Genomic DNA, 41,392 nt, shown 5'->3' with positions numbered 1-41,392 from the left:
TGCGGGTGCAGGTCCGACGCCGGGGTCGAGCCTGCGGAACGGGCGATCACTCGGCCGTCGGCGAGCTGGTTGACGATGGCGGCGGCGAGCTGGGAACGGCCCGCGTTCTGCACGCACACGAACAGCACCTGCGGCACCCCCGAAGACCGATCCCGGGTGAGGTCGGCGAGGCGCTGGCGGGCGAAGCGCTCGGTCAGCGGGATCATGTGCTGCGTCAGCTTCGCCGACCGCACCAGGCCCGCGTAGGACTCGCGCACGATCGCGATCACGACATCACGATGCAGCCCGGTCAGCTCGTCGGCCAGTTCCTCGGCGAGCCGGGTCACGCGGGCGTCCATCTGCCGCAACGCTTCAACTCGCGCCTGAGCGTCCTCCGGCTCGTCGGCGACTGCCGCTGGTGCGAACGCGTCGAGGAGGGCCGCGACGGCGCGCTGCTTGCCCGGCGCGATCCGGTACCAGACCCACGTACTGCGCCGCTCGGACCGCAGCATCCCGGTCTCCTTCAACACCTTCAGATGGTGGGAGACGGTCGGCTGGGACACGTCGGCGAGCTCCGCGAGATCGCACACGCAGGACTCGCCGCGCGGGTCGGTCGCGATCGCGGACAGCATCCGCAGCCGCAGCGGATCCGCCAGCGCCTTGAGCGCCCCGGCCACAGTCGCAGCTGCGTCGGCGCCGATCGCGTGCATCGCGGAGGGCGCGCACGCCTCGGCGTCGGGAAGGACAGCAGCGTCGGTCATGACGTCCTCGATTCGATCATGGATTCGGTGGTGTAGGGGTCGGTGCGGAACCAGGCTTTCGCCGCCCAGAGCGAGACGTAGACCAGCCCCACCAACACGGGCACCTCGATGAGCGGGCCGACGACCCCCGCCAAGGCCTGCCCGGAGGCCGCACCGAAGGTGCCGATGGCGACCGCGATGGCCAGTTCGAAGTTGTTCCCGGCCGCGGTGAACGCGAGCGTCGTCGATCGCGCGTAGCTCAGGCCGATCCTCTTGCCGAGCAGCAGCCCCGCGAACCACATCAGCCCGAAGTACACCAGCAAGGGAAGTGCGATCCGGGCGACGTCCATCGGCCGGGAGGTGACCTGTTCGCCCTGGAGGGCGAACAGCAGCACGATCGTGAACAGCAGCCCGTACAGCGCCCACGGCCCGACCCTCGGAAGGAACGTCTCCTCGTACCAGTCGCGCCCCTTCCGCTTCTCGCCGATCCACCGCGACGCGAACCCCGCGGCGAGGGGGACGCCGAGGAAGACGATCACATTCAGCGCGATCTGCCAGACCGAGATCTCCAGCCCTTGCGTGTCCAACCCCAGCCAGCCCGGCAGGACGGTGAGATAGAACCAGCCCAGCAGGGAGAACGCGACGACCTGGAACACCGAGTTGATCGCCACCAGCACCGCGGTCGCTTCCCGGTCACCGCAGGCCAGATCGTTCCAGATCACGACCATCGCGATGCAGCGGGCGAGCCCGACGATGATCAGCCCGGTGCGGTACTCGGGCAGATCCGGCAGGAAGATCCAGGCCAGGGCGAACATCACCGCCGGCCCCACGAGCCAGTTCATCACGAGCGAAGAGACCAGGAGCTTCTTGTCGCCGGTGACGGCGGCGACCTTGTCGTAGCGGACCTTCGCGAGCACCGGATACATCATCACCAGCAGGCCCAGCCCGATCGGGACCGAGATCCCACCGACCTCCATCGCGGACAGCACGTCGGAGAGCACAGGCACGAACCGGCCGAGGAGGAGACCGGCGACCATGGCGAGGCCGATCCACAGCGGCAGCCACTTGTCGAGGGTGGAGAGCCGTTTCGGTGCGGTGCGGGTCACGGTGTCGGTCATGCGAGCAGCTCCTCGATCTTCGTCGCGTAGACGGGCTTCGGCTGCGCGCCGATCAACACGTCCGCCCGTTCCCCGTTCCGGTAGAACCCGAGGGTCGGGATCGAGGTCACGCCGGCCGCGGTCACGGTCTCGGGGTTCTGATCGGCATCGACCTTCACGATCTTCACCCGGCCCGCGTACTCACCGGCGAGCTGGTCCAGGATCGGGGCGACCGCCTTACACGGCCCGCACCAGGCCGCCCAGATGTCGACCACGACGGGCAGCTCGGACTCGAGCACTTCAGCCCGGAACGTGGCGTCGGTGACGGGGGTGACGGTGCTCATGCGGAAACCTCCAGAACAGGTGCGGAAACGGTGGCGGGAGCAAGGTTCGACAGGTAGTGCTGGGCGTCCTGCGCGGCCGCGCAGCCGGTGCCCGCGGCGGTGATCGCCTGCCGGTACGTGTGATCGACGAGATCCCCGGCCGCGAACACCCCGGCCAGGTTCGTCCGCGTCGACGGGTGCGCGACCCGCACGTACCCGTCCGCGTCGGTGTCGACCTGGCCGGTCACGAGCTCGGAGCGCGGGTCGTGCCCGACCGCGACGAACACCCCCGTCGCGTCGAGTCTCCGCTCGGCCCCGGTGACGGTATCGCGCAGCGTGAGCCGGGTGACCTGCTCGTCGCCGAGGATCGCGGCGACCTCGCTGTTCCAGGCGACCTCGATCTTCGGGTCGTCCAGCACGCGCCGTGCCATGATCTTCGACGCCCGGAACTCGTCCCGGCGGTGCACGACGGTCACTTTCGACGCGAACCGGGTGAGAAACAGCGCCTCCTCCATCGCGGAATCCCCGCCACCGATCACGGCGATCTCCTTGTCGCGGAAGAAGAACCCGTCGCACGTCGCGCACCAGGACACTCCGTGCCCCGACAGGCGCTCTTCCTCGGGGAGGCCGAGCTTGCGGTACGCGGAACCCATCGCCAGGACCACCGCCCGCGCCCGATACGTCATCCCGGCACCCGTCTCGATGATCTTCACGTCGCCCTCGAGGTCGAGGCGAATCGCGTCGTCGTAGACGATCCGAGCGCCGAACCGCTCAGCCTGCGCCCGCATCGACTCCATCAACTCCGGACCCTGCACACCATCGACGAAGCCGGGGAAGTTCTCCACCTCGGTCGTCGTCATCAACGCCCCGCCCGCGGTCACCGAGCCGGCGATCACGACCGGGGCAAGCCCCGCACGAGCGGCGTAGACCGCTGCGGTGTACCCGGCGGGACCGGACCCGACGATGACCAACTCGACCTCTTGATTCGACATACATCTATATTGACTGATATCGAAGCAGGCGGCAAGTCGGCGAGACGCATCTCGGCGGGTGTTTGCCGAAGGTTCATCTTCTGGGGGTCACGCACTGTCGGCCGTGGTGTCAGGCGGGTCTGTGACGGTGCGGGCGTAGTGGAGGGCGGCCTCGATGCCGATGCCGAAGAGGTCGCAGATGCGCCTGACGTCTCCGCCGGTCTGCTCGACTTCGTAGAGAATCCGGTCGGTGCGCAGGGCCTGGGCTGTCACTCCGGCCTTCTTCCAGGGGAAGTTCCGGCCGGGCGGTGAGAGACGGGGCGCGGTCTGGACGGTGTCGAGCAGGTAGGGGTTCTTCGTTTCCGGCCAGCGCTGGGCACGGTGGTCGAGCCACGCGCTCAGGCGGACGCGGACAGGTTTCGCGAGCGGGATGAAGCGGCCGTCGGGCATTCACAGACGTCCGTCGATGATGTCGGTGAGTTGGATGTGCTGGACCTGCTGCGTGGTCAGGGCGTGGAAGGCGACGAGCGAGACGGCCAACGCGATCGCGGGGTCGGGATTGGTGAGCGCGTCGCGGATCGCGGTGGGTTCCATCGGCAGCGGGAGGTTGCGTCTGGGGCCGCGCAGCGGGATCGCATTTGTCGGGTCGATGAAGACCTGCTTGCGGCCGCGCAGGATCGTGAACAGGCTGCGGAAGCCGAGCATCATGGTGTGACGGCGCGAGGGGTCGTCAGGGAGGGCGGCGACGATGTCTTCGGTGCTGATCCCTGCGAGGCTGGTGCGCTCGTCTTCGACCCAGCGAGTGATCGCGGGAAGAATGCCATACATCTGGCCTTTGACGGTCATCGTGTCGCGGGGCTGACGGCGCGGCGGGGTCTTGGAACCGTCGACCATGATGTCGCGCCAGAGCTCGAGCTGGGATCGCATCGGCTCAGGAAGGGCGTGAGTCTTGCGTTCGAAGAGCGTGGTGAACGAGGGCCCCCGATCGTCGATGAGCAGCCCCGCGTCTTCGAGGACTTCGATGGTGGAGCGCATGTTGCTTCCGCCGTCGTAGCTGCGCATCGCGAGGATGTCAGAGGCGCGAAAGCGCAGATTCGCGCCGGGGAACACCAACTGCAGGACCTTCAGGGTGCGCCTGACCTGGTTGGTCTGTCGCTTGCTCCATGCGTACTCGCGGGCGCGGGCGTAGAGGAAGTGGTCGGTGCGGCTGGTGATGTCGCGCAGCCTGATCTCATTGGAGCGCTGACGGAGGCGTTCGGGGTCGGGGTCGATAGGAAACAGCACCGGCTGGTAGCTGGCGGGAACCGGCGGCGGCGTGTTGATGACTTTGAGCGCTTCGCGGATGCTCATCGCCATCGGCAGGCGGAGTTCTGCGGGCCGGCGGGAGTCGTTCATCGAGGCGAGGAAGAGCTGCTGGCCGTACTTGCGGGCCGCGTCGAGGTCGAGCGGTTCGCCGGGCGTCTGGTGGTAGCGGGCGGTTTCCAGGCAGAGGCGGCAGTAGCCCTGCTCACCGATGGTGACCTCGCGGTGGCAGGAGACACACTCGCCCTGCGGGTAGTGCGTGAACCACCAGCGGCACTTCCAGCACCGCCAGTTGCGTTGCCGGTAGACGCCCCAGGCGAGGCAGTCGCGGCAGGAGCCGATGAAGCCGGGGCTGCCGGGGTGACAGTGGGCGCAGAGCCCTTGGCTGTAATACTCGGCCGATCCGCACTTGCTGCACGCCGGCGGTGTGAACGGGCCGCCGGGGATGCAGTCGTAGCAGAAGTCGATTCGGGGCGTGAGCCACGCGGCCGGCTTCACCCCGCACGCAGTCCAGGGCAGCGGCGGACTCAAGGGTCCGTTCGGGCCGCGTGCCGGACTCATAGCGGTGGCGCCGGCCGATCGTTCTTCGGGCCGAACCGGGGCGCGACCATATTCGTGCTCCCACTCGCTTCTACCCGCCGACGGGCGCCGGGCTTGCGGGCTCGGACCTTCTCGGGCTCGGGCACGAGAAGATCAGTCGGCTCGCAACCGAGGACATGGCAGATGACGTCGAGATCGTCCAGCCGGATCGTGGTCGGGGTGCCCGTCCACAGCCCGTCAGGATTCTCGACAAGCGGTAAGTCCGTTACAGCGGGCGGGCGGAGCGCACCTGAGAGACATGAACCTCGGTCAAGAAGATGCGGCTATAGAGACAGCCAAAGATCCGCGGAAACACGCCAATCCCGGCGAGGCGGGAGGGGCGTCATGAGTCTCTCTCGGGAGGAGCTGGTGCGGAACATGATGGCTCTCGATGACGGGCTGCGGGAGATTGGCCGCAGGTTCGGGAAGCACGTGTTCTTGGCGGATGCGGATCCGGTCACGTTCGGGGCCGGGCACTACGTGTTCACCCCGATGGCCGGCTCCTCGCCCCGGCTGGCGATCACCGAGCAGTACACCGGCACCGACTGGTCTGATGATGAGCGCGTCCCCACCTCCTGGACGTGGGAGTCCGAAGCCTGCCTTGCCGAGCCTCGCGGCCGGTATCCGTGGGTGACGTTCGCCGAGGGCGAGATCGCGTCGGCCGGCTACGAGCGCCTGATCGTGATCGCGGAAGGCTGGGCCGGCGCGATCTCCGAGCTCGCCGAACGCGAAGCGACCCTCATCGTCGAAGTGACCGAGCGGCCAGAGCCGGGACGGCCGGGCGCGGGTCGCACCTTCATGGCATGAGCCTTCCACGTCGCCGCCGTACGCAGCCCCAGCCGACCACCCCAGCCGACACGCCACGGACAGTGGTGGTGCCTGCGGTGTTGCCGCAGATTCTGCTCGAGGCGGTGAGCGCGGACACGCTGATCGTGACGGTCAACGGCGACAAGCTCGCCGCGACCCCGATCCGCCGGGACGCGATCGCGCAGACCGTCACCGAGCTCGTCGCCAGGCTCGCGTCCCCGACGCGGGTGGAGGTGCGAGAGCTCGATGGCAGCATCCAGGCCGATGTCCTCACCCCGCCCGCACCGCCTTCCCCGTTCGCCCCACCCGAGAGTCCGTCGCAGGGGATGCCACTGTCGAGCTTGGTGGAGTTCACTGCGGACGGGTTCATCGCCGGGGAGGATGTCGCGGTCGCGGTGATCCTGCGGCACGCCTCCGCCGACCACACCGGAGGTGTGCGGGCGCTCCTGGATCGGGGCGAGGCGCCGAAGCCTGCCGGGGAGGTGCTGCTGTTCGGCCGGATCTCCGGCACCGCCTCCGTGCAACGCATCGACTAACCCAGCAACCCGCTTCGACCAGACCCCGCTGCTGCCGCCGCACCTGCCTCCTGACCCCACCCACCGTTCAACCCCTGGGGTCGGGAGGCAGGTGCCGTATGTCTGGGCCGGTGCAGGCGAGGCCTGCCAACGACGTCTTCATCAATCTCGCACTCGGCGCCCTCGTCGCTGCCGCCGCGTTCACCGGGCTGCTCCGCCTCGCAGGCACCGTGGCCGCGTTCCTCACCGGCCTCCCCGAGCCGTCGGGCGGGTTCACCTCCGGACTCGGCGTGCTCGCCACCCCGCTCGACCCGGGTGCGGCGCTCGGCGCGGACGGGCTGAACCCGATCCTGTACTGGGCGGTCGTCGCCGCCTTCCTCCTCACCCTGGCCGGGGCGATCCTGCTCGTGGTGCGGGCGATCCTCCGCGCAAGGTCGACGGTAGATCCGCACCGGCTCGCGGGAACGGCGACCGCGGCCGAGGTCGTGAAGGTCGCCTCCCGGAAAGCGCTGCTGCGGAAGGCGTCGACGCTGCGCCCGTCACTGAACGGGACGGTGACGCCGGAGCAGGTCGGGTATTTCCTCGGGCACGGCAAGGGCGGGCAGGTGTGGGCGACCGTGGAGGACTCGATCCTCCTCATCGGGCCGCCGCGTGCGGGTAAAGGGTTCTTCGTTGCCGTGAACGCGATCCTCGACGCCCCGGGCGCGGTGATCACGACGTCGACGCGGCCGGACAATCTCACCGCGACGATGCAGGCCCGTGCCCGGAAAGGGAAGGTCGCGGTGTTCGATCCGCAACAGCTCGCGCCGGGGCTTCCGGCGGGGATGCGGTGGTCGCCGGTGCGCGGCTGTCAGGATCCGCTCACGGCGATGATCCGCGCGAAAGGCCTCGCCACAGCGACCGGGTTCGGCGGCGTGCAGGACGCGGGCTTCTGGGAAGGGAAAACGACCGCCGCGATCCAGTGCCTCCTCCACGCCGCCGCCCTCGACGGCCGGGACGCGCGCACCCTGTACCAGTGGGCGCTGAACCCCACGCTCGCCGCCGACGCGGTCAGGATCCTCTCCTCCCACCCCGCAGCGGCCGACGGGTGGGCCGACTCGCTGGACGCGATGGTGCAAGCCGACCCCCGCACCCGCGACTCGATTTGGCAGGGCGTGTCCCTCGCGTTCGCCGCGCTCGCCGACCCGCGCGTACTGGACGCGGTCACCCCGGCGGGTGGGGAGGAGTTCGACCCCGAAGAGTTCCTCACCGGCAACGGCACCCTCTACTTGCTTGCGACCGGGGCGGGGGCGGGGGCGTCGGCGGCGCTCGTGGCCGCGTTCATCGAAGACCTCGTCGAGACTGCGAGGAAGATCGCGGCCCGCTCACCCGGGGCGCGCCTCGACCCGCCCCTGCTGCTCATGCTGGACGAGATCGGAAACTTGAGCCCCTTGCCGTCGCTGCCGACGCTGATGGCCGAAGGCGGGGGTACCGGGATCACTCCGGTGCCGGTGCTGCAGTCGCTCGCGCAGGCGCGGGAGAAGTGGGGTGAGAACCAGGCGTCGGCGATCTGGGATGCGGCGATCGTGAAGATCATCCTCGGCGGCGCCTCCAACTCCCGCGACCTGCAAGACCTCTCCACGTTGATCGGGGAACGGGACGAGACCACCGACGCGATCACGACCGACGCCTACGGCGCGCACTCCAACCAGCGATCCATCCGCAGGGTGCCGATCCTCCCGCCCGACATCCTGCGAACCCTGCCGTTCGGCACCGGGGTCGTGATGCTCCGCACCGCACGCCCGATCATCACCCGGCTGCGCCCCTGGACGGCCCGCCCCGGTGCGAAACAGCTCCGCACCGACCGCGCCGAGATCGAGCAGACCCTCCAGCACGGTTCCACCCCCAGCCCGGAGGCCACGGATGGTGCTGACGGTGACGAGGAGGCGTAAGTCTCTGGTGGGGGTCGTACCTGCCTGGTGACCCCGCACCACGGCTGCGGGGCGCGAGGCAAGGAGTGAAGCTGATGGCCGACGAACCGCAGGATCAAGCCGAGGAGCAGCAGCGGCAGAAGAAGCCGCTGTGGGGGTTCATCGCTTCCGACCCGGAGCTGACGTTCACGAGCAAAGGCGATGCGCGGTTCTATGCCCGGATCGGTGAGCCGCAGTCCCGACGCGAGGAGGACAGCTCGTTCACCGAGCTCGAGCCCGACTTCGGTGATCTGGTGATGTACCGCAAGTCCGCCGAACGCGCGTACGAGAAGTTCCGCAAGGGCGACAACTTCATCGCCGTGGCCGAGAAGCGCGAGTACACCAACAGTGAGGGCCAGGAGCGCGAGCAGTACGTCGCGTCCCGGATCGGGCACGACAACAACACCACGAACTACACCGTCGATCGTCGCCGCCCCGACCGCGACAGCCCGCAGCACGACACCCCCGCCCGGGAGATGCAGCAGGCGCTCGCCGAACGCGAAGCGCAGCTCGACCCCGACACGCCCCAGGCCGCCACGACCCCGGCCGTGCAGCGGGAAGCGGTCGCCCGCTGACCCGGGTGCGGCAGCCCGCCCCGCGACTCGGCCGGCTGCCGCACCCGCCCCTCATTGCAGCGCCACGCGCTGCCCTTCTTTCTCGTTCACGCGTTTGGAGTACCTCTGATGAATACCGACCCCACCCCGCCTGCCGGGGGCGACGCCCCGCCTGCTGGGGGCGACGCCCCGGCTGATGGTGCCGACGAGGGGCTGCCGCCGGATGTCGCGGCGACAGCCCGAGAGGTCGCGAGGCAGGCGTACGCGAACGACATCGCGAAGACTCTCGGCGCTGTCCCCAGGCCGATCAACTGGCGCACGCTGCCGCCCGGCGATGTCGAGCATGAGCTCCTCGAGCTGAACGCCTGGGTCGACTGGCTCCGCCACACCTACGGGCTGCCCGCCCAGGTCGTGCCGCCGATGTGGCACCGGCACCCCGAACTCCTGTGGGAGCTGTCGGCGCTCAGGCAGCACTGGCTGTTCTGCTTCGACCCGCAGGCCAAAGGCAACCAGGCCCTCGCCTGGCACCACGACTTCGCGATCGCGCGCGAGCGCCTCCGCGACTGGGTCACGATCTCCGGCACCCGCCTCGACCGCGACCGCGCCACCCGCATCACCGAGTGGCCCGGCGGTGAAGCCGAAGACTGGGAGGCTCCCGACACGACCGAGCGCACGGTCACGAACCGCACCGAGGACTTCCTCGCGTTCGTGGAAGAGCAAGTACTTGCACGTCGGGCGGAGCAGAACGCCACGATCCGAGAGATCACGAACCTCGAGTGGCGGGAGCAGCCATGAGCGACGAGCCAGCCCTGACCTCGCCGCTCCTCGATAGTCACGAGGTGGCCGTGCTCCTCAAGGTATCGGAGTCAACGCTGTCGCGGTGGCGGGCAGATGAGAAGGGGCCGCCGTTCCTCAAGTTGGGAGGCATCACCCGGTATCGGCTCGACGCAGTCGAAGCCTGGTTGGAGTCGCTGAGCCATGAGCGGCCCTGATAACGGCCTGCCGCCCATTCCACCGATCGGGGTGAAGGTCGCCACCGACCTGGAGTACCGACGATCAGGCATCCGCGCTCGGGCGAGATGGACAGACCCCGAGACGAAGAAGCGGATGGTTCGTGCACTCGTCGTTCCGGACGAAGAAGCGGCCGAGGAGTTCTTCCGAGGCTTGCAGGCCTCGGCAGAGACCGGAATCGACCGGCGTATCTCGCTGTCGGAGTACGTCACCTTTATCGGCGACCGTTGGATGCGGGGCTTGGATCCCACCTCCACCGTGGACGGATACAAAGTCGGCCTTCGCTTGCGCGTCCTGCCGTCCCTGGGCCATCTCCCGATCTCGCAGATTACGGCAGGCATGATCGATCGCACGATCGATGACTGGGAAACGCGCTGCTCCGCGTCGACGATCAAGAACACAATCGCACCGCTCGTGCGCGTGCTCGATGAAGCAGTCCGCGACGATGTCATCCAGAGCAACCCCGCCCGCCAGCGTTCGCGTCGCAGCCTAGGCAAGACCGCCCTCACCGTCGTCGAGAACGACACGTCACCGCGAGTACATGCCCTCAAAGATCTTGCGACGCTCACTACCTTGGCGAATGCCTGCGGCAAGGTTCACCAAAGCTACTCAGACTTCGTCATGCTCTGCGCTCTCCTTGCTTCCCGAGGATCCGAAGTTGCAGGGCTACAGGTCGGCGACGTGGACTGGGATCAGCGGATCGTGACGATCCGGCGCCAGACTTTCCCCGGCTCCGGTGGGCTGGTCACGAAGCAGACCAAAGGGCGCGAGATTCGACACGTCCCGATCCTGCAGCCCCTCGAGCCTGTCCTCCGACGTCTTACCGCTGGTCGCGCGCCGGATGAGCGACTCCTCACCGGGCCGCGCGGAGGCGTCCTCACGACCGCTACCGTTCGCGACGCCACGAAGTGGGATGCGGTGGTCACGGAACTCGGTTTGCCGAACCTCACTCGGCACGGCCTGCGGCACACCGGAGCAACCTGGCTCGCCGATGCGGGCATCCCTCTGCATGTGCTGCAGGGGATCCTCGGGCACAAGTCTTTGGAAACCACGCGAGGGTATCTGCACCCCGACACCCGGCACCTGGCGGACGCCGCCGCACAGGCCAACGCCTTCCTCAGCAGCCAAGGTTCCACGGGTGTTCAACATCCGGTGCGGGACTCCCGTGCGCCCTCGATCAGCTGAAGAAGGGGACGGGATCATGCCCTCTGGTCCCGGTTTGGTCCCGGCTCGTCGTAGACGGCGTTCTCGGGCCGGCCGCTGGACGACCGTCACGGAGCGAGCAGAGGTCTACATAAACCCCTCCAGCGAGACGACGAAGCCCTGGTGAGATTTACCATCTCACCAGGGCTTTTCTGTCGGGATGACAGGATTTGAACCTGCGACCCCCTGACCCCCAGTCAGGTGCGCTACCAAGCTGCGCCACATCCCGTTGTTCACTTTTCAGACCGAAACAGCCCACTAACCCACTTGACCCCCAGTCAGGTGCGCTACCAAGCTGCGCCACATCCCGTTGTTCACTTTTCAGACCGAAACAGCCCACTAACCCACTTGACCCCCAGTCAAGTGCGCTACCAAGCTGCGCCACAGCCCGTCGTCTCTTCCAACGGAATCAGCCGGAGCCGGTCCGCTGCCGAAGCAACCCCTCTATCTTACCCATACTTTCGAGACGCAGATGACCACCCGGCAGTCCGGCCGCAGAATCATCGGTTGCAACCGATCGCAGTCGGACACAACCCTCAGTATGGATGCACGTCGAACACGCCGGGCTCTGGCCCGCGCCTGAATGAGCGCCCTGTCACGGAGTCGGGCGTGATCCTGATGTGGTTGAGCTTCAGCGTCGGCACCATCGGCGCGAGTGGCAGCTGCTCGACGGCGGCGAGCTCCTCCTCGTCGGCGATCCGGTGCGCCTGCCCGCGCACGACGACACTCCAGGCGTCGTCTGCGGTGTACTCGTCGACCTCGAACAGCACCGACGCGTTGATGGTGAGGCCGGCGAGCTTGCCGCCCTCGGCGGTGCGGAACACGATCGACTCGCCGTCGACGACGTAGTTCACGGGGAAGATGTCGACGACATCCCCCACCCGGGTCACGAGGCGCCCGAGCTGGTGCGCGCGCAGGTGCTCCCAGCACTCGTCTTCCCGAAGGGCGGTCACCGGGTCATTGACGTTCTCCATGCCTCGATTCTCCCCCATCGCCGGGTGCTTGGAAAGGCGCACACACCGACCGCAACGCCGGCCGTCGCACCGGTCGTCGCACCGGCCCCTAGGCTGAGAGCATGAGCGACGAATTTCCCCCATGCCCCGAGTGCCAGAGCCCCTACGTCTACGAGATGGGCGCACTGCTGATCTGCCCCGAGTGCGCGCACGAGTGGGCACCGGGCGACGGCGGATCCGACGAGGCGGGCTCGGACGACAACGGTGCGGCCGGCGGCGCGGATGCCCCTCGCGAGGTCCGCGACGCGGCCGGCAACGTGCTCAGCGACGGCGATGCCGTGACGGTCGCGAAGGATCTCAGGGTGAAGGGCGGCGGCACCATCAAGGCCGGCACCAAGGTGAAGAGCATCCGCCTCGTCGACGGGCACGACGGCCACGATATCGACTGCAGGATCGACGGCTTCGGCCCCATGCAGCTGAAGTCGAGCGTGGTCAAGCGGGCGTAGCCCGAGGGCTCCGGCCCGAGGGCTCCGACCCAGGGGCCCCGAGACAGAGGTCTGGCCCTCGACCTCGCGGGCACGACAGAATGGGAAGTCAGGGCGAGAGGCGCAACGGGGGAATATGAGCGACATGAGGGATCCCGGCGACGCCTGGGTCACGGCCGCGGACGGCGGGCGCTACTGGGGTCGCTTCGGCGCCGCCGGGCTGCTCGCCTACGACCGCGCGCGCGACGCCATCCTGCTGCAGCACCGCGTCTCCTGGAGCGACTACGGCAACACCTGGGGCATCCCCGGGGGCGCCCGCCACGAGGGCGAGGCGGCGACCGCGGGTGCGATCCGCGAGTCCCAGGAGGAGGCCGGGATCCCCGACGACGCCGTGCAGCCGCGGTTCACGCACGTGCTGGATCGCGGCGGCTGGACCTACACGACCCTGATCGCCGACGTCGTCACCCCCTTCGAGCCCACCATCACCGACGCCGAGAGCCACGCCCTCGCCTGGGCTCCGCTCGACGACGTCGAGCGCCACGCGCTGCACCCCGGCTTCGCCGCCAGCTGGCCCCTGCTCCGCCCGCTGCTCGACGCGACCCCGACCGTCGTGGTCGACGCGGCGAACGTGGTCGGGTCGGTGCCCGACGGCTGGTGGAGGGATCGCCGCGCCGCCGCCGAGCGACTGCGGGATCGCATCGACCGGCTCGCCGAGACCGGCGTCCGCTCGGGGTTCCTCGACCTGCCCGAGACGAGGGTGCCCGGCCTGCACCTCGCCTTCCCCGACTGGGTGATCGTCACCGAGGGCGTCTCGCGCGGAATCGCCGGAGGCGCGCACGCCGCCGTGGTCGACGCCCCGGGCCTCGGAGACGACACGATCGTGGGCGAGGTGGCGCGTCTCGTCGCGACCGGCAGCCGAGTCACGGTCGTCACGAGCGACGCCGAGCTCAAGGCCCGCTGCATCGCGGCGGGCGCCGCGACCATCCGCGGATCCGGCACCCTCGTGAGGCAGCTGCCCGCGCTCTGATCCCACGCCCGCGTCCGAGGAGATCGCGCGGGCGTCACCCACGGACGGTCCGGTGGAACCCCCGCTCCCGCGCCCGCCCCCGCTCCCGCGCCCGCCCCCGCGCCCGCGACCCTAGTGCTCGGCGAGGATCCCGTCATCGTCGCACCACACGGTGGCGCCCGGCCGGTAGGTGATGCCGCCGAAGGTGACCGGCACATCCGCCTCGCCCTCACCCGTCTTCGTCGACTTCGCGGGGTTCGAGCCGAGCGCCTTCACCCCGATGGGCAGCGTGGAGATCGCCACGCGATCCCGGATCGCCCCGTTCACGATGAGCCCGGCCCACCCGTTGTCGACACCCAGGGTCGCGATGATGTCGCCCACGAGCGCCGTCTCGAGCGAGCCGCCGCCGTCGATCACGAGCACCGCCCCCTCCCCCGGCGTGCCGAGGATCTGCTTGAGCAGGGCGTTGTCCTGGAAGCACCGGACGGTGCGGATGGGACCGCTGAAGGAGCTCACGGCCCCGATGTTCTGGAACTGCAGCGGCGTCGACTGCAGCTCCTCGCCCTGCACGTCGTACAGGTCGGCGGTGCTGATCTGCGTCGTCATCGTTTCCCCTTCTGGTGACCGGGCGCGGTGCCCGGTTTTCGCGGCCCACGCTACCCTGCCGCACCGACAACGGCATCCTCGTCGAAACCGAGCGAAATCTGGGAGAGCCGCGAGCGGGATTGCCACCGCCGCGATCAGTGATGTACAAATGTACATGTACAAGCGTCCAAATTGAGGCGCCGAGAGGAGGGAATCATGCCCGCAACCGCAGAAGCAGCAGCGACCGTCGAAGCAGCAGCACCAGCGACGGCAGCAGCAGCACCGACGGCCAACGCCGACGCCGCAACCGCAGAAGCAGCACCGGCGTCCGCGATCCCCTCCCCGCCCGTCCGGCGTCGGCACGACCCCGAGGGCCGACGCCGGGCGATCCTCACCGCCGCGGCCGAGCTCGTCATCGAGAACGGCGCCGCAGCCCTCACGCATCGCGCCATCGCGAAGCGGGCCGGCGTGGCGCTCGGCTCGACAACGCAGTACTTCTCGTCGATCGACGAGCTGCGCGAGGCCGCCCTCGAGCTGCTGGCCGAGCAGATCGACGAGGAGCTCGCCGAGATGCAGCATCTCATCGACGAGGACGGCGACGACTTCGACCGCCTCGCCGAGGCCATGCACCGCTTCCTGCTCGACTCGCGCCAGGTGCACGCCGACATCGCGCTGATGACGGCCGGCACCACCGACGCCCGCATGCGGGCGCTCGCCCTGCGCTGGTTCGACCGCATGGTCGACATGATCGCCGCCCGCCTCGGCCGAGAGCGCGCGATCGCCATCGCCACCTACCTCGACGGCGCCACGATGCACGCGGCGCTGCACGACGCCCCGATCTCACCCGACCACCTCGCCGACACGCTCCGCGCGCTCGCGGCGATGCCCACCCGACCGGAGAACCGATAACCATGTCCACCCCGTCCGCACCCGCCGGCACCGCCGCGAACCCGGCCCCCGGCACCGCCCCGCGGCTCACCCGCGGCCGCCGCTGGGCCGCCGTCGCCGTGCTCACCGCGAGCCTGCTGGTGATCACGATGGACATGACGATCCTCAACATCGCGCTGCCCGAGATGGCGGCCGAGCTGCACCCCACCTCGGCGCAGCAGCTCTGGATCGTCGACATCTACTCCCTGATCCTCGCCGGCCTGCTGGTCTCGTTCGCCGCGATCGCCGATCGCTGGGGCCGCAAGCGCATGCTGCTGCTCGGCTACACGATCTTCGGCGGGGCCTCCCTGCTCGTGCTCTTCGCCTCGACGGCGGAGTCGGTCATCGCGATCCGCGCCCTGCTCGGCTTCGGCGGCGCGATGATCATGCCGACGACGCTCTCCCTGATCCGGGTCATCTTCACCGACCCCAGGGAGCGCGCCACCGCCCTCAGCATCTGGGCCGCGGTCTCGGGCCTCGGCGCCGCCGTGGGCCCGCTCGTCGGCGGCTTCCTGCTCGAGCACTTCTCGTGGCACGCCGCGTTCCTCATCAACGTGCCGCTCATGCTGATCGGCGTGATCGCGGGCATCTTCCTGCTGCCCGAGTCGCGGGTCGCGAGCCCGGGCCGCTGGGACGTGCTCGCCGCGCTCCTCTCCCTCGTCGGCATGACGCTGCTCATCTGGGCGATCAAGGCCTTCGGCAAGGAGGCCAGCCTGCTGGTGCCCGAGGCGTGGGCCGCCCTCGTCGCGGGCGGCGGGCTGCTCGCGTGGTTCGGGATCCGGAGCTTCCGCCGCACGGACCCCCTGCTCGAGCTTCGCCTCTTCCGCAGCCGTCCGTTCTCGGCGGGCATCATCGCGGCGCTCGGCTCGACCTTCGCGATGGTCGCCGCCCTGCTGCTGCTCGCGCAGTGGATGCAGCTCGTCGATGGCGCCTCGCCCGTCGAGGCCGGGATCCGGCTGTTCCCCGTCGCGATCGCCGGCGCGATCGCCTCGCTCGCGGCTCCCCCGCTGGCGCGCCTCATCGGGGCCCGCGCCGTCCTCGCCGGCGGTGTCGGGTTCGCGGGCGTCGGCATGCTGCTCGTCGGCCTCCAGCCGGGCACGCTGAACGGCGTCACGGTGCTCATCGCGCTCACCCTCGTGGGCGCCGGCACCGGATCCCTCGCCATCGGCTCCGCGATGATCATGCACGGCTCCCCCGAGGAGAAGGCCGGCAACGCCGGTGCGCTCGAGGAGACCTCGTACGAGCTCGGCGCCGTGCTCGGCGTCGCGATCCTCGGCAGCATCTCGGCACTCATGTACCGGGCGGAGTTCACCGCGGGCGGCCTGCTCGACGCGGTCGACCCGAGGCTCGCCGCCCAGGCGGAGGAGTCGCTCGGCGCCGCCGTCGCGATCTCGGGCGAACTCGGGATCCCGGAGCTCGCCCACGAGGCCGGCGTCGCGTTCACGCACTCGATGCAGGCGACCGGGATCGCGGGAGGCGCCATCATGCTCGCCGTCGCCGCGCTCGTGTTCTTCATGACGCCCAAGGGCACCGACGTGTCGGCCGCCTCGCACTGATCCTCCCCGGATGCCGGTCGGGATGCAGCCCGGGCGGCATCCGGGCCCGCGAGGCGACACTGCGGGCCCGGGATCAGACCTCGGCCGGATCGCACCGCGAGCTCGGGATCAGACCGCGGCCGGATCGCACCGCGAACCCGGGATCAGACCGCGGTATCACTCGGACGGCACCGCGGGAGGACGCGCGGCACGGGGGTCGGATCCTACGCTCGAAGTATCGAAGCGCAGCACCCCGCAGCGCCCCGTCCGAGGAGCCGACACCATGAGCACCGCAACCTTCCCCACCACCCCGCTCGCCGACACCGCCGTGCTGGCCGACACCGCGCAGACGACGCCGCTCGCCGACACGTCCCTGCTCGGCGAAGCCGCCGCCGCGCCGGCCGAGGCCGCGAACGGCGCTCAGCCGGGCCGGTCGATGCATCCGGCCGGATCCGCGCAGCCCGTCGGTACCGCACCGGCGGTCGCGAACGACGACACCCGCGGGCTCGGCATCGCGAGCTTCGTGCTGGGCCTCGTCTCGGTCGTGAGCGGCTGGACCTTCTTCGCCCCGCTCGCCGGCCTGATCCTCGGCATCGTCGCGCTGCGCCGCGGCACCTCGGAGCGCACGCTCACCATCTGGGGCATCGCGCTCAACGGGGCGATGCTCGCCCTCGCGGCGCTCGCGCTGATCGTGGTGCTGTCGCTGCTGAGCTTCGGGATCTTCACGCTCCCCTTCCTCTCCTAGTGTGGGCCGCGAGGCCCCGTACTCCGAGTCAGCGTTCTGCGCCGGATCCCCTCACGGATCCGGCGCAGAACGCCGTTCGGGGTCGGGAGCGCGCCCGGGCTCGGGACCCTGCGCCCGCCTCTATCCGGCATCTCGCGCGGGATCCTGGCCGGGCTCGGAATCCGGGCCTGATTCGGGATCCGGCGCCCTCGGAGGGTACACCCAGGTGACCATCACGACCGAGATGATCATCAGCAGGAACCAGGAGATCAGCTTCTGCGGCGACACGAGGTGCCAGCCGTCGAGCTGGTCCGGGTAGAGCCAGGCGCCGCCCCAGGTGGCGATGTTCTCGGCGAGCCAGATGAACAGCGCGACCCCCGCGAAGATCAGCAGCTGCGGCGCCCGCAGCCAGGCCCGCCACACCCGGAAGTGCATGATCGTGCGCCACCACAGCAGCACGACGCCCGCGAGCAGCACCCACCGGAAGTCCCAGACGTAATGGTGGCCGAAGAAGTTCAGGTAGATGAGCGCCGCGAGCACCGTCGTGGCCCACCGCGCCGGGTAGCGGCTGAAGCGCAGCTCGTGCAGCCGGAACACCCGCACCATGTACGAGCCGACGGCCGCGTACATGAAGCCGCTGAAGAGCGGCACCGCGCCGATGCGCAGCACGCCATCCCCGTCGTAGCTCCACGAGCCCATGTCGGTCTTGAAGAGCTCCATGGCCGTGCCCGTGATGTGGAACAGCACGATCACCCACAGCTCGCGGCCGCTCTCGAGCCGAAATGCGAGCATGCCGATCTGGATCAGCACCGCCGCGATCGTGAGGGCGTCGTTCCTGGCGAGCAGGGCGTCGTCGGGGTACCAGAGGCGCGCAGCCACGATCACCGCGAGCAGCAGTGCCCCGAAGACGCAGGCCCACGCCTGCTTCAGCACGAAGACCGCGGCCTCGACGGCGAAGCCGCGCAGCCCGGTGGCGGGCTTCCCGGCGAGTACGCGGTGCGCCGCCCGGTCGATCGCGCGCTCGAGCCGGGTCAGCTCGCGGTTGTGCGCGCTTCCGCGGTCTGGGGTGCTTCCGCGGTCTGGGGTGCTTCCGCGGTTGTGCACGCTTCCGCGGTCTGGGGTGCTTCCGCGGTCGTGCGGATGCTCACGAGGGTGACCGCTCCCGCGGTCGCTCGCGGAACCGCCGTCGTGCGACCCTGAGGAGTTCGGCTCTGCCACGTTTCGAGCCTAGCGATGCCCGAACGTGAGAACCCGGGGAGGCCAGCTCGGCTCGCGGCGACTCTGATTCGCGAGTGGACGCCTGTTCCGCGAGTGGATGGGTAGTTCACCGTACATCATCCGTCCGTTCGCACAACACCCATCCATTCGCGGCGGCGGCAGGGCGGCGGCAGCAGGGCCGCGGCGGCAGGGCGGCGGCAGCAGGGCCGCAGCAGCGGCGGCGGCAGCAGGGCCGCAGCAGCGGCGGCGGGGAGCGCAAGACCGGGCCCGCGCCCCCACCCGCCGCTACCGGCGGGCGCGACGCTCGCGGATGCGCATGTTGAGCACGATCGGGGTCCCCTCGAAGCCGTAACGCTCGCGCAGGCGGCGCTGGATGAAGCGGCGGTACTGCGGCTCGAGGAAGCCCGAGGTGAACAGCACGAACGTCGGCGGCCGGTTCTGCACCTGGGTGCCGAACAGGATGCGGGGCTGCTTGCCGCCGCGCAGCGGGTGCGGGTGCTCCTGCACGAGCTCCGCGACGAACGCGTTGAACTTCGCGGTCGGGATGCGGGTGTCCCACGACTCGAGCGCCGTCTCCAGCGAGGGCACCAGCTTCTCGAGGTGGCGGCCGGTGCGCGCCGAGATGTTGACGCGCGGCGCCCACTCGACGTGCGCGAGATCCTGCTCGATCTCGCGCTCCAGGTAGCGGCGGCGGTCGTCGTCGAGCAGGTCCCACTTGTTGAAGGCGAGCACGAGCGCGCGGCCCGACTCGAGCACGAGGTCGACGATGCGCAGGTCCTGGTCGCTGATCTCCTGCGTCACGTCGATCATCACGACGGCGACCTCGGCCTTCTCGAGGGCGGCCGTCGTGCGCAGCGAGGCGTAGAAGTCGGCGCCCTTCTGCAGGTGCACGCGGCGGCGGATGCCGGCCGTGTCGACGAAGGTCCAGACGCGGCCCGCGATCTCCACCTGCTCGTCGACCGGGTCGCGGGTGGTGCCCGCGAGGTCGTTCACCACGACGCGCTCCTCGCCGGCGGCCTTGTTCAGCAGGCTCGACTTGCCCACGTTCGGGCGGCCGAGGATCGCCACGCGCCGCGGCCCCGCGAGCTTCGGCTGCGCGACGGCGGATTCCTTCGGCAGCGCCGCGATGACCTGGTCGAGCAGGTCGGCGACGCCGCGCCCGTGCAGCGCGGAGACCGGGTGCGGCTCGCCGAGGCCGAGCGACCACAGCTGCGCCGCCTCGGGCTCGAGCACCGCGTCGTCGACCTTGTTCGCCACGAGGAAGACCGGCTTGTCGGTGCGGCGCAGCAGCTGCACGACGCGCTCGTCGGTGGCGGTGGGGCCGACGCGGGTGTCGACCACGAACATCACCGCGTCGCACAGCTCGATGGCCACCTCGGCCTGCTGCGCCACGGAGGCGTCGATGCCCTTCGCGTCGGGCTCCCAGCCGCCCGTGTCGACGAGGGTGAAGCGCTTGCCGACCCACTCCGCCTGGTAGCTGACGCGGTCGCGGGTCACGCCGGGCACGTCCTCGACCACGGCCTCGCGCCGGCCCAGGATGCGGTTCACGAGCGCCGACTTGCCCACGTTCGGGCGGCCCACGATCGCGACCACGGGCAGCGCCTCGGCCTCGGGCTGGGTGAAGCCGAGGAACTCCCCGTCCTCGCCGATGAGCGAGAGGTCGTCGTCCTCGAGCGCGAAGCTCTCGAGGTTCGAGCGCATGGCGCGCAGCCGCTCCTCGTCGGTGACGCTCCCGTCGAACTCGTCGGAGACGATCACCTCGTCGTCGCCGATGGCCGCCGGGTCGAACCCGACCTCCTCGGGCGCCTGGTTCTGCTCAGTCATTGGGTTTCCTCCCCTGCGGCCGCGCCCTGCGCGCCCCGCACGATGTCGATCACAGCCTGCACCGACTGCTCGAAGTCGAAGTCGCTCGTATCCACGAGCGAGACCCCGGGTGCGGGGTTGACGAAGTCGACCACGAGCGCGTCCTTCGCGTCGCGGGCGAGGATGTCGGCCAGCACGTCCTCGCGGCTCGCGCCGGGGAGCTCGCCGGCGCGGCGCTGCGCGCGCACCTCGGGCGAGGCCGTCATCAGGATCCGCACCGGCGCGTCGGGCGCCACGACGGTGGTGATGTCGCGCCCCTCGATGACCACGCCGGGCAGCCCGGACTCGGCGACGATCCGCCGGAACATCGCGTTCAGCGAGACCCGCACCGCCGGGTGCTTGGACACGCGGCTCACCTGGGCGCTGATGCCGGGATCCCGGATCTCGGCCGTGACGTCCACGGTCTCCGAGAGGCGCCCGGCCTCCGGATCCGGCAGGCGCACCGTCACGCGCTGCTCGCCGCGCAGCGTGATCTCGTAGGCCCACGCCGCGAGCAGGTCGGTGATCGCCTGCGAGTCGTCGAGGTCGGTCCCGGTGCGCAGCGCCGCCCACGCGAGCGCGCGATACGCGGCGCCCGTGTCGAGGATCCCGAATCCCAGCCGATCCGCGGCGGCGCGAGAGACGCTCGACTTGCCGCTGCCGGCGGGGCCGTCGATGGCGACTAGTACGGTCACAGCGTTCTCCATCCGCGTTCGACGAGGTCGGCGACCGCGCGTTCGGCGACCTCGGGCAGCACCGCGATCTCCGCGAAGCCGATCTGAGCGCCCGGCGAGTGCTCGAGACGCAAGTCTTCCATATTAATGCCCAGTTCTCCGAGCTCGGTGAGCAGTCGCGCCAGCTCGCCCGGCCGGTCGTCGACGAGCACGGTGATCTTCGCGAACCGCTCCGAGGTGCCGTGCTTGCCCGGGATCCTCGCCACGCCGCGGTTCCCCGCCGAGAGCAGGTCGGCGATCCGCCGCTTCGCCCCCTGCTGCTCGGGATCCCGCAGCGCGTCCGCGAACGCCGCGACATCGCTCTGGAACGCCTCGAGCACCTCGATCACGGGGCGGCGGTTGGCGCCGAGGATCTGCACCCACAGCTCGGGATCGCTCGACGCGATGCGGGTCGTGTCCCGCAGCCCCTGGCCGGCGAGCCCGATGGCCTGGTCGGTGGCGGGCACGAGGCGCGCGGCGAGCAGGCTCGACACCACCTGCGGCAGGTGCGAGACGAGCGAGACTGCGCGGTCGTGCTCCTGCGGCGTCATCTCGAGAGGGGTCGAGCCGAGGTCGAGCGCGACCGCCTCGATGAGCGCGAGGGCCTCGGCCGGGGTCTCGTGGTCGCGGCAGATGATCCAGGGGCGCGCCACGAAGAGGTCGGCGCGCGCCATGATCGCTCCCCCGCGCTCGCGCCCCGCCATCGGGTGCGAGCCGACGTAGTTCGTGAGGTCGAGGCCCCGACGGGTGAGCTCCTCGAAGGGGGCGAGCTTGACGCTCGCCACGTCGGTGACGACCGAGTTCGGGAAGCGGATCAGCGCGCGCTCGATCGCGTCGGCGGTGACGTCGGGCGGCGTCGCGACGACCACGAGGGCGGGCTCGGGATCGCTCTCGGCGCGCGCGCGGCCGGCGCCGTAGTCGGCGGCGAGCGCGACCGAGGTCGGCGAGAGATCCTCGAGGGTGACGTCGACGCCGCGCTCGCGCAGGCCGAGACCGACGCTGGCGCCGAGCAGGCCCGCGCCGATCACGTGCACCGGGCCGCGCACCCGCGAGGCGAGTTCGGAGGTGCTGGCGCTCATCGCGCTCCCTTCCTGCGGTTGTGGGGGCTGCCCTTGGACGCGATCCCGCGCATGCCGCGCGCGCCCTTGCCGTCGCCGGGCCGGCCGGCGGTGACGGGCTTCTGGCGGTTCTGCTGCGACGCCTTCGCACCCTTCGTACCGGAGCCCTTCGTGCCGGAGCCCTTCGTACCGGAGCTCTTCGATCCGATTCCCTTCGGATCGGCGGCCCCGTCCTCGGCGGCGCTCAGCAGCGCGCCGCGCTCGGCCGCCGATAGCTCCCGCAGCTCGCCGAGCCTCAGGGTGCCCAGGTGGAGCGGTCCGAACTGCCGGCGCACCAGCTCGTCGACCGGGTGCCCGACCTCGGCGAGCATGCGCCGCACGATGCGGTTGCGCCCCGAGTGCAGGGTGATCTCGACGAGCGAGTGGGTCTTGCCGCTGCCGCCGGGCAGCAGCTTCGCCGCGTCGGCGCGGATCGGCCCGTCCTTGAGCTCGACGCCCTCCTTCAGGCGCTGGATCACCGCCGGCGTCACCCGGCCGCGCACCTTCGCGATGTAGGTCTTCTGCACCCCGAAGCTCGGGTGCGCGAGCTTGTGCGCCAGCTCGCCGTCGTTCGTGAGCACCAGCAGCCCGCTCGTGTCGGTGTCGAGGCGGCCCACGTTGTAGAGGCGATCCTCCACCTGATCCGCGAACTCCCGCAGATCCGGGCGCCCCTGCTCGTCCGACATCGTCGACACGACGCCGCGCGGCTTGTTGAGCACGAAGTAGCGCTTGGAGACGTCGAGCTGCACGACCACGCCGTCGACGCGCACCTCGTCGGCGTCGACGTCGATCCGGCTGCCGAGCTCGCGCTCGACGCGGCCGTTCACCGTGACCCGGCCGCTCGCGATGAGCGTCTCGCAGGCGCGGCGCGATGCGACGCCGGCGTGCGCGAGCGCCTTCTGCAGGCGGACGCGGCCGTCGTCCTCGGGTGCGGATCCGGATCCCGAACCGCCGTCGGATCCCGCACCGCCGCCTGATCGCGAACCGCCGCCGCGGGCCGATCCCTCGCTCGAACCGGCCGGCTCGTCTCCCGGCCAGCCGAACTCGGCGAGGTCGATCTCGACGGCCTGCCCGTCGACCGAGAAGGAGCCGCCGAGCCCGCCGCCAGATCCGCCGAGCCCGCCGCCGGATCCCGCCCCGCCAGACCCCGAACCGCCAGATCCACCGGATCCCGCACCGCGAGAGCCCGCGCCGCGGGACCCCCCATCACGTGATCCCGTCCCGCGGGCGCGCTTGCTAGAGTCGTTCATTCTCGAAGCCCTCCAGGCCGTCGTCGAGCAGGGGTGCGATCGGTGGCAGCTCCTCGACCCCCGAGATGCCGAGGTGCCCGAGCAGCGCGTCGGTCGTGCCGTAGAGCAGGGCTCCCGTCTCGGGCTCCTGTCCCACCTCGGTGATGAGCCCCCGGGAGGCGAGGGTGCGCACCACGGAGTCCACGTTGACCGCGCGGATCGAGGCGATGGCGCCGCGCGAGATGGGCTGCCGATAGGCGATGACCGCGAGCGTCTCGAGCGCCGCCTGCGACAGCCTCGCGGGAGTCTGCTGCTGCACGAAGTCGGCCACCACGGGGTCGAGGCTCTCGCGTACGTAGAAGCGGTAGCCTCCCGCGACCTCGCGCAGTTCGAAGCCGCGCTGGGGGCCGGATCCGTCGCCGTCGTAGTCGCGCACGAGGGAGGCGAGCGCGGCGCGCACCTCGCGCACCGGCCGGTCGGTCGCCGTGGCGAGCCCGACCGCGCTGATCGGCTCGTCGGCGACGAGCAGCAGCGCCTCCAGCTGCTGCGCGAGGGGGTGCGCCTCGCGGGCGCGGGCCAGTCCGCTCGCGCTCTCGGCGCCCTCGGCATCGTCGGTCTCTCCGGTTCCCCCGGCGTTCCCCGCGCTTCCGGTCCCCTGCTCCGAAATCGGGGACGCTACAGCATCTTTCCCGGGCTCCGAAACGTGCAATTGCGTCCCCGATTCGGCGACGGTCCTCTCGATCTCAGTCATAATCACTGCCTAACGTAGCAAGCTCGTCGTCCGACCAGCTCTCGCCGACCCACCGCACCGTCAGCTCGCCGAGCGGCTCCACCTGCTCGAAGCTCACCGCCGAGCGGCGGTACAGCTCCAGGATCGCGAGAAACCTCGCGACGACGACGCCCCGCTCAGACACCCCCGCGATCACCTGCCTGAACGTGCTCGCCCCCTCGGAGCGCAGCAGCGCGACCACGATGGCGGCCTGCTCCCGGATGGAGACGAGCGGCGCGTGCAGGTGGTCGAGGCCGACGGTCGGGATCTCCCGCGGCGCGAACGCGAGCGTGGCGAGGGCCGCGAAATCCTCGACGGAGAGCGTCCAGACGAGCTCGGGCCCGCGCTGCCGGTACTTCGCCTCGAGCGGCACGAGCCTCGGGTGCCGGGCCCCCTCCGCGTCGAGGCGCTCGCGGAACCACGCGCTCGCCTGCTTGAACGCCCGGTACTGCAGGAGCCGGGCGAAGAGCAGGTCGCGGGCCTCGAGCAGCGCGACGTCCTCGGCATCGACCACCTCGCCCTGTGGCAGCAGGCTCGCGATCTTCAGGTCGAGCAGCGTCGCCGCCACCACGAGGAACTCGGAGGCGCGATCCAGCAGGGCGATCCCCTGCCCCTCGAGCTTCGCGAGGTAGGCGATGAACTCGTCGGTGACGAGGCTCAGCGAGACCTCGGTGATGTCGAGCTCGTGCTTGCCGATGAGGTTCAGCAGCAGGTCGAAGGGGCCGTCGAACACCTCGAGCGAGACGCGGAAGCCGTCGCCGTTGCCGTTGCCGGGAGCCTCCGCGGGCAGCTCGGGATCAGCGGCCGCGCCCCGCGCGTCCGCCTCCCCGTCAGTGCCGCGCGCGATCATGGGTTCACGCGACGAGGCCGCGCTCCACCAGCTCGCGGGCGAGCTTCAGGTACGCCTCCGAAGCCGGGTTCGCGGGCGCGTAGTCGAGGATGGGCTTCGCCGCCACCGACGCGTCGGGCAGCTTCACGGTGCGGCCGATCACGGTGTCGAAGACCTTGTCGCCGAAGGTGTCGACGACGCGCTCGAGCACCTCGCGCGCGTGCAGGGTGCGGGAGTCGTACATGGTCGCGATGATGCCGTCGAGGTCGATCATGGGGTTGAGGCGATCCCGCACCTTCTCGATCGTCTCGATGAGCAGCGCCACGCCGCGCAGCGCGAAGTACTCGCAGGCCAGCGGGATCAGCACGCCGTGGCTCGCCGTGAGCGCGTTGACGGTGAGCAGGCCGAGCGACGGCTGGCAGTCGATCAGGATGACGTCGTAGTCGGAGGCGACCTTGCGCAGCACGCCGGCGAGGATCTGCTCCCGCGCGACCTCGGAGACGAGGTGCACCTCAGCCGCGGAGAGGTCGATGTTCGCGGGGATCACGTCGAGACCCAGCGTCTCGGTCTGCTGGATCGCCGCGCGGGGATCCTTCTCGTGGCCGAGCATCAGGTCGTAGATCGTGGGCACGTCGTGAGCGGCCACGCCGAGGCCGGCCGAGAGCGCGCCCTGCGGATCGAAGTCGACGGCGAGCACCCGGCGGCCGTAGCGCGCGAGCGCGGCGCCCAGGTTGATCGTCGTGGTGGTCTTGCCCACCCCGCCCTTCTGGTTGCACATCGCGATGGTGCGGGCGGGCCCGTGGCTCTCGAGCTCCTGCGGAACCGGGATGAGTCGCTCCGGCCGCCCGGTCGGGGTGGTCTCGGTCGCGTTCGTCACCACTCGGTGCCCCTTTCCTCGCCGTTCGCGCCGCGCTCCGGCACGGCAGCATCCAGTCTACTGCGCCGCCTCCGCGGGGGCTGAGCCGCCGTGCGCGGCCCTGGATCCCGAGCTGCCTAGAGCTCGAGCCCGATCAGGTTCGGCTCGGGCACGAGCAGCACGCCGAACTCCGCCTGCACGCGCTGCACCACGTAACGCGCGAGCTCGGCGACGTCGGCCGCGTTCGCCGCCCCGCGGTTCGTGATCGCGAGGGTGTGCTTCGACGAGATCGCGGCGCCGGATCCGGGGAGTCTGAACCCCTTCTCGATGCCAGCGTTCTCGATCAGCCACGCGGCCGAGAGCTTGATGAGGCGCTCGGGCGCCGGATCCGGAACCCGCAGCGGGAGGCCCGCGGCGAGATCCTCGAGCGGCGTGACCGCCGGCTCGGGCTCGACGCCGGGAACCGGGAAGCGCGGCGCCTCCACGGGCAGGGTGCGGGCGAAGCTCTCCGAGACGATGGGGTTCGTGAAGAAGGACCCGGCGCTCCAGGTGTCGTGATCCTCGGCGTCGAGCACCATGCCCTTCGAGGCGCGCAGCCGCAGCACCGACCTGCGCAGTTCCCGGATCGAGACGCGGTCGCCGATCGTCACGCCGAGGGCGTCGGCGAGCTGCCCGTACGCGATGGGGGCGGAGAGGGGGTTGTCGCGATCCTCGTCCTCGGCGAGCAGCAGGTCGATCGAGAGCACGACGCCCTCGCGGCCCGACTTGATCGCCGAGCTGCGGTAGCCGAGCTCGAGCTCCGAGGCGGGCAGCCGCAGCACCTCGCCGCTCTCGCGGTCGAGGAACGTGATGGAGTGCAGCACGTCCGAGAGCTCCTGGCCGTACGCCCCGATGTTCTGCACCGGAGCCGCGCCCGCGAGCCCGGGGATGCCGGAGAGCGCCTCGATGCCCGACCAGCCGTGCTCCACGCAGACGGCCACCAGCTCGTCCCAGTCGTGGCCCGCCTGCACGCGCAGCCGCACCGTGCCCTCGGGCAGCGCGGTTCCGTCGGCCGCGGCCCGCTCCGGGATCCCGGCGCCCGCCTCGTCCACGCGCTCGATACCCGTGTTGCGCACGAGCAGCACGGTGCCGGGGAACCCGTCGTCGCCGATCACGGTGTTCGAGCCTCCGCCGAGCAGGATCCAGTGCTCGTCCTCGTCCCACAGCTGCTGGGCCATGCGCACCAGGTCGTCGGAGGTCTCGGCGACCAGGATCCGCTCGGCCGGGCCGCCCACGCGCATCGTGGTGAGCTTCGCGAGCGGCGTCTCCTGGTCGATCGCCGCCAGGCCCTCGCCCGCGGCGGTCACGCGAAGGCCACCAGCAGCTGCGACTTGCCGAGCACGGTGGCGCCGTCGAAGACCACCTTGAGGTCGATGCGCGCCGTGCGGGCCTCGGCGTCGAGCGCGCCGACGGCGGCGGTGACCCGCACCGCCGCGCCCTCGCTGCCGTCGACCGGCACGGGGCGGGTGAAGCGCGACTGGTAGTCCTTCACCCAGCCGGCCCCGCCGAGCCACTCGAGCACGGGCGAGGACGCCGCACCCATCGTGAGCATGCCGTGAGCGAGCACGCCCGGCAGGCCGACCGACTGCGCGACGTCGTCGCGGTAGTGGATCGGGTTGAAGTCGCCCGAGGCGCCCGCGTAGCGCACCAGCGCGTCGCGGGTGAAGACGAGGTCGCGCTCGGCGACGACGTCGCCGACGACGAGGTTCTCGAAGATCGGTGCAGTCATGGTCAGTCCTCCGCTCCCCGCACGACGAGCGTCGAGATCGCCGTCACGACGTGCTCGCCCGCGGCGTCGACGATCTCGCTCGACGCGGTCACCATCGAGTGGCCGCCGAGCTGCTTCACGGCCGCGATCGTCAGCGTGGCGGTGAGCTCATCGCCGGCGACGATGGGGCGCGTGTAGCTGAAGCGCTGGTCGCCGTGCACGACGCGCGAGAAGTCGACCCCGGCGTCCGCGTCCGCGAGCAGCTGCTGCAGCGTCGACTCCTGCACGACCACGGCGAAGGTGGGCGGGGCGACCACGTCGGAGAAGCCAGCGGCGCGGGCGGCCTCGGGATCGTGATGGACGGGGGCCTCGCTCAGCACGGCCCTCGCGAACTCGCGCACCTTCTCGCGCCCCACGAGGTAGGGGGCGGTCGGGGCGTAGCTCCGGCCTTGAATCTCTGGGTTCACCACGCCTCCCAGCTTAGGTCATCCCCGGCCGGCCAGGCGTGGGAAGGGGTCAAGGACGGGGGCGGGGTCAGGACGGGGGCGGGCGGGGCGGGTGCGGGGCGCGGGATCCCTACCGCATCGTGTCGAGGATGCCGGTCAGCTGCTCGAAGGTGGTGAGGGGGTTCACGATGGCGAACCGCGCGTTCGGGCGCCCCGCGTGCGAGCTCGGCACGACGAACGCCCGCTGCTCCTCCAGCAGCCTCGCCGACCAGCGGTCGTAGTCCGCCCGCTCCCAGCCCTCGCGCTCGAAGACCACGACGGAGAGCTGCGGCTCCCGCACGAGCGAGAGCTCGGGGCGGGCGGCGATCTCTGCGGCGATGCGCCGCGCGAGCTCGAGCGAGTGGCCGATGGCCTGCCGGTAGGCGCCGGCGCCGTAGGTGGCGAGCGAGAACCAGAGCGGCAGGCCCCGGGGCCGCCTCGTGAGCTGGACGGCGTAGTCGGAGGGGCTCCAGTCGGCCGAGTCGGTCAGGACGTCGAGGTACCCGGCGTGCTGGGTGTGCGCCCGTCGCCCGGTCTCGGGATCCCGGTAGATGAGCGCGCACGCGTCGTAGGGGGCGAACATCCACTTGTGCGGGTCGACGATGACCGAGTCGGCCTCCTCGACGCCGCGGAAGAGATCCCGCGCGAGCGGCGAGAGCATCGCGGTCAGCCCGTAGGCCCCGTCGATGTGCAGCCAGAAGTCGAACTCCCGCTTCAGGGCCGCAATGCCGGCGACGTCGTCGACGATGCCGAAGTTCGTCGACCCGGTCGTGGCCACGACCGCGATGACGCGGTCGCCGTGCTCCTCCAGCGCCCGCCGCACGGCGGGGGCCCGCAGTACGCCGTCCTCGTCGGCCGGCACCGTGACGACGTCGACGTCCATCACGCGCGCGGCGGAGACGATCGACGAGTGCGCCTCCGCACTGCACACGATCACCCATCGCCCTCGCGAGCCCGAGGGGTCGTCGGCGCGGATCCTCGCGTCGTCTCGCGCGGCGACGAGCGCGGACAGGTTGCCGATCGTGCCGCCCTGCACGAAGACGCCGCCGGCGCCCGCCGGCAGCCCGAACTCGCCCGCCAGCCAGCCCAGCACCTCGTTCTCGGCGTGCACCGCGCCGGCTCCCTCGAGCCAGGATCCACCGTAGAGGGCGCTCGCCGAGACGACGAGGTCGAAGGCGATCGCCGCCTTCGACGGCGCGCTCGGGATGAACGAGAGGAACTGGGGATGGTCGGTGGTGATGCAGGCGGGGGCGAGCACGTGCTCGAAGATCGCGAGCGCCCGGCTCGCGCCGATGCCGGCCTCGTCGATGGTGGTTCCGGCGATGCGGCGCAGCTCCGCCTCCGAGGCGGCGTGGTCGAGCGGGGTGCCGTCGGCCAGGATCCGCCGGCGCGAGTACTCGAGCACCTCGTCGACGATGCGTCGGGTCTCGCCGGACACGCTGTGCATCCGGGCATGCAGGTTGTCGTCGGCCATCGTCTCTCTCCTTCTCGGGGCGTCCCGATCGGCTCATGCGTCTCGGATGATTCTGGCGGCTGAGGCTTCCAGCATCGCAGGAAGGGCCGGAAACCACTCGGGTGTCATGCGCGCCCTCTCATGCGCGCCCGTCGAGCACCGGCAGCTCGGGCAGCGGCGAATCGTCGAGACCGAGGGCGTACGCGCGGAGCGCTGCGCGGCCCGCGTCCGAGAGGTGCGGCTCGGTGACCCACTCGAACTTCCGCACGATCTCCTCGAGCGTCAGGGGCAGCGCCTGGCTGCCCCTCGCCTCGACGCGCCGCACCGCGAACTCGCCGCGGTCGGTGCGCACGACGAGGCTCGGCACCCGCGCCTCGGGATCCTCGCGGACCTCGACGGCCTCGCGCAGCGCCGCCACCTCCGGGCGGGCGAAGCGGGAGAACGCCTCGGGGCTGAGCGGCGAGCCGAGCAGCGCGAGCGCGATGCCGGTGGGGAGGCTCATCCGCGCGGCGTCGATGCTCTCGACGGGTGACGGGCAGAGCATCCGCGCCAGGAAGGGGCTCAGTGTGAGCGTCGCCGAGCGGAGGTTGTCGCGCGTGAGCCGCCCGTCGCCGATCAGCTCGAGCACCCCGTCGAGAGTCGCGTGCGCGCTCCGGCAGCAGGCGTAGAGCTTGATCGCCGAGTGGTCGGCGTGCCAGGTGCTCCCCAGGCCGGCCACGAGCTCGGAGGGGCGGCTGTCCGGGTTCCCGTGTGTCGCGAAGAAGCCTCCCCAGCAGTCCTCGAAGATCGGCATCGGCCCGGTCGCGCCGCGAGCCGCCAGCCGGGCGGCCTCGAGCCCCGCGCCCGCGGCGATGGCCGGGTGGAAGCGCTTCACCATCGCGCCGTCGGCGGCGAAGGCCCAGGTGCCGCCGGCCGAGCTCGCGGCGATCGCCAGCGCGTGCGCGACGCGCCGACCGGGGAGGCGGAGCAGCTTCGCGCAGGCGGCCGCGGCGGCGAACACCCCGCAGGTCGCCGTGGAGTGCCAGCCCGACTCGTTGTGCGCCTCATAGCCGCCGAGCGCGTTCTGCATGCGCCGGCCCACCTCGTAGCCCGCGACCATCGCGGTGAGCAGATCGGTGCCGCTGGGCCGCGCCTCCATGCCTTCCGCGAGGGCGAGCACCGCCGGCACGACCACGGCGCCCGTGTGGTCGCAGCCCTCCGTGTCGTCGAGCTCGAGCGCGTGGGCCGCGACGGCGTTGCACTTCGCGGCGTCGGCGAGGCCGCGGCCGTCAGCCGCGCCGCATCCGCCCGCAGCCCCGCGCTCGGTGTCGGCCGCACCCGCCTCGATCACGGTCGCGTCGCCCCTCGAGTCGAACACGGCCCGCGCGATCCTCGCCGGCTCGCTGCCCGAGCCGGCCACCGTGACGCCGAGAGTGTCGAGCAGGTGGCCGCGCATGCGGTCGAGGCGCGCGGGGCCGGCCTCCGCCGGAACGAGTGCTGCGATCCACTCCCCGAGCTCCGCGGCGGCGCCACGACCCGCGTCGCCGCGCCCCGCGTCTTCGTGCCCCACCTTGCGCGCAGCACCTCGCGGTTCCGCCTCCCCGGTCACCGCGCGAGCTCCTCTCCGCGGATGCGCTCGAAGAGCTGGTAGGGGTGCTCGCCCGTCGCGCCGGGGCGCAGGTCGGCGAAGGCGGCGGCCTCGGCGCAGGATCGGAACTCGGCGCGGCCGTCGGCCCGGATGCGGCCGATGAGCCGCTCGAGCATGCGTGCGCGCCCCGGAGTGCCGATGAGCTCGGCGTTGAGCCGCAGCACGAAGAGGGTGCCCCACCGCGCGGCGCCCTCGTACTCGCACCACCAGTTCGCCTCGACCGTCTCGATCGGCGTGATACGCGACTGCCCGGGAGGGAACGGCGGATCCAGGTTGTACGCGAAGTACTGGGCGTCCTCGAGCTCGTACCGCCAGGGCACCTCGGCGAGGCCGGGAGCCGTGCGGAAGGGGTGGTCGTCCGACGGCAGCGACGACGACCACTCGAAGCCGAGCTCGGCTGCGCGCCGGGGCAGCTCGGGGTGCCACTCCCCCGACGGGATCCGGAACCCCCGCGGCCGCTCGCCGGTCACGGCGGCGAGCGCGGCGGCCCCTCCGGCGATCTCGCGCAGCTGCTCGTCGAGGCTCAGCCCGTCGAAGTCGAGGTGCGCGTCGCCGTGCACGCCCACGGAGTGCCCGGCTCGGGTCACCTCGCGCAGCAGCTCGGGATCGTCGGCCGCGAGCCGCCCGGGGATGAACCAGTCGGCCCGCACCCCGCAGCGCTCCAGCACGCCGAGCACGCGCCGCGCCCCGACCTCGGGGCCGTAGCGGCCGACGGACCGCGACTTCGCCCGGTGCTCGTTCTCCGGGTGGGCGGCGAGGAAGGGGAGGTCGCCGTCGACGTCGACGGTGATCACGACGGCGCAGCCGTCTCCGTGCGGCCAGCTCACGCGGCTCCCACCCCCAGATAGTCGGCGACGATCTCGTCGCATCGGGTCACGCGGATCCCGTGCTCATGCCGCAGCTCGCGGAGGAAGCGCTCGAGCAGCACGAGCCGACCGGGCGTGCCGATGATCTTCGGGTGCCAGATCGAGGTGACCGGCACCCCCTCGTCGGCCCCGGCGACGGCCTCCTCCCGCCAGGAGCGGAAGACGGCGCCGTAGTCGGCGATCCGGTCGAGCCCTGCCGGGAAGTTCGGGGAGCGGGTGTAGGCGAAGGCCGCGTAGTCGTCGAAGAGGGACTTCGCCGGCAGCTCGGCGAGGCCGTTCACCTCGTGCCGGAAGGGCAGATCGCCCGAGCGGAAGGAGCTCGAGTAGCGATAGCCGTGCTCGCCGAGCAGGGCGATGGTCGTGGCGTCGAGGTCGCCCGAGGGTGCGCGGAAGCCGTGCGCCTCCGCCCCGAGCACGTCGAGGAACGTCTGCTGGGCGCGCTCGAGGATGCCCCGCTGCTCATCGGCGGGCAGCCCGAAGAGCGCCTCGTGGCGGTCGCCGTGACCCGCGAGCTCGTGCCCCGCGTCGCGAATCGCCAGGCACAGCTCGGGCCACCGCCGCACCACCCACGCCGGAGTGAAGAAGGTGGCCCGGATCCCGAGGCCTGCGAGCAGCTCCAGCAACCGCGGCACGGCCCGGTTCGGCCCGTAGGCGCCGAATGCGAAGTACCCGGGCTTGCGCCAGATGCTGCCGTTGACGAGGGCGTCGCCGCTCGGCCCGTCGAGATCGAAGGCCAGGCCGAAGTAGCGTCGACCGCTCACGGGAGACCGCCCTCGAACGAGGGCGGGATGGCTCGCTGCACGGATCACTCCCCGAGCCGGATCAGCACTTTGCCGCGCTGCGCGCCCGATTCGGCGTGCGCGTGCGCGGCGACCGCCTCGTCGATCGGGAACACCCGATCCACGACGGGCCGCAGGCGCCCCTCCTCGATGAGGGGCCAGAAGTCCTCCCGCACGCCGCGCAGGATCCGCGCCCGCTCGGCGAGCGGTCGATCCCGCAGCGAGGTGACGTGCAGCGACATGCGCTTCTCCATCATCTCGCCGAGATCCACCTCGGCGATCTTGCCGCCCTGCAGCCCGATCATGACGATGCGGGAGTCCATGCCGCAGGCGGCGACGTTGCGCCCGAGGTACAGCGCCGACATGTTGTCGAGGATCAGGTCGACGCCAGCCCCGCCGGTCTCCTCCCGCACGACGTCGACGAAGTCCTCCTCGCGGTAGTTGACCACGACGTCGGCCCCGAGCTCGCGGCAGAGGGCCGCCTTCTCCTCGCTGCCGCAGGTGGTGATCACGCGCGCGCCGAAGGCCTTCGCCACCTGGATCGCGCCCGAGCCGATGCCGCCGCCACCGCCGTGCACGAGCACGGTGCGCGCGCCGCGCAGGCCGCCGATGTCGACGAGGTTCGACCACACCGTCGCGGCCATCTCGGGCAGCGCGGCTGCCCCGACGAGATCCACGCCCCGCGGCTTCGGGAGGACCAGGGAGGCGTCGACCGCCACGCGCTCGGCGTACGCGCCGCCCGCGAGCAGCGCGCACACCTCGTCGCCGACGCGGAGGCCCGGGACCTCGGCCCCCACGTCGACGATCCGGCCGGAGCACTCCAGGCCGAGCCGCTCGATCGCCCCCGGCTTGAGGCCGTAGGTGCCGCGGCGCTGCAGCAGGTCGGCGTAGTTCATACCCGCCGCCGCCACCTCGATCAGCACCTCGCCCGGCCCGCACTGCGGTTCGGGCACCTCGGCGACGTACAGCACCTCGGGCGCCCCGGGGGTGTCGAATTCAACTGCTCGCATCATGCTCCCTGTCGTGATCCGGTCGAGTGGTCGGCGCTACTCGCCGAGGTTGATGGTGACCTCGTCGACGCCGTAGTCCTCGAGGCCGTACTTCGTGAGCAGCTCGTCGTAGGTGCCGTCCTCGCGCAGCTTCTCGATGGCGTCGTGGATCTCGGTCAGCAGCGCCTCGTTGCCCTTCTTCACGCCGATGCCGTAGAGGTCCTCGCTCAGCGGCTCCTCGACGAGCGTGTAGGTGTCGGGGTTCAGCGTCAGCTGGTAGGCGAGGCTGACGGTGCCGAGCATGGCGCCGGCGATGCGATCCTGCTTCAGCTGCAGCAGCACGTCGGTCCCCTCCGCCATGCGGAGCACCTCGATGGCCTGATCGGCGGGGCAGTTCTCCGCCGACCACTCCTCGATCCTCTCGACGTAGGTCGTGCCCGAGACGGTGCCCACCTTGGTGCCGCAGAGATCCGCGCGGGTCTTCACCTCGGCCGCCTGGGTGTTCGAGGTGAAGAACTGCGGGCCGTCCTTGACGTAGTCGACGAAGTCGATCGTCTCCTGCCGCTCGACCGTGTCGGACATGCCCGACATGGTCGCGTCGACACGGCTCGTCTTCAGCGAGTTGATGAGCTGGTCGAACTCCATCTCCTCCCAGACGGCCTCCTTGCCGAGCTCCTCGGCGATGGCGTTGCCGAGATCGACGTCGAACCCGGTGAACTCCTTGGTCTCGGGATCGGTGTACTCCATGGGCGGGTAGCCGTTGGAGACGCCGAAGATCAGCTTGTCGGCCTTCGCGGTCGAGCTGCCGCTCGCCTCGTCCTCCTGCTGCAGCTTGCTGCCGGAGCAGCCCGTGACGGTCAGCATGGCTGCGGCCACGAGGGCCACCGCGGCGAATGTCTTCTTCTTCATGGGATCCACACTCCTGTGTCGTGGTATCGGGTTTCGGGGTTTCGAATGGGTCGGGTCGCCCGCGGCTACTTCACCGCGGAGATGAACGAGCGCGTGCGGTCGTCCACGGGGTCGGAGAGCACCTGCTCCGGGGAGCCGCGCTCGATGATGACGCCGTCGTGCATGTAGGCGACGGTGTCGGCGGCCTCGCGGGCGAAGCCGAACTCGTGGGTGACGACGATCATCGTCATGCCGCTCTCGGCGAGACCGCGCATGACCTCGAGCACCTCGCCGACGAGCTCGGGATCGAGGGCCGAGGTCGGCTCGTCGAAGAGCATGACCTTGGGCTTCATGGCGAGGGCGCGCGCGATCGCGGCGCGCTGCTGCTGCCCGCCGGAGAGCTGCAGCGGGTAGCTGCCGACCTTGTCGCCGAGGCCGACGCGCTCGAGCAGCTCGACGGCGTACTGCTTCGCCTGCCGCGGCGACTGGCCGAGCACGCGGATGGGCGCCTCGGTGACGTTCTCGAGGATCGACAGGTGCGGGAACAGGTTGAACTGCTGGAACACCATGCCGATGTCGCGGCGCTGGGCCGTGACCTGCCGGTCCTTCAGCTCCCGCAGCCTGCCCCGGTGCCACTCGACGCCGAGCAGCTGCCCGTCGACCACGATGGATCCCTCGTCGATCGTCTCCAGCTGGTTGATGCAGCGCAGCAGCGTGCTCTTGCCGGATCCGGAGCGTCCCAGGAGGCACAGCACCTCGCCGGCGTTCACCTCCAGGTCGGCCCCCTTCAGCACGTGGAGGTGCCCGAAGCTCTTGTGGATGTTCCGCAGTTCGATGAACGCGCTCACTTGGCGATTCCCTTCGTCCGCTTCTTGGCGGCGGTGCGGGGCTGGAACCCGCGCCCGAACCGCTGCTCGAGGAAGTGCTGGCCGAAGCTCAGCACGGTGACGAGCACCATGTACCAGAGCGACACGACGAACAGCAGCTCCATCACCATGTTGTTGGCGAGGTAGATGGTCTGAGCGCTGTAGAGCAGCTCGGTGTACTGGATCACGGAGGCCAGCGAGGTCATCTTGACCATGGTGATGAACTCGTTGCCCATCGGCGGGATGATGACCCGCATGGCCTGCGGCAGGATGATGCGCTTCAGCATCAGCGAGCGGGGCATCGCGAGCGCCTGTGCGGCCTCGATCTGCCCGCGGCTGACGCTCATGATGCCGGCGCGGATGATCTCGGACGCGTAGGCCGCCTGGTGGAGGCCGAGGCCGAGCAGCGCCGAGATGAAGGGCGACATGACGTCGACCGTGCGCTCGTCGATGATGCCGGGGATGTAGATGTAGGGAACGATCAGCGCGAGGTTGTACCAGATGAGCAGCTGCACGATCTGGGGGACGCCGCGGAAGACCCAGACGAAGCCGCTGCTCGTCGCCCGGAGCACCGGGTTGGCCGACAGCCGCATGAGCGCGACGACGACGCCGAGCGCGACGCCCACGAGCATCGCGAGGATCGTCATCAGGATCACATTGCGCACGCCCGCGAGCACCGTCGAGTCGAAGAAGTACTCGCCGACGACGGGCCAGTCGATGTCGCCCGTCGCGAACGCGTAGACGATGATCGCGACGATCGCGATCACGACGATGCCGGTCACCCAGCGCGTGGGGTGGCGGCGGCCGATGCGGTGGGCGTGGGCGACGTCGACGCCGCTGCCGGCGGGGTCGGTCCAGTTGGCTACGGCGGTCATGATGCTGCCCTCTCAGTGCCGGCGGTGTTCACGTCGAATCGGGCGACGACCTCTCCGAGCTCGGCCCGCAGCCGGGTCTGCTGCGAGACGAGCACCTCGGGCGCGGTGCCGTTCAGACCGTCGCGTCGTGCGACGGCCGACTCGAGCGTGAGCCGCTCGAGCACGTCGGGGGTCAGCCGCTCGTCGACCTCGGCGAGATCGGCCGGGCCCAGATCCTCGAGCCCGACGCCCCTCGCCTCGCAGAACAGCACGAGGCGGCCGGTGACGTCGTGCGCCTCGCTGAACGGCATGCCGCCCTCCGCCAGCCAGTCGGCGACCTCGGTGGCGAGCGAGAAGCCGTCGATCGCCTGGCGGCGCATCTCCTCGGCGTCGAACTCCAGGGTGCGGATCATGCCGGTGAGGGCCGGGAGCACGAGCTCGAGGGTCTCGACCGAGTCGAAGGTGTAGTGCTTGTCGTCGGCCAGGTCGCGGTTGTAGGCGAAGGCGAGCGACTTGAGCGCCGAGAGCATGCCGATGAGGTTGGCGTGCAGCCGGCCCGTGCGGCCCCGCGACAGCTCGGCGATGTCGGGATTCTTCTTCTGCGGCATGATCGACGAGCCCGTGGAGTAGCCGTCGTGCAGCCGCACCCAGCCGAACTGCTTGGAGGCCCACATGCAGAGCTCCTCGCAGAGCCGCGAGACGTCGGTGCCGAGCATGGCGGCCGCGTAGAGGAAGTCGACCACGTGGTCGCGGCTCGACACCGCGTCGATGGAGTTGGGCACCATGCCCCGGTAGCCGAGGTCGGCGGCCATCGCCTCCTGGTCGGCGTGCAGCGTGGATCCGGCGAGCGCCGCCGACCCGAGCGGCGACAGCCCCGAGGCCTCCCAGGCGTGCACGAGCCTGGTCATGTCGCGGCGCACGGCCCAGGCGTGCGCGAGCAGCTGGTGGCCGAAGAGGATCGGCTGCGCCGTCTGCAGGTGGGTGAAGCCGGGCGCCACGACGCCGGCCGTGTCCTCGGACCGGTCGACGAGCGCCTCGACGAGCTCGCCGACCAGCGCGGTCAGGCGCGGGATCGTGCGGCGCAGGTAGAGGCGCAGGTTGTTGGCGGCCTGGTCGTTGCGGGAGCGTCCGGCGCGGATCGCCCCGGCCTCCGGGCCGAGGCGCTCGACGAGCACGCGCTCGAGGTAGCCGTGGACGTCCTCGTCGGAGGGCAGCGGCTGCAGAGCGCCGGCCTCGTGGTCCGCCACCATCTGCTCGAGCGTCTCGGCGATCCGCCGGCGCAGATCCGCGTCGATCAGGCCGACGCGCTCGAGCTCTCCGAGATGGGCCGTGGACCCGGCGACGTCGTCGCGCACCAGGTCGAAGTACTCCCGCGGCGAGCGCGAGAGCGCCTCGAGCTCGGGGGACGGCCCCGACTCGAATCGCCCGCCCCAGAGCTTTCCGCTCCGCTGTCCGGGATCGTCTTCCACCATGGCCACCGGTCCTTCCCACATCGCAAGGATTGTCGTACAAAATTTATCCAAGCATGCAGGCTCCCAGTGTTCAAGTCAAATTTTTGACCGACAATGTTTGCCCCATAGGATGAGGTCATGAACGACACCGGTCTGGGTCAGCGCCGACTCGAGCCCCTCGGCAGCGCCGCCGACCGCGGGGCGAGGGCGGCCGGATCGAGCGCGGGCGCGCTCGGATCGGGCGACGGGGTGCTCGGGGCCGACGGCGGGGCTCTCGGATCCCGCCAGGGCACGCTGACCTCCAACGAGGGCACGCTCGCCTCGAACGAGGTCGCCGGGAGGATCGTCTACGCGATCCTGGCCGGGCGCATCGCGCTGGGCTCCCCGATCACGGAGCGCTGGATCCTGGAGCAGTACGGCGTCTCGCGCACGACGGCCAGGGAGGTGCTGCAGCGGCTCGTCACGGAGCGCTACCTCGAGCGCCGGCCGTACCGCAGCGCGAGCGTGCGCACCTTCGACGAGAAGGAGATGCGCGACAGCCTCGACGCCCGCCTGCTGATCGAGTGCGAGGCCGCGCGCTCGTGCGATCGGGCCTCGCCGGAGAGCATCCGCCGCCTCCAGCACGCGATCACGAGCTACTGCGCCGCGCTCGACGAGAACGACACCGTGCGGGCGACGACCGCGCACCGCGAGCTGCACACCGCGATCGTCGCGCTCACGGGGAACAGCGCGCTGACGCGCATCGAGAACGAGCTGATGCTCGACTCCTCGCTCTTCATCGACGTCATCAACGCGAAGCGCGCCGACTCCGAGAAGATGCGGATGGAGCACGTGCGTCTCGTCGGCGCGCTGCTGGCGGGCGAGACGGAGCTCGCCGAGCGGCTCGTGCGCGGCCACCTCTCGATGGTGACCCTCGCGGCCGAGGAGCTCGGCTAGGGCGCGATCCCGGCGAGGGTCTTCTTGCCGCGGCGCAGCACCGCGTAGGCGCCGTGCAGCAGATCGTCCTCCTCGAGCGTGCGATCCGGATCCTGCACCGGGGCGTTGTTGAGGTAGACGCCGCCCTGCGCGACGGCGCGGCGGGCCTCGCTCAGGCTCTTCACGAGCCCCGCGGCCACCATGAGCTCGGTCACGAGCGGGCCGGGCAGCGCGCGGCCCGTCAGTTCGGCCTCGCCCTCCGCGTTCGCCCGCCAACCGCCGAGCAGGCGGCCCATCGCCTCACCGGTCTCGCCGGAGGCGCCGGGCAGCTCGCTCACCGCCGCGCCCAGCGTGCGGGCGTCGAGCGCCGCGAGATCGCCCCGCCCGAAGAGGGCCTCCGACGCGTCGATCGCGCCCTGGGTCGCAGCCGGCCCGTGCACGAGAGTCGTCACCTCGAGCGCGAGCCGCTTCTGGGCCGCGCGCTTGAACGGCTCGCGCTCGACCTGATCGGCGTACTCCTCGATCTCGGCGCGGCTCAGGAAGGTGAAGACCTTGAGCCGGTCGATCACGTCGGCGTCGGCCTGGTTCAACCAGAACTGGTAGAAGGTGTACGGCGAGCACATGTCGGGATCGAGCCAGATCGCGTTGCCCTCGCTCTTGCCGAACTTCGTGCCGTCCGCGTTCGTGATCAGCGGCGTGCCGATGGCGTGGGCCGACGCGCCCTCGACCTTGCGGATCAGGTCGGTGCCGCTCGTGAGGTTGCCCCACTGGTCGCTGCCGCCCGTCTGCAGCCTGCAGTCGTACTGGCGGAACAGCTCGAGGTAGTCGAAGCCCTGCAGGATCTGGTAGCTGAACTCGGTGTAGCTGATGCCCTCGTCGGAGTTCAGGCGCGCGGCCACGGCGTCCTTCTTGAGCATCGTGCCGACGCGGAAGTGCTTGCCCACCTCGCGCAGGAAGTCGATCGCCGAGAGCGGTGCGGTCCAGTCGAGGTTGTTGACGAGGCGCACCGCGCTCTCGCCCTCGGTCGAGAGGAAGCGCGTCACCTGCGCCTGCAGGCGGGTGACCCACTCGGCGACGGTCTCCCGCGTGTTCAGGGTGCGCTCGGCGGTGGGGCGCGGGTCGCCGATGAGGCCGGTCGAGCCTCCGACCAGGCCGAGGGGCTTGTGGCCCTTGAGCTGCAGGCGGCGCAGCACGAGCAGCTGCACGAGGTTGCCCAGGTGCAGGCTCGGCGCGGTCGGGTCGAAGCCGCAGTAATAGGTGAACGGCTCGCCCTCGAGCAGCTCGGACAGGGCCCCCTGGTCGGTCGAGACGTGGATCAGCCCGCGCCACTCGAGCTCGTCCCAGAGGGTGTCGAAGCTGTCGTCGTTGCGCTGGGCGGCCAGGATCTCGTCGCGTTCACTCGTTGCAGACACGCCTGCCATCGTACCGCGCCAGCGGCCCCGCCTCACTGCGCCCGGATGAGGGGCGGCCGCGGGCCCTCGAGGCGGGCCACCGCGACCTTCAGATCCCCCGACACCCCACAGTTTCGCACGTCCGAAATACCGGACAACTGTTCTCCTTCCGGCGTCTTTTCGATCGGGAATCGCTTCCGAGCACCATCACCTCACGGCTAGGCTTCCGTCGAAACACACCGGCAGCGCCCCGCCCACCGGTGTCTCGCCCGACAAGAAGGAGTGTCCAGCATGAGCGTCACCCGGTTACTCGCGGACATCGAGCAGCTGGGCCGGGACCGGCGCTCGGGCGGATACTACAGACCGGTGTTCTCCGCGGCCGAGCTGGATCTGCGATCGTGGTTCATCGCGGAGGCCGAACGCCGCGGCCTCGACGTCACCACCGATCGCAACGGCATCATCTGGGCGTGGTGGGGCGAGCCGCAGGCCGGCTCCGTGGTCACCGGCAGCCACCTCGACTCCGTGCCGGGCGGCGGGGCCTTCGACGGCCCGCTCGGCGTCGCGGCGGCGCTCCAAGCGGTCGATGTGCTGCGGGAGCGCGGCGTGCAACCGCGGCGCTCCCTGGCCGTCGCCGTGTTCCCCGAGGAGGAGGGGTCGCGGTTCGGGATCGCCTGTCTCGGATCCCGTCTGCTGACGGGCAAGCTCTCCGCCGATCGCGCACGCAGCCTCACCGACCAGGACGGCAACACCCTCGCCGACGTGTTCGCCGCCGGCGGCCTCGATCCGAACCACCTCGGCCGCGACGACGAGGCGCTCGGCCGCATCGGACGCTTCGTGGAGCTGCACATCGAGCAGGGGCGGGGACTCATCGACCTCGGCCGACCGATCGCCGTCGGCTCCTCGATCCTGGGGCATGGGCGCTGGCGGGTGTCGGTGCAGGGCCAGGGCAACCACGCCGGCACGACGGCGATGAGCGACCGCTCCGACCCGGTCGTCGCAGCAGCCGAGATGGTGGGCGCCGTCGCCGACCTCGCCGAGCAGATCGACGACGCCCGAGCGACCGTCGGCCGGTTCGAGCCGTTCCCCGGCGGCACGAACGTGATCGCTTCGGAGGTGAGCTTCTGGGTCGACGCCCGGCACCCGCACGACGAGACGACTCGCGCGCTGGTGACGCGCATCGAGGAGGCCTGCGCCCGGATCGCCGCCGCCCGCGGCTGCACGGTCGCCGTGACCGAGGAGTCGTGGAGCCCCACGGCCCACTTCGACGCCGGTCTCACCCGCGA

At 70.8% G+C, this 41,392-nt stretch carries 43 protein-coding genes, 1 tRNA gene and 1 pseudogene (1 of these 45 cut by a window edge); 14 read left to right on the top strand and 31 right to left on the bottom strand.

Annotated features, from left to right (window positions below):
- The 7 genes from JD276_RS02695 to JD276_RS02665 form a co-directional block, all read right to left on the bottom strand.
- Positions 1-740: metalloregulator ArsR/SmtB family transcription factor (locus JD276_RS02695; protein ID WP_200113642.1), on the bottom strand; the 740-nt coding region annotated here is incomplete at its 3' end.
- Positions 737-1,837, bottom strand: a complete 1,101-nt coding sequence (arsB, locus tag JD276_RS02690) for an ACR3 family arsenite efflux transporter (RefSeq protein WP_054683717.1) — start codon at positions 1,835-1,837, stop codon at positions 737-739. The genes JD276_RS02695 and arsB, both read right to left, overlap by 4 nt.
- Complete coding sequence (gene trxA, locus JD276_RS02685) at positions 1,834-2,160, bottom strand: thioredoxin (protein WP_054683720.1); 327 nt, start codon at positions 2,158-2,160, stop codon at positions 1,834-1,836. The genes arsB and trxA overlap by 4 nt, the downstream gene beginning before the upstream one ends.
- Positions 2,157-3,131 (bottom strand): thioredoxin-disulfide reductase, encoded by a 975-nt coding sequence (gene trxB, locus JD276_RS02680; protein ID WP_200113641.1) that lies wholly within the window; start codon positions 3,129-3,131, stop codon positions 2,157-2,159. Before trxB ends, trxA begins: the two co-directional genes overlap by 4 nt.
- 87 nt (positions 3,132-3,218) lie before the next feature.
- Positions 3,219-3,560, bottom strand: coding sequence for a hypothetical protein (locus JD276_RS02675; protein WP_200113639.1), 342 nt, complete (start codon positions 3,558-3,560; stop codon positions 3,219-3,221).
- On the bottom strand, positions 3,561-4,910 hold the full coding sequence (locus JD276_RS02670) for a hypothetical protein (protein ID WP_200113638.1): 1,350 nt from the start codon (positions 4,908-4,910) through the stop codon (positions 3,561-3,563). It lies immediately after the preceding gene.
- 59 nt (positions 4,911-4,969) lie between these two features.
- A complete protein-coding gene (locus JD276_RS02665) occupies positions 4,970-5,155 on the bottom strand; it encodes a helix-turn-helix domain-containing protein (protein ID WP_233615258.1) in 186 nt (61 codons plus the stop codon).
- A gap of 181 nt (positions 5,156-5,336) precedes the next feature.
- Between JD276_RS02665 and JD276_RS02660 the strand changes: the two genes are divergently transcribed.
- The 7 genes from JD276_RS02660 (at position 5,337) to JD276_RS02630 (ending at position 11,012) form a co-directional block, all read left to right on the top strand.
- Positions 5,337-5,798, top strand: coding sequence for a hypothetical protein (locus tag JD276_RS02660; RefSeq protein ID WP_054683731.1), 462 nt, complete (start codon positions 5,337-5,339; stop codon positions 5,796-5,798).
- Positions 5,799-5,875: 77 nt separating this feature from the next.
- The gene (locus JD276_RS02655) at positions 5,876-6,334 is read left to right on the top strand and encodes a hypothetical protein (protein WP_200113637.1); all 459 of its coding nucleotides are present in this window, start codon (positions 5,876-5,878) and stop codon (positions 6,332-6,334) included.
- Positions 6,335-6,432: 98 nt separating this feature from the next.
- Entirely contained in the window at positions 6,433-8,244 is a 1,812-nt protein-coding gene (locus JD276_RS02650) for a TraM recognition domain-containing protein (RefSeq protein ID WP_082406263.1), read from the top strand.
- Between the two features lie 74 nt (positions 8,245-8,318).
- Positions 8,319-8,837, top strand: coding sequence for a single-stranded DNA-binding protein (locus JD276_RS02645; RefSeq protein ID WP_200113636.1), 519 nt, complete (start codon positions 8,319-8,321; stop codon positions 8,835-8,837).
- Between the two features lie 108 nt (positions 8,838-8,945).
- The gene (locus JD276_RS02640; protein ID WP_082406265.1) at positions 8,946-9,611 is read left to right on the top strand and encodes a hypothetical protein; all 666 of its coding nucleotides are present in this window, start codon (positions 8,946-8,948) and stop codon (positions 9,609-9,611) included.
- The gene (locus JD276_RS02635) at positions 9,608-9,808 is read left to right on the top strand and encodes a helix-turn-helix transcriptional regulator (protein WP_054683737.1); all 201 of its coding nucleotides are present in this window, start codon (positions 9,608-9,610) and stop codon (positions 9,806-9,808) included. The genes JD276_RS02640 and JD276_RS02635 overlap by 4 nt, the downstream gene beginning before the upstream one ends.
- Positions 9,795-11,012: a tyrosine-type recombinase/integrase gene (locus JD276_RS02630; RefSeq protein ID WP_200113635.1), complete on the top strand. Its 1,218-nt coding sequence runs from the start codon at positions 9,795-9,797 to the stop codon at positions 11,010-11,012. The genes JD276_RS02635 and JD276_RS02630 overlap by 14 nt, the downstream gene beginning before the upstream one ends.
- Before the next feature lie 173 nt (positions 11,013-11,185).
- Here JD276_RS02630 and JD276_RS02625 read toward each other — a convergent pair.
- Positions 11,186-11,259: transfer RNA gene (locus JD276_RS02625), tRNA-Pro, on the bottom strand.
- 307 nt (positions 11,260-11,566) lie between these two features.
- Positions 11,567-12,004, bottom strand: coding sequence for a pyridoxamine 5'-phosphate oxidase family protein (locus JD276_RS02620; protein ID WP_200113634.1), 438 nt, complete (start codon positions 12,002-12,004; stop codon positions 11,567-11,569).
- 101 nt (positions 12,005-12,105) lie between these two features.
- On the opposite strand from JD276_RS02620, the gene JD276_RS02615 reads away from it, so the two are divergent.
- Both JD276_RS02615 and JD276_RS02610 read left to right on the top strand, forming a co-directional pair.
- Entirely contained in the window at positions 12,106-12,489 is a 384-nt protein-coding gene (locus tag JD276_RS02615) for a zinc ribbon domain-containing protein YjdM (RefSeq protein ID WP_200113632.1), read from the top strand.
- Positions 12,490-12,604: 115 nt separating this feature from the next.
- Entirely contained in the window at positions 12,605-13,495 is an 891-nt protein-coding gene (locus JD276_RS02610; protein WP_200113630.1) for an NUDIX domain-containing protein, read from the top strand.
- Positions 13,496-13,606: 111 nt separating this feature from the next.
- Here the strand turns inward: JD276_RS02610 and rraA are convergent, their stop codons facing one another.
- Positions 13,607-14,080: a ribonuclease E activity regulator RraA gene (gene rraA, locus JD276_RS02605; RefSeq protein ID WP_200113628.1), complete on the bottom strand. Its 474-nt coding sequence runs from the start codon at positions 14,078-14,080 to the stop codon at positions 13,607-13,609.
- A 195-nt stretch (positions 14,081-14,275) separates the two neighbouring features.
- Here rraA and JD276_RS02600 point away from each other — a divergent pair, with 195 nt between their 5' ends.
- From JD276_RS02600 to JD276_RS15815, 3 genes are all read left to right on the top strand, one after another.
- Positions 14,276-14,968 (top strand): TetR/AcrR family transcriptional regulator, encoded by a 693-nt coding sequence (locus tag JD276_RS02600; protein ID WP_200113623.1) that lies wholly within the window; start codon positions 14,276-14,278, stop codon positions 14,966-14,968.
- A gap of 2 nt (positions 14,969-14,970) precedes the next feature.
- Entirely contained in the window at positions 14,971-16,542 is a 1,572-nt protein-coding gene (locus JD276_RS02595) for an MFS transporter (protein ID WP_200113622.1), read from the top strand.
- 262 nt (positions 16,543-16,804) lie between these two features.
- Entirely contained in the window at positions 16,805-17,266 is a 462-nt protein-coding gene (locus JD276_RS15815; RefSeq protein WP_233615247.1) for a DUF4190 domain-containing protein, read from the top strand.
- A gap of 120 nt (positions 17,267-17,386) precedes the next feature.
- Here the strand turns inward: JD276_RS15815 and JD276_RS02585 are convergent, their stop codons facing one another.
- From JD276_RS02585 to argH, 20 genes and pseudogenes are all read right to left on the bottom strand, one after another.
- Positions 17,387-18,280, bottom strand: coding sequence for a DUF817 domain-containing protein (locus JD276_RS02585; RefSeq protein ID WP_200113665.1), 894 nt, complete (start codon positions 18,278-18,280; stop codon positions 17,387-17,389).
- 468 nt (positions 18,281-18,748) lie between these two features.
- Positions 18,749-20,287 carry a ribosome biogenesis GTPase Der gene (gene der / locus JD276_RS02580; RefSeq protein ID WP_372432807.1) on the bottom strand — a complete coding sequence of 513 codons (1,539 nt, stop codon included), beginning with the start codon at positions 20,285-20,287 and terminating at the stop codon, positions 18,749-18,751.
- The gene (gene cmk / locus JD276_RS02575; protein ID WP_200113621.1) at positions 20,284-21,012 is read right to left on the bottom strand and encodes a (d)CMP kinase; all 729 of its coding nucleotides are present in this window, start codon (positions 21,010-21,012) and stop codon (positions 20,284-20,286) included. Before cmk ends, der begins: the two co-directional genes overlap by 4 nt.
- Positions 20,997-22,097, bottom strand: coding sequence for a prephenate dehydrogenase (locus JD276_RS02570; RefSeq protein ID WP_200113620.1), 1,101 nt, complete (start codon positions 22,095-22,097; stop codon positions 20,997-20,999). The genes cmk and JD276_RS02570 overlap by 16 nt, the downstream gene beginning before the upstream one ends.
- A gap of 188 nt (positions 22,098-22,285) precedes the next feature.
- Positions 22,286-23,020 (bottom strand): annotated as a pseudogene (locus JD276_RS15810) (pseudouridine synthase); the annotation flags it as partial.
- 331 nt (positions 23,021-23,351) lie between these two features.
- Positions 23,352-24,095, bottom strand: coding sequence for an SMC-Scp complex subunit ScpB (gene scpB / locus JD276_RS02560; protein ID WP_233615246.1), 744 nt, complete (start codon positions 24,093-24,095; stop codon positions 23,352-23,354).
- Positions 24,088-24,963, bottom strand: coding sequence for a segregation and condensation protein A (locus JD276_RS02555; RefSeq protein ID WP_200113613.1), 876 nt, complete (start codon positions 24,961-24,963; stop codon positions 24,088-24,090). The genes scpB and JD276_RS02555 overlap by 8 nt, the downstream gene beginning before the upstream one ends.
- A 4-nt stretch (positions 24,964-24,967) precedes the next feature.
- On the bottom strand, positions 24,968-25,822 hold the full coding sequence (locus JD276_RS02550; RefSeq protein ID WP_307866412.1) for a ParA family protein: 855 nt from the start codon (positions 25,820-25,822) through the stop codon (positions 24,968-24,970).
- 113 nt (positions 25,823-25,935) lie between these two features.
- On the bottom strand, positions 25,936-27,144 hold the full coding sequence (locus JD276_RS02545) for a UDP-N-acetylmuramate dehydrogenase (protein ID WP_307866411.1): 1,209 nt from the start codon (positions 27,142-27,144) through the stop codon (positions 25,936-25,938).
- The gene (locus JD276_RS02540) at positions 27,141-27,566 is read right to left on the bottom strand and encodes a MaoC/PaaZ C-terminal domain-containing protein (RefSeq protein WP_200113611.1); all 426 of its coding nucleotides are present in this window, start codon (positions 27,564-27,566) and stop codon (positions 27,141-27,143) included. Before JD276_RS02540 ends, JD276_RS02545 begins: the two co-directional genes overlap by 4 nt.
- 2 nt (positions 27,567-27,568) lie before the next feature.
- Positions 27,569-28,015: an FAS1-like dehydratase domain-containing protein gene (locus tag JD276_RS02535; RefSeq protein ID WP_200113609.1), complete on the bottom strand. Its 447-nt coding sequence runs from the start codon at positions 28,013-28,015 to the stop codon at positions 27,569-27,571.
- 106 nt (positions 28,016-28,121) lie between these two features.
- Positions 28,122-29,504 carry a pyridoxal phosphate-dependent decarboxylase family protein gene (locus JD276_RS02530; RefSeq protein WP_200113608.1) on the bottom strand — a complete coding sequence of 461 codons (1,383 nt, stop codon included), beginning with the start codon at positions 29,502-29,504 and terminating at the stop codon, positions 28,122-28,124.
- 118 nt (positions 29,505-29,622) lie between these two features.
- Positions 29,623-31,071 carry an MmgE/PrpD family protein gene (locus tag JD276_RS02525; protein WP_200113607.1) on the bottom strand — a complete coding sequence of 483 codons (1,449 nt, stop codon included), beginning with the start codon at positions 31,069-31,071 and terminating at the stop codon, positions 29,623-29,625.
- Entirely contained in the window at positions 31,068-31,937 is an 870-nt protein-coding gene (locus JD276_RS02520; protein WP_200113606.1) for a polysaccharide deacetylase family protein, read from the bottom strand. Before JD276_RS02520 ends, JD276_RS02525 begins: the two co-directional genes overlap by 4 nt.
- Positions 31,934-32,737, bottom strand: coding sequence for a polysaccharide deacetylase family protein (locus JD276_RS02515; RefSeq protein WP_200113603.1), 804 nt, complete (start codon positions 32,735-32,737; stop codon positions 31,934-31,936). The genes JD276_RS02520 and JD276_RS02515 overlap by 4 nt, the downstream gene beginning before the upstream one ends.
- A gap of 44 nt (positions 32,738-32,781) precedes the next feature.
- Entirely contained in the window at positions 32,782-33,765 is a 984-nt protein-coding gene (locus JD276_RS02510; RefSeq protein WP_200113655.1) for an NAD(P)H-quinone oxidoreductase, read from the bottom strand.
- 36 nt (positions 33,766-33,801) lie between these two features.
- Positions 33,802-34,653: an ABC transporter substrate-binding protein gene (locus tag JD276_RS02505; protein WP_200113600.1), complete on the bottom strand. Its 852-nt coding sequence runs from the start codon at positions 34,651-34,653 to the stop codon at positions 33,802-33,804.
- A gap of 65 nt (positions 34,654-34,718) precedes the next feature.
- On the bottom strand, positions 34,719-35,480 hold the full coding sequence (locus JD276_RS02500) for an amino acid ABC transporter ATP-binding protein (protein ID WP_200113598.1): 762 nt from the start codon (positions 35,478-35,480) through the stop codon (positions 34,719-34,721).
- A complete protein-coding gene (locus JD276_RS02495; protein ID WP_200113596.1) occupies positions 35,477-36,373 on the bottom strand; it encodes an amino acid ABC transporter permease in 897 nt (298 codons plus the stop codon). The genes JD276_RS02500 and JD276_RS02495 overlap by 4 nt, the downstream gene beginning before the upstream one ends.
- A complete protein-coding gene (gene argH, locus JD276_RS02490; RefSeq protein WP_200113594.1) occupies positions 36,370-37,824 on the bottom strand; it encodes an argininosuccinate lyase in 1,455 nt (484 codons plus the stop codon). Before argH ends, JD276_RS02495 begins: the two co-directional genes overlap by 4 nt.
- A 117-nt stretch (positions 37,825-37,941) precedes the next feature.
- Here argH and JD276_RS02485 point away from each other — a divergent pair, with 117 nt between their 5' ends.
- Complete coding sequence (locus JD276_RS02485) at positions 37,942-38,739, top strand: GntR family transcriptional regulator (protein ID WP_200113592.1); 798 nt, start codon at positions 37,942-37,944, stop codon at positions 38,737-38,739.
- On the opposite strand, the gene tyrS is transcribed toward JD276_RS02485, so the two are convergent.
- Positions 38,736-40,130: a tyrosine--tRNA ligase gene (gene tyrS, locus JD276_RS02480; protein WP_307866410.1), complete on the bottom strand. Its 1,395-nt coding sequence runs from the start codon at positions 40,128-40,130 to the stop codon at positions 38,736-38,738. The two genes, JD276_RS02485 and tyrS, sit on opposite strands and share 4 nt — an antisense overlap.
- Before the next feature lie 270 nt (positions 40,131-40,400).
- On the opposite strand from tyrS, the gene JD276_RS02475 reads away from it, so the two are divergent.
- Positions 40,401-41,392: the 5' portion of an allantoate amidohydrolase gene (locus JD276_RS02475; protein WP_200113588.1), read on the top strand. It continues 208 nt past the right edge of the window; 992 of the gene's 1,200 nt are visible here — the first part of the coding sequence; its start codon is at positions 40,401-40,403; its stop codon lies off the right edge, out of view.

The sequence above is a fragment of the Leucobacter chromiisoli genome, from assembly GCF_016522505.1.
Lineage (GTDB): Bacteria > Actinomycetota > Actinomycetes > Actinomycetales > Microbacteriaceae > Leucobacter > Leucobacter chromiisoli.
The sequence above is the reverse complement of the archived record's forward strand: the minus strand, read 5'-3'. Positions and strand labels throughout refer to the sequence as shown.

Bases quoted from the DNA above. Each gene is read 5' to 3' on its own strand.
- JD276_RS02615 (WP_200113632.1), top strand. From the start codon at position 12,106: ATGAGCGACGAATTTCCCCCATGCCCCGAGTGCCAGAGCCCCTACGTC.
- trxB (WP_200113641.1), bottom strand. From the start codon at position 3,131: ATGTCGAATCAAGAGGTCGAGTTGGTCATCGTCGGGTCCGGTCCCGCC.
- JD276_RS02555 (WP_200113613.1), bottom strand. From the start codon at position 24,963: ATGATCGCGCGCGGCACTGACGGGGAGGCGGACGCGCGGGGCGCGGCC.
- JD276_RS02645 (WP_200113636.1), top strand. From the start codon at position 8,319: ATGGCCGACGAACCGCAGGATCAAGCCGAGGAGCAGCAGCGGCAGAAG.
- JD276_RS02600 (WP_200113623.1), top strand. From the start codon at position 14,276: ATGCCCGCAACCGCAGAAGCAGCAGCGACCGTCGAAGCAGCAGCACCA.
- JD276_RS02620 (WP_200113634.1), bottom strand. From the start codon at position 12,004: ATGGAGAACGTCAATGACCCGGTGACCGCCCTTCGGGAAGACGAGTGC.
- JD276_RS02635 (WP_054683737.1), top strand. From the start codon at position 9,608: ATGAGCGACGAGCCAGCCCTGACCTCGCCGCTCCTCGATAGTCACGAG.
- rraA (WP_200113628.1), bottom strand. From the start codon at position 14,080: ATGACGACGCAGATCAGCACCGCCGACCTGTACGACGTGCAGGGCGAG.
- JD276_RS02505 (WP_200113600.1), bottom strand. From the start codon at position 34,653: ATGAAGAAGAAGACATTCGCCGCGGTGGCCCTCGTGGCCGCAGCCATG.
- scpB (WP_233615246.1), bottom strand. From the start codon at position 24,095: ATGACTGAGATCGAGAGGACCGTCGCCGAATCGGGGACGCAATTGCAC.
- JD276_RS15815 (WP_233615247.1), top strand. From the start codon at position 16,805: ATGAGCACCGCAACCTTCCCCACCACCCCGCTCGCCGACACCGCCGTG.
- argH (WP_200113594.1), bottom strand. From the start codon at position 37,824: ATGGTGGAAGACGATCCCGGACAGCGGAGCGGAAAGCTCTGGGGCGGG.
- JD276_RS02675 (WP_200113639.1), bottom strand. From the start codon at position 3,560: ATGCCCGACGGCCGCTTCATCCCGCTCGCGAAACCTGTCCGCGTCCGC.
- JD276_RS02595 (WP_200113622.1), top strand. From the start codon at position 14,971: ATGTCCACCCCGTCCGCACCCGCCGGCACCGCCGCGAACCCGGCCCCC.
- der (WP_372432807.1), bottom strand. From the start codon at position 20,287: ATGACTGAGCAGAACCAGGCGCCCGAGGAGGTCGGGTTCGACCCGGCG.
- JD276_RS02485 (WP_200113592.1), top strand. From the start codon at position 37,942: ATGAACGACACCGGTCTGGGTCAGCGCCGACTCGAGCCCCTCGGCAGC.
- JD276_RS02630 (WP_200113635.1), top strand. From the start codon at position 9,795: ATGAGCGGCCCTGATAACGGCCTGCCGCCCATTCCACCGATCGGGGTG.
- JD276_RS02650 (WP_082406263.1), top strand. From the start codon at position 6,433: ATGTCTGGGCCGGTGCAGGCGAGGCCTGCCAACGACGTCTTCATCAAT.
- JD276_RS02640 (WP_082406265.1), top strand. From the start codon at position 8,946: ATGAATACCGACCCCACCCCGCCTGCCGGGGGCGACGCCCCGCCTGCT.
- JD276_RS02570 (WP_200113620.1), bottom strand. From the start codon at position 22,097: ATGAGCGCCAGCACCTCCGAACTCGCCTCGCGGGTGCGCGGCCCGGTG.
- JD276_RS02530 (WP_200113608.1), bottom strand. From the start codon at position 29,504: ATGGCCGACGACAACCTGCATGCCCGGATGCACAGCGTGTCCGGCGAG.
- arsB (WP_054683717.1), bottom strand. From the start codon at position 1,837: ATGACCGACACCGTGACCCGCACCGCACCGAAACGGCTCTCCACCCTC.
- trxA (WP_054683720.1), bottom strand. From the start codon at position 2,160: ATGAGCACCGTCACCCCCGTCACCGACGCCACGTTCCGGGCTGAAGTG.
- JD276_RS02610 (WP_200113630.1), top strand. From the start codon at position 12,605: ATGAGCGACATGAGGGATCCCGGCGACGCCTGGGTCACGGCCGCGGAC.
- JD276_RS02540 (WP_200113611.1), bottom strand. From the start codon at position 27,566: ATGACTGCACCGATCTTCGAGAACCTCGTCGTCGGCGACGTCGTCGCC.
- cmk (WP_200113621.1), bottom strand. From the start codon at position 21,012: ATGGAGAACGCTGTGACCGTACTAGTCGCCATCGACGGCCCCGCCGGC.
- JD276_RS02510 (WP_200113655.1), bottom strand. From the start codon at position 33,765: ATGCGAGCAGTTGAATTCGACACCCCCGGGGCGCCCGAGGTGCTGTAC.
- JD276_RS02660 (WP_054683731.1), top strand. From the start codon at position 5,337: ATGAGTCTCTCTCGGGAGGAGCTGGTGCGGAACATGATGGCTCTCGAT.
- JD276_RS02495 (WP_200113596.1), bottom strand. From the start codon at position 36,373: ATGACCGCCGTAGCCAACTGGACCGACCCCGCCGGCAGCGGCGTCGAC.